55 protein-coding genes (1 of these 55 running past the window's edge) are annotated in these 57671 nt (G+C 64.3%); 18 read left to right on the plus strand and 37 right to left on the minus strand.

Annotated features, from left to right (window positions below; translation table 11 throughout):
• The 17 genes from tssI to R3175_RS12580 all read right to left on the minus strand — a co-directional run.
• The coding region (tssI, locus tag R3175_RS12500; RefSeq protein ID WP_318944623.1) for a type VI secretion system tip protein TssI/VgrG at nt 1–731 on the minus strand (731 nt) is incomplete at its 3' end.
• A 67-nt stretch (nt 732–798) separates the two neighbouring features.
• The gene (locus R3175_RS12505) at nt 799–1086 is read right to left on the minus strand and encodes a type VI secretion system PAAR protein (protein WP_318944624.1); all 288 of its coding nucleotides are present in this window, start codon (nt 1084–1086) and stop codon (nt 799–801) included.
• 66 nt (nt 1087–1152) lie between these two features.
• Nucleotides 1153–4734, minus strand: a complete 3582-nt coding sequence (gene tssM, locus R3175_RS12510) for a type VI secretion system membrane subunit TssM (protein ID WP_413231772.1) — start codon at nt 4732–4734, stop codon at nt 1153–1155.
• Nucleotides 4735–4778: 44 nt separating this feature from the next.
• The gene (gene tssA / locus R3175_RS12515) at nt 4779–6206 is read right to left on the minus strand and encodes a type VI secretion system protein TssA (RefSeq protein ID WP_318944626.1); all 1428 of its coding nucleotides are present in this window, start codon (nt 6204–6206) and stop codon (nt 4779–4781) included.
• Between the two features lie 26 nt (nt 6207–6232).
• Nucleotides 6233–6877, minus strand: a complete 645-nt coding sequence (gene vasI / locus R3175_RS12520; protein WP_318944627.1) for a type VI secretion system-associated protein VasI — start codon at nt 6875–6877, stop codon at nt 6233–6235.
• 5 nt (nt 6878–6882) lie between these two features.
• Nucleotides 6883–8454 (minus strand): sigma-54 interaction domain-containing protein, encoded by a 1572-nt coding sequence (locus R3175_RS12525; RefSeq protein WP_318944733.1) that lies wholly within the window; start codon nt 8452–8454, stop codon nt 6883–6885.
• A gap of 21 nt (nt 8455–8475) precedes the next feature.
• Nucleotides 8476–11082, minus strand: coding sequence for a type VI secretion system ATPase TssH (gene tssH / locus R3175_RS12530; RefSeq protein ID WP_318944629.1), 2607 nt, complete (start codon nt 11080–11082; stop codon nt 8476–8478).
• 109 nt (nt 11083–11191) lie between these two features.
• On the minus strand, nt 11192–12001 hold the full coding sequence (gene icmH / locus R3175_RS12535; protein WP_318944631.1) for a type IVB secretion system protein IcmH/DotU: 810 nt from the start codon (nt 11999–12001) through the stop codon (nt 11192–11194).
• 3 nt (nt 12002–12004) lie between these two features.
• Nucleotides 12005–13339: a type VI secretion system baseplate subunit TssK gene (gene tssK, locus R3175_RS12540; RefSeq protein WP_318944633.1), complete on the minus strand. Its 1335-nt coding sequence runs from the start codon at nt 13337–13339 to the stop codon at nt 12005–12007.
• A complete protein-coding gene (gene tssJ, locus R3175_RS12545; protein ID WP_318944635.1) occupies nt 13339–13872 on the minus strand; it encodes a type VI secretion system lipoprotein TssJ in 534 nt (177 codons plus the stop codon). Before tssJ ends, tssK begins: the two co-directional genes overlap by 1 nt.
• Nucleotides 13869–15200: a type VI secretion system-associated FHA domain protein TagH gene (tagH, locus tag R3175_RS12550; protein WP_318944636.1), complete on the minus strand. Its 1332-nt coding sequence runs from the start codon at nt 15198–15200 to the stop codon at nt 13869–13871. Before tagH ends, tssJ begins: the two co-directional genes overlap by 4 nt.
• A 27-nt stretch (nt 15201–15227) precedes the next feature.
• Nucleotides 15228–16250: a type VI secretion system baseplate subunit TssG gene (gene tssG / locus R3175_RS12555; protein WP_318944637.1), complete on the minus strand. Its 1023-nt coding sequence runs from the start codon at nt 16248–16250 to the stop codon at nt 15228–15230.
• The gene (gene tssF, locus R3175_RS12560; protein WP_318944638.1) at nt 16214–17986 is read right to left on the minus strand and encodes a type VI secretion system baseplate subunit TssF; all 1773 of its coding nucleotides are present in this window, start codon (nt 17984–17986) and stop codon (nt 16214–16216) included. The genes tssG and tssF overlap by 37 nt, the downstream gene beginning before the upstream one ends.
• Before the next feature lie 4 nt (nt 17987–17990).
• Entirely contained in the window at nt 17991–18431 is a 441-nt protein-coding gene (gene tssE, locus R3175_RS12565; RefSeq protein ID WP_318944639.1) for a type VI secretion system baseplate subunit TssE, read from the minus strand.
• A gap of 3 nt (nt 18432–18434) precedes the next feature.
• Nucleotides 18435–19916 carry a type VI secretion system contractile sheath large subunit gene (gene tssC, locus R3175_RS12570; protein WP_318944640.1) on the minus strand — a complete coding sequence of 494 codons (1482 nt, stop codon included), beginning with the start codon at nt 19914–19916 and terminating at the stop codon, nt 18435–18437.
• 97 nt (nt 19917–20013) lie between these two features.
• Entirely contained in the window at nt 20014–20508 is a 495-nt protein-coding gene (gene tssB, locus R3175_RS12575; RefSeq protein ID WP_318944642.1) for a type VI secretion system contractile sheath small subunit, read from the minus strand.
• 609 nt (nt 20509–21117) lie between these two features.
• A complete protein-coding gene (locus R3175_RS12580) occupies nt 21118–21609 on the minus strand; it encodes a DUF4442 domain-containing protein (RefSeq protein ID WP_318944643.1) in 492 nt (163 codons plus the stop codon).
• Nucleotides 21610–21817: 208 nt separating this feature from the next.
• Between R3175_RS12580 and R3175_RS12585 the strand changes: the two genes are divergently transcribed.
• Both R3175_RS12585 and R3175_RS12590 read left to right on the plus strand, forming a co-directional pair.
• Nucleotides 21818–22081 carry an acyl-CoA-binding protein gene (locus R3175_RS12585; RefSeq protein WP_318944644.1) on the plus strand — a complete coding sequence of 88 codons (264 nt, stop codon included), beginning with the start codon at nt 21818–21820 and terminating at the stop codon, nt 22079–22081.
• A 144-nt stretch (nt 22082–22225) separates the two neighbouring features.
• Nucleotides 22226–22540, plus strand: a complete 315-nt coding sequence (locus R3175_RS12590; protein WP_318944646.1) for a site-specific integrase — start codon at nt 22226–22228, stop codon at nt 22538–22540.
• A 6-nt stretch (nt 22541–22546) separates the two neighbouring features.
• On the opposite strand, the gene R3175_RS12595 is transcribed toward R3175_RS12590, so the two are convergent.
• Entirely contained in the window at nt 22547–22981 is a 435-nt protein-coding gene (locus tag R3175_RS12595) for a hypothetical protein (protein ID WP_318944647.1), read from the minus strand.
• A gap of 246 nt (nt 22982–23227) precedes the next feature.
• Here R3175_RS12595 and greB point away from each other — a divergent pair, with 246 nt between their 5' ends.
• Nucleotides 23228–23704, plus strand: a complete 477-nt coding sequence (greB, locus tag R3175_RS12600) for a transcription elongation factor GreB (protein WP_318944648.1) — start codon at nt 23228–23230, stop codon at nt 23702–23704.
• Nucleotides 23705–23962: 258 nt separating this feature from the next.
• Nucleotides 23963–24250 carry a hypothetical protein gene (locus R3175_RS12605; RefSeq protein WP_318944650.1) on the plus strand — a complete coding sequence of 96 codons (288 nt, stop codon included), beginning with the start codon at nt 23963–23965 and terminating at the stop codon, nt 24248–24250.
• A 6-nt stretch (nt 24251–24256) separates the two neighbouring features.
• On the opposite strand, the gene R3175_RS12610 is transcribed toward R3175_RS12605, so the two are convergent.
• From R3175_RS12610 to ftsY, 8 genes are all read right to left on the minus strand, one after another.
• Nucleotides 24257–25735, minus strand: a complete 1479-nt coding sequence (locus R3175_RS12610) for a HAMP domain-containing sensor histidine kinase (RefSeq protein WP_318944651.1) — start codon at nt 25733–25735, stop codon at nt 24257–24259.
• The gene (locus tag R3175_RS12615; protein WP_318944652.1) at nt 25722–26402 is read right to left on the minus strand and encodes a response regulator transcription factor; all 681 of its coding nucleotides are present in this window, start codon (nt 26400–26402) and stop codon (nt 25722–25724) included. The genes R3175_RS12610 and R3175_RS12615 overlap by 14 nt, the downstream gene beginning before the upstream one ends.
• A gap of 89 nt (nt 26403–26491) precedes the next feature.
• Nucleotides 26492–27292, minus strand: a complete 801-nt coding sequence (hyi, locus tag R3175_RS12620; RefSeq protein WP_318944653.1) for a hydroxypyruvate isomerase — start codon at nt 27290–27292, stop codon at nt 26492–26494.
• Nucleotides 27293–27295: 3 nt separating this feature from the next.
• Nucleotides 27296–28207 (minus strand): NAD(P)-dependent oxidoreductase, encoded by a 912-nt coding sequence (locus R3175_RS12625; protein ID WP_318944654.1) that lies wholly within the window; start codon nt 28205–28207, stop codon nt 27296–27298.
• A gap of 128 nt (nt 28208–28335) precedes the next feature.
• A complete protein-coding gene (gene rpoH / locus R3175_RS12630; protein WP_318944655.1) occupies nt 28336–29196 on the minus strand; it encodes an RNA polymerase sigma factor RpoH in 861 nt (286 codons plus the stop codon).
• A gap of 197 nt (nt 29197–29393) precedes the next feature.
• Entirely contained in the window at nt 29394–30386 is a 993-nt protein-coding gene (gene ftsX / locus R3175_RS12635) for a permease-like cell division protein FtsX (RefSeq protein WP_318944657.1), read from the minus strand.
• On the minus strand, nt 30376–31068 hold the full coding sequence (gene ftsE / locus R3175_RS12640) for a cell division ATP-binding protein FtsE (RefSeq protein ID WP_318944658.1): 693 nt from the start codon (nt 31066–31068) through the stop codon (nt 30376–30378). The genes ftsX and ftsE overlap by 11 nt, the downstream gene beginning before the upstream one ends.
• 9 nt (nt 31069–31077) lie before the next feature.
• Nucleotides 31078–32241 carry a signal recognition particle-docking protein FtsY gene (ftsY, locus tag R3175_RS12645; RefSeq protein ID WP_318944659.1) on the minus strand — a complete coding sequence of 388 codons (1164 nt, stop codon included), beginning with the start codon at nt 32239–32241 and terminating at the stop codon, nt 31078–31080.
• 177 nt (nt 32242–32418) lie between these two features.
• Here ftsY and rsmD point away from each other — a divergent pair, with 177 nt between their 5' ends.
• Complete coding sequence (rsmD, locus tag R3175_RS12650) at nt 32419–33030, plus strand: 16S rRNA (guanine(966)-N(2))-methyltransferase RsmD (protein ID WP_318944660.1); 612 nt, start codon at nt 32419–32421, stop codon at nt 33028–33030.
• Between the two features lie 58 nt (nt 33031–33088).
• Here the strand turns inward: rsmD and R3175_RS12655 are convergent, their stop codons facing one another.
• Nucleotides 33089–34270, minus strand: a complete 1182-nt coding sequence (locus tag R3175_RS12655; protein ID WP_318944661.1) for a fatty acid desaturase — start codon at nt 34268–34270, stop codon at nt 33089–33091.
• Between the two features lie 299 nt (nt 34271–34569).
• On the opposite strand from R3175_RS12655, the gene mutM reads away from it, so the two are divergent.
• The 6 genes from mutM (at nt 34570) to R3175_RS12685 (ending at nt 39760) form a co-directional block, all read left to right on the plus strand.
• Complete coding sequence (gene mutM / locus R3175_RS12660) at nt 34570–35382, plus strand: bifunctional DNA-formamidopyrimidine glycosylase/DNA-(apurinic or apyrimidinic site) lyase (RefSeq protein WP_318944662.1); 813 nt, start codon at nt 34570–34572, stop codon at nt 35380–35382.
• 154 nt (nt 35383–35536) lie between these two features.
• A complete protein-coding gene (locus R3175_RS12665) occupies nt 35537–35866 on the plus strand; it encodes a hypothetical protein (protein ID WP_318944663.1) in 330 nt (109 codons plus the stop codon).
• A gap of 107 nt (nt 35867–35973) precedes the next feature.
• Entirely contained in the window at nt 35974–36663 is a 690-nt protein-coding gene (yrfG, locus tag R3175_RS12670) for a GMP/IMP nucleotidase (RefSeq protein ID WP_318944664.1), read from the plus strand.
• A gap of 40 nt (nt 36664–36703) precedes the next feature.
• Nucleotides 36704–37111 (plus strand): ribosome-associated heat shock protein Hsp15, encoded by a 408-nt coding sequence (hslR, locus tag R3175_RS12675; protein ID WP_318944665.1) that lies wholly within the window; start codon nt 36704–36706, stop codon nt 37109–37111.
• A 59-nt stretch (nt 37112–37170) separates the two neighbouring features.
• Nucleotides 37171–38025, plus strand: coding sequence for an Hsp33 family molecular chaperone HslO (hslO, locus tag R3175_RS12680; protein WP_318944667.1), 855 nt, complete (start codon nt 37171–37173; stop codon nt 38023–38025).
• Between the two features lie 199 nt (nt 38026–38224).
• Nucleotides 38225–39760 (plus strand): phosphoenolpyruvate carboxykinase, encoded by a 1536-nt coding sequence (locus R3175_RS12685; protein WP_318944668.1) that lies wholly within the window; start codon nt 38225–38227, stop codon nt 39758–39760.
• Nucleotides 39761–39965: 205 nt separating this feature from the next.
• Here the strand turns inward: R3175_RS12685 and R3175_RS12690 are convergent, their stop codons facing one another.
• Both R3175_RS12690 and R3175_RS12695 read right to left on the minus strand, forming a co-directional pair.
• Nucleotides 39966–42032 (minus strand): TRAP transporter large permease subunit, encoded by a 2067-nt coding sequence (locus R3175_RS12690; RefSeq protein ID WP_318944669.1) that lies wholly within the window; start codon nt 42030–42032, stop codon nt 39966–39968.
• Nucleotides 42033–42058: 26 nt separating this feature from the next.
• On the minus strand, nt 42059–43120 hold the full coding sequence (locus R3175_RS12695; RefSeq protein ID WP_318944671.1) for a hypothetical protein: 1062 nt from the start codon (nt 43118–43120) through the stop codon (nt 42059–42061).
• A gap of 256 nt (nt 43121–43376) precedes the next feature.
• Here R3175_RS12695 and R3175_RS12700 point away from each other — a divergent pair, with 256 nt between their 5' ends.
• Nucleotides 43377–43649, plus strand: a complete 273-nt coding sequence (locus R3175_RS12700) for an HU family DNA-binding protein (RefSeq protein WP_318944672.1) — start codon at nt 43377–43379, stop codon at nt 43647–43649.
• A gap of 48 nt (nt 43650–43697) precedes the next feature.
• Here the strand turns inward: R3175_RS12700 and R3175_RS12705 are convergent, their stop codons facing one another.
• From R3175_RS12705 to gshB, 8 genes are all read right to left on the minus strand, one after another.
• Nucleotides 43698–44654 (minus strand): putative solute-binding protein, encoded by a 957-nt coding sequence (locus R3175_RS12705; RefSeq protein WP_318944734.1) that lies wholly within the window; start codon nt 44652–44654, stop codon nt 43698–43700.
• 275 nt (nt 44655–44929) lie between these two features.
• On the minus strand, nt 44930–46219 hold the full coding sequence (locus R3175_RS12710) for a dihydroorotase (RefSeq protein ID WP_318944673.1): 1290 nt from the start codon (nt 46217–46219) through the stop codon (nt 44930–44932).
• The gene (locus tag R3175_RS12715) at nt 46219–47232 is read right to left on the minus strand and encodes an aspartate carbamoyltransferase catalytic subunit (protein WP_318944674.1); all 1014 of its coding nucleotides are present in this window, start codon (nt 47230–47232) and stop codon (nt 46219–46221) included. The genes R3175_RS12710 and R3175_RS12715 overlap by 1 nt, the downstream gene beginning before the upstream one ends.
• A 30-nt stretch (nt 47233–47262) precedes the next feature.
• Entirely contained in the window at nt 47263–47772 is a 510-nt protein-coding gene (gene pyrR, locus R3175_RS12720; protein WP_318944676.1) for a bifunctional pyr operon transcriptional regulator/uracil phosphoribosyltransferase PyrR, read from the minus strand.
• 43 nt (nt 47773–47815) lie between these two features.
• The gene (gene ruvX, locus R3175_RS12725) at nt 47816–48268 is read right to left on the minus strand and encodes a Holliday junction resolvase RuvX (RefSeq protein ID WP_318944678.1); all 453 of its coding nucleotides are present in this window, start codon (nt 48266–48268) and stop codon (nt 47816–47818) included.
• On the minus strand, nt 48261–48812 hold the full coding sequence (locus R3175_RS12730; RefSeq protein ID WP_318944680.1) for a YqgE/AlgH family protein: 552 nt from the start codon (nt 48810–48812) through the stop codon (nt 48261–48263). Before R3175_RS12730 ends, ruvX begins: the two co-directional genes overlap by 8 nt.
• 11 nt (nt 48813–48823) lie before the next feature.
• A complete protein-coding gene (locus R3175_RS12735) occupies nt 48824–49687 on the minus strand; it encodes an energy transducer TonB (RefSeq protein ID WP_318944681.1) in 864 nt (287 codons plus the stop codon).
• A 46-nt stretch (nt 49688–49733) separates the two neighbouring features.
• Entirely contained in the window at nt 49734–50681 is a 948-nt protein-coding gene (gshB, locus tag R3175_RS12740; RefSeq protein ID WP_318944682.1) for a glutathione synthase, read from the minus strand.
• 294 nt (nt 50682–50975) lie between these two features.
• Between gshB and pilG the strand changes: the two genes are divergently transcribed.
• The 6 genes from pilG to R3175_RS12770 form a co-directional block, all read left to right on the plus strand.
• The gene (gene pilG, locus R3175_RS12745) at nt 50976–51368 is read left to right on the plus strand and encodes a twitching motility response regulator PilG (protein WP_227173238.1); all 393 of its coding nucleotides are present in this window, start codon (nt 50976–50978) and stop codon (nt 51366–51368) included.
• A 33-nt stretch (nt 51369–51401) separates the two neighbouring features.
• On the plus strand, nt 51402–51764 hold the full coding sequence (gene pilH / locus R3175_RS12750; protein WP_318944683.1) for a twitching motility response regulator PilH: 363 nt from the start codon (nt 51402–51404) through the stop codon (nt 51762–51764).
• A gap of 20 nt (nt 51765–51784) precedes the next feature.
• Nucleotides 51785–52330, plus strand: a complete 546-nt coding sequence (locus R3175_RS12755) for a chemotaxis protein CheW (RefSeq protein ID WP_318944685.1) — start codon at nt 51785–51787, stop codon at nt 52328–52330.
• A gap of 81 nt (nt 52331–52411) precedes the next feature.
• On the plus strand, nt 52412–54487 hold the full coding sequence (locus R3175_RS12760) for a methyl-accepting chemotaxis protein (RefSeq protein ID WP_318944686.1): 2076 nt from the start codon (nt 52412–52414) through the stop codon (nt 54485–54487).
• Nucleotides 54488–54514: 27 nt separating this feature from the next.
• Entirely contained in the window at nt 54515–55414 is a 900-nt protein-coding gene (locus R3175_RS12765; protein WP_318944687.1) for a protein-glutamate O-methyltransferase CheR, read from the plus strand.
• 11 nt (nt 55415–55425) lie between these two features.
• On the plus strand, nt 55426–57671 hold the 5' portion of the coding sequence (locus tag R3175_RS12770) for an Hpt domain-containing protein (protein WP_318944689.1). 5650 nt of this gene lie beyond the right edge of the window; 2246 of the gene's 7896 nt are visible here — the first part of the coding sequence; its start codon is at nt 55426–55428; the stop codon falls past the right edge of the window.

Raw genomic sequence — 57671 nt, forward strand, 5'->3', positions numbered from 1 at the left:
GCGGCCTGCTCGTGCATCAACGCGTAGGCAGGGTTCTTGAAGGTGTAGTCCTTCATCGCCACCGAGGCGGCGCGGACCCGTTCGCGGTATTGGAATTCCAGCACGGCCGGCTGCCCGGTGCTGCCGCCGGCGGTGGCGTTGTAGGTGGCCTCGGGCAGGATGGGGGCGTCGCCGTGGTGATCCGACAGCACCAGCGGCTGGTTATCGGACTCGATGTCGAAACGGTAGTGCCAGCCCTCCTCGGCCGCGAGCCGCTGCAGGAAAGCCAGGTCGCTTTCCCGGTGCTGGACGCAGTACTCCCGTTCCTCGGGGGTGCGCTTGAGGTCGAAGACGGTGCCGGCGATGCCGCGCTCGTCCAGCAGGGTCTTGGCGATGGTGTCCGGGGTCTGGGTCTGGAAGATGCGGCTGTTACGCATCAGCCCCAGGCGCCACAGCGGTGGCTCGACGATCACGTCGTAGCGGGTGCGGCGGTGGCCGGTGTCGCCGCGGGCGAATTCGGAGACCACACCAACGAAGCGGCGCAGCAGCTGGCCGTCCTGCCAGATCGCCAGTTCGACCGGTTGTTCGAGCACGTCACCTGCGTCAATTCCGGGATCAAAACTGGCCAGTTCCAACTTGCCATGGAACAGCTGGGACAGGGCTTCGGTGAACTCAAAGCTGACCACCGCGAACAAGTCGGCGGGCAAGTTGCCGACACGAACAGTGAATTGCAGTCCGCTTGCCTGAGGCATGTCTTCAATCCTTGAAGAAAGTGTTCAGGATGGGGACAGAATTCAATTCTGTCCCCGGCTATAGATGTCAGTTACTGACGCCGGTGCCGCTACCGATCAGAGTGCCACCACAGGTCACCGCATCACCGGTCAAAGCCACAGGCTTGCCCTCGATCAGGACAGTGGGGTTGCCCGCCGCCACAAATCGGGGATGGGGCGGATGCTTGGGCTTGGAATGGATCGCCAGTGGATCGCCCAGACGGGCGATGGGCTTGCCATCCAGCAGCACGGTGGCGCTGCCGGCGATCACCGGGGTGGGCGGAAAGCCTTCGTGGTCGGTACCGATGTCGCCCAGCAGGACGAGATTCTTGGCCATGCTCTACCTCCTTGTCTCAGGCAAAGCCCCGGTCCGTCCTGGCCGGGGCGTTTTGAAGTCGACAGTCTAATACAGACTGCGGGGTATCCGGTACCCTGCAAGCAACTGCTGTGTGAACGGGTTGGTGTTACTGCCGGCGTGCAAGCGGTAACGCATCTCGCCGCCGTCGAGGCTGAACTTCACATCCACCGCGCTGGCACTCACCCCGGTGATGTCCGCCTGGTCCAGCAGCCGGAACAACGCCCAGGGCCCGGACGCCGAGAGGCTACGGGGCGAACGGTTGACCCGGGTGGGCACCAGGGTAATCCGGCTTTCAACGGTATCCCGCAGGGTGTTGGGCCAGACCAGCGGAATGCTCTGGCGGGGGCCGTGACTGAACTCCACCAGCTGGCCGTCCACGTTCACCACACTGCGGCGTTTGTTGGAGGACAGGTTCAGCGGTTCCAGGGAGAACTCCACGTCCAGGGTACCGCTGCGGGTAAAGAACGCCTGGCGAATCTGGTCTGCCTGCTCCAGGGCCGCCAGCACGTCCCGGCGCACCAACGTCGCCCGCTGGGACACCAGCACATGCTCGGGGTGGTCCTCCAGGAACAGCTTCAGGTTGTCCTGATAGAAGCGGTTCAGCAGCCCTTCCGGTGCGAAGAAACGTTCGAAATCCTGCAGGGCGGCGTCCCGGCCGGCGTCCGGATTGAACGGGTAGTGCCGCGCCAGGGTCTGCTGGAAGGGCTGGTACACGTCCCGGTACCACTGGCGTTCCAACTGGGCCACCGCCTGGTCCAGGATTACCCGCCAGCTTTCCGTGGCCAGTTTCTCCAACATCCGGTTCAGGGGCGCCGGTTGGTGATCCGCCAGCCGTTGCAGGGTGAAGATCGGGTCCGCACCCTGCAGGCCCATGCGGGCCCGGGCGGCAGACAGGGCTGCCTTGCCCCGGTCCGGCGCCTCCTGAATGCCCCGCATGTAGGTGTGCAGGTTGGCAACCACCTCCATGATCTGCTCGAGGCCGGTGGGCCGATCCCCCTCCTTCTCCAGCAGTTCGTTCAGGTCGGCAAACTGGCGTTCAATCTCCTGCGCCATGCGGTAATGGGAGGATCGGGCCAGGGCCTGTTGCGCCAGCTCCGTCCCTTCTTGTGGCTGAGGCAACAACACGGTGTTGTGCTGGACCCGGGCGAGTAACTGGGCCAGCGGTTCGTGGCCACTGGTGAGACTCTCCAGGATGCGAACCCCGTGGTTCAGGTCCCGGAACCGGTGGATATCGAGACGGCTCAGGGCCTGTCGCCAGGCGGCGGCGTACTCCTCCGCATAGCGGTCCTGCAACTGAGCCTGCAGGCGTTCTTCATCCGCGTCACTGAAATCCACATCGTCCCGACGCCCCAACACCCAGGCATCGATCAACGCCAGTTCGGTGACCGATTCGGACCGGCTCATGAAATAGCTCTCCAATCCCTCCCGGGTCAACATGCCGGGAATCACCAGTGGATCGGCCTCGCCCCGGACCTCCTCCGGCAACGGCTCACCGTGTCGGTCCAGCCGGGCGAATACCACGCCGAAGGCCGGCCCGGCCTCCCTTCCCAGGTCCAGCGGCGCGCGGAAGGTCTCCCCCGCAGCCTGCTGCAGGTCCTGGTAGACCCGATCCGAGGTGGCAATCCGGCCCAGCTCCTCCTGGGCCCACTGCACGCTGCTGCGGAAGGGAGTGAGGGTCAGGTCGGCGGTCCGGTCGCCGGCGTCGACCATGGCCGCCAGGTCGGTGTGGGCGAGGCCGTAGTCCAGGTGCCGCAGCAGACGCTCCTGCACGCTGCGCTGTCCCGGGAAATACCGCTGCCAGTAGGCGCTCATGTAATCGGTGACGATGTCGTCCCGCCGGCCACTGCCGTCGTAGAGCATGCGCAGTACCCGCAAGTGGCGCAGCCGTTCGGAGCTGTTGTCCGGGGCCCGGCTCATCTCCTCCATGACCCCCAGCATCAGGGCCGGCATGAACTGGTAAGCCAGCATGTCGAGATAGGAGGCTTCCACCTTCGGGCCCACCCGATGCCCCTGGTAGAGCCCCATATCGGTCACCAGGGACCAGCGGTTACGGTAGTCGCCGAACGCCAGGGTGGCGTCCCGCAGCTGGTCCAGTGGGTCCAGCAGGTTGCGGCCGGTGGTGTCCGGCTCGTAGCCAACCGGTCGCCAGTTGGCGATGAAGTGTTGTACGCCGGATTCCACCCGGTTGGCCGCCTCCGCGTTCTTGAGAAAGTAATGCTGCCAGCCGACCGTCGTGCCCAGGCCCGCCCCCAGGGCGACGATGGCCGCCACCGCCACCCGACGGCGACGGGACCGCACCACCCGGCGGTTGTCCCCCGCCAGGCCGGCCTCCGGGTACACCACCCGGGGGAACAGGTGCTCGCTGAAATAGCTCGCCGATTGCCCGGCTCGCTGTGCCGGCTGGGTGGGCGCGGCCAGGCCATAGCCGGAGGCGGCCGCGGTGACGAAGGCATCTTCCGGCACCCCTTCCTGGAACACAGAGGTGAAGAAGGTGCCCCGGACCAGCGCCGGCGTGGAGAACGCGTCCGCGCACAGCAGGTCGGTGAGGAACTGGGTCAGGCCTGGCCGCAGGCCCGCCATCTGGCGGTTGAAGGAATAGACCGCGGTCCGCTCCTCGGCATCCCGGGTCTGTGCCAGCGTGTGCGGCAGGCGTTGGTTGAGCCGTTCCAGCATGGCCCGGTACTGGTCTTCGAACTCGTCCAGCCACTCGTCCGGGTCCCGGGCGCCGTCCACCTGGAAGGTGAACCCGAACGGCTGCTGCCGCTCGGCCTTGCTCAGCCCGCGTAAAAAGGGCGCAAAGCCGTACAACAGGTCCATCTTGGTGAAGCTGACATACACAGGCAGCCGACAGCCCAACTGCTCCATCAACTCCCGCAGGCGGGTCCGCAGGGTGATGGCCTGGGCCCGCCGTTGATCGGCCGATGCAGTGCTGAACTGGGCCAGATCCACGGTCACCACGACCCCATTGAGGGGACGGCGGGAGCGGTTCTGTTCCAGCCAGCCGACGAAGTGCTGCCACAACCGCTGCTGCATCTCGGCACCGCCGGCCTGGTCGCCCTGGCTCAGCAGTTCGCCGTCCGGATCGATCAGCACGCCTTCGTCCCCGATCCACCATTCAAAGCCCAGGGGGTTGCGCTCGGTGCGCGCGTTGCGGGTGACGTTGCTGAGCGTGTAGCTCTGCCCGGACCGCTGGATCAGGCTGGACTTGCCGGCGTTCTCCAGGCCGATGACCAGGTACCAGGGCAGCCGGTAAAGACCATTGCGGCCTGGCAGGTTGTCCTTGAGGGCCTTGAGCTGACGGTCCAGCAGCCGCTGCTGGCGCCGTTCGTACACCAGCACCGGGTCTTCTTGCTGGCGCTGCTGGTCGGCCTTGTCCCGGTTGACCTGCCCCAGCCGCCGGGCCATCACCCAGCCCCAGACCATGACCACCAGCAGCACCACCGCCAGGGTGACCAGGGCCCGCATCTGCCAGGCGGCCAGCGGGTACTCGTGATTGATTTCCCAACGCGGCCCCAGCCACCAGGTGGCCACCAGAACCCCGATCACCGCCAGCATCAGGGTGACCGGTGCGGCGTTGCGCAGATAGGGCCAGGCCCAGCGACCAACGAATAAGGCTTTTCTCCACATGGTTTCCATTCCTGTTAATCCTGTCGTTGCATCCGTTGTCGTGCTCAGGCGAGCCGTTCCAGGCGGGCCATCAGGCCCGGTTCCCAGTGTTCCAGATTGAGCTCCCGGGTCTGCGCCCGCAGATCCTGCACCTGCTGGCCGGCCAGGGTGTGCAGGCCACTTTCCCGCAACAGTTCCGAGGCCATCAGCCGCCAGTAGAACCGCGCCCGGGGTTCCTTGGCCGCAGCGAGGCCTTCTTCCAGCTGCTGCATGGCCGGGCCCAGACCGTCCTTGGCCAGCCGCTCCCGGGCCTGCTCGTAGGTCTGCTGCCAGGATTCCGTGCCGCCGCCGCTGCCTTTGCCGGGTGCGGTCAGCAACCAGTCCGCCACCTCCTTGGGCAGGAACGGGGTACCGTCGTTGAAGGTCAGGGATTCCAATGCCGGCAGGCGCTCGAGGAAGTTGCGCAGGGCCAGCCGGATGGCGTCGCCGCAGTCGGGGTGCCCCAGGGCTTCGGCCACCTGGGCGCTGAGCCAGTGCCCCTCGAGCCAGAAGGGGCTCACCGACAGGCTCTGCTCGATGCGCTGCCACAACTCCCGGTCCGGGGCCTTGGCCAGGGCCTCGCGGTAGTCCGACACCCGGTCGGCACTGACCGCCGCCAGGTCGGTCCGCCCGTTGTCCCGGCTCGGCGGGGCAACGGAGATGCTGTGCCAGATGGCGTAGCGGCGCAGCTGATAGCCCAGGGGATCGGCGGGGGTCAATTCGGTCAGCAGCTCCGCCACCTTCAGCAAACTTTGGCGGGTGGCCCGCTCGTCCCCGGCATCCAGGGTCAGGTTGCCCAGCGAAGGCGCGCTTTTGGCCTCAGCGGGTTGGCGGGCCGAGGGGGCCGTTTCCACCGATGCGGTCGACTCCGACGACGGTGCCGGCTCGGGGACCTGGCTGGCGGCCGGCAGCCGTTCGATGTGGCCTTTCAGTTCGTAGAGCAGCTCGTCCGGCAGCTGCAGCTCCCCGGCCTGGGTCAGCAATCGGGCCAGGAGCTCCAGGCTGTAACTGCGCCCGTCGCCCACGCCGGCATCAAAGCTGAGTTGTTCCACCTCGCCCAGGGCCCGTTGCAGGATCTGGTTGAACAGCATCTTGCGGGCACGCTGGCCGCGATCTCCTGGGTAGGGCCACGCCTGCGTCCACCAGCTGCCCAGCACCCGGTGCAGCAGGTACAGGGACAACGCAAAGCGCTCACCGTTGCCACCCCGTTGCAGGCACAGCAGCAGGAACCCCAGTACTTTGAGGTCCTTGCTGCGGTCCGCCAGCAATTGCAGCGCCTCGCGCTCGATCCGGTCCCAATCGATGCCGGTGTGGGCCAGGGAACCCACCTTCATGATCTCGTCTTCCAGCCATTCCAGGCTGGGGTCCTCCTCCAGGGATTCCCCCACCCCTGTGTCACCGGGCAGGGGGTCAAGCACCTGATCGGCGTAGGGATGCTGTTCTACTGCTTGCATACCGTTTCCTTCCCAATGCTTACCGTTTACCAGCTACAGGCTTCCCGCAGCGGCCGGAGACCAGCCGCCAGCCCGTCCAGATCGAACATCAAGCCGTCAAGCTGAGCTTCGTTGGAGTGCAGCCGGGTCTGGGTTCGGCGGGCCAGGGCCTTCAGGGTACGAATGGCCGGTAGCCCCCGGCCCGCGCTGATCACGTAACCGGCGTCCCGCACCCGCCAGAGCTGGCTCCCCGAGCCGTCGTCGAAGGCCAGCGTCACCCGTTCCCGGGCCAGCGGCTGTGCCAGTATCAACGCCAGCTCGGTGATGTTGTTGTGGCACTGCACCGTCAGCAGCGGCCTGGGGGGCACCGACCCCAGCGCCGCCAGCGTCAGCAGGTGACCGGCGGTGGCACCGGTATCGCGATAGATGGCGGTGTCGTCCGGGGTCCGGGCCTGCTCCTGGGCGTAGGCCTCACGCCAACGCACCGGCTGCGGCAGCGCTTCGACGGGCCGCCGCGGCTGGGGGATTGGGGTCTCGAACACCGCATCGAAGCAGGCCAGACGGGCCAGCCGTCGAGGCTCCTCGGTGCAACTGCGGGCCGTCTGGAGGGCGTCGTCACCGGCCTGGGCAGCGGGGACCGCCATCATCCACACCAGCACTAGCAAGGGTCCAACGACAGATCGCTTGGGCATGGGCTTCAGGCCTCCGACACGTTGTATTTCTGGCACTTGTGGGCCAGGGTGCGTTTGGGCAGGCCCAGGCTGTCCGCCGCCTGGGCCCGGTTGCCGCCGAACGCCCGCAGGCGGTCGGCGATCACCGCCGCCTCGAACGCCTGGGCCGCCTCCCGCAGGTTGTCGATGTCCTGGATGGGCGGCACACCATCCGGCGTGACCGACGCTTCCGGGAGGTCGGCCGGTTCCCCGTCCAGCTCCGGCGCGCTCAGCAGGTCGAGCCAGAGTGCCTCCGGCTGGATGTCGTCTCCCGGTGGCGTCTGCAGGCAGGCGTACTCGATGACGTTGCGCAGCTCCCGCACATTGCCAGGAAAGCGGTAGCCCGCGAGCTGGCGTAGGGCCTGGCTGCTGATGCCCAGGGGGCCACGGCCCTCCCGCTGCTGGTACAACCGGATGAAGTGGCGACACAGGGGCTCCAGATCCGCCCCGCGTTCCCGCAGCGGGATGACCTTGAGCGGCACCTGGCTGAGTCGGTAGAACAGGTCGCGGCGGAACTGGCCATCGCGGATGCGGGCCTGCAGCGGCTGATGGGTGGCCGCCACCAGCCGGAAATCGGAGCTTTCTTCCCGCTGTGCGCCCAGCGGCCGGAACTGGCGGGTTTCCAGCACCCGCAGCAGCTTGGACTGCAGCGCCAGCGGCATGTCGCCGATCTCATCGAGGAACAGGGTGCCGCCATCGGCCTGGGCCAGTAGTCCCTGTTTGGCCCGGTCGGCACCGGAGAAGGCGCCCCTGGCGTGGCCGAACAGCTCACTTTCCAGCAGGGTGTCCGGAATGGCCGCACAATTGACCACCACGAAGGGCCCTTCGGTACGCTCGGAAAAATCGTGCAGGCCCCGGGCCACCAGGTCCTTGCCGCAGCCGGTTTCCCCCTGGACCAGCACCGACAGCTGGCTGCCGGCGGCGCGGATCACCTGTGCCCGCAGCTCCGCCATGGCCCGGGACGGGCCCACCAGGGTGCGGGCCAGCAGCTCGCTGCGGCTACGCACCGACTCGCTGTCGTGGAGCTGGTCCAGCGACCGCTTCAGATACCGCCGTTGCCAGGCCTGATCGCTCTGCGCCAGGGTCTGTTGCCACTGCAGACCCAGCAGACTCAGCAGGCCGCGGAACAGGGGACGGGCCACCAGGCCCTGCCACTGGGTGCGCTCGTCGCCACACAACAGGGCCACGCCCAACAGCCGCTGACCCTCTCCAAACACCGGTTGCAGCCAGATCGACGCCGGATTCGAGCTGGCCTCCAACAGGGCCTGGAAACCGGGATGATCCAGTCGATAGCAAGCATCCCGGGACAGCGCCCGCCCCTGTCCCTGCTGCAGGACATGGGCGAAGGGGTGGCTGAAGTCGCCGCAGTCGAAGCTCAGCTCGGCGGCGCCGAGACGGGTCAGGGTTCGGCCGCTGGGGTCCAGGGCGAACAGCCAGCAACGGTGAAGACCAAACGCCCGTTCGAATTGCTTCGCGGCCGTCGCCAGCAACGCCCCCAAGTCCGGCTGACGCACCAGGGCGATGGCCAGTTCGATGTCGGAATGCAGGTCCGTCTGCATCTGTCCCATGATGACGCTCCGTTAACTGACCTGCCCCGAAAACCGGCCGTCCGCCACGCCCAGTCGTACCTCGGTCACCGGCTCACGGCGGGCCAGTTTTTCCAGCAGGGCCAGCGACACCGGCGGCAACAGCTCGCCCTCAATAATGGACTCCAACATGCGGGCACCGTTCTCGCTGCGGGTGGCCCGGGTGCGGATCGCCTCCACCAGGCCGTCCTCCTGCACCACGTCGGCGTGGTAACGATTGCGGATCTGGTCCGCCAGGCGCGCCAGCTTGTCGGTCACGATCCGGTTCAGAGTGTCCTCACCCAGCGGCAGGTAGGGCACCACCTCCATCCGCGCCAGCAGGGCCGGCTTGAAGAAATCCGCCAGTTCCGGATAGAGGGCCTCCTCCAGGGTCTCCGGCGCGTCGGCCCGGTCCACGATGGTCTGGTAGCCCAGGTTCGAGGTGAGGAAGAACACCACGTTCTTACAGTCGATCAGCCGGCCTTCGCCATCCGCCAGCTCGCCCTTGTCGAAGGCTTGGTAGAACAGGTTGAGCACCTCCGGATGGGCCTTCTCCACCTCGTCCAGCAGCACCACCGAATAGGGTTTCTGGCGAATGGCCTCGGTCAGCAGGCCGCCTTCGCCGTAACCCACGTAACCCGGAGGCGAGCCAATCAGCCGCGAGACGGTGTGCTTCTCCTGGTACTCGGACATGTTGATGGTGGTGAGGAATTGACGCCCGCCGTAGAGCAGCTCCGCCAGTTGCACCACGGTCTCGGTCTTGCCCACGCCGCTGGGGCCCACCAGCAGGAAGGCGCCCAGCGGTCGTCCCGGGCGACGCAAGTCCGCCCGTGCCGTCAGAAGATGCTGGTGCAGGGCCCGGATCGCCGGGTCCTGGCCCCGGATGTGGGCCTGCAGGTAGTCCGGCAGATGGGTGATCTTCTCCAGTTCGTCGGCGCTCATGCGGTTGACCGGAATGCCGGTCCAGTCGGCAATCACTTCCGCCACCTGACGGGCATCCACCCGGGCATGCACCAGCGGTTCATCCCGTTGCAGCCCCGACAGCTCGTGCTCCAGGGCGGCGGCCTGTTGTTGCAGGGCATCAACCTCCACCGGCTCACCCTGATCCTCGTCGGCGCCGAGCAGTTGCTCTCGCACCGCCACCAGTTGGGACACCAGTTCCCGCTGGGTCTGCCATCGGGACTCCAGATCCACGGCTTCCGCCGTCAGGGCGGCGATGCGCGCGGCCAGGTCGTCCTGCCGTTCGGTGTCGTCCAGCTGACCAATGCGACGCTCGCGGGCCAGCAGATCCTCCTCCATACGCAGTTGGTGCAGCTCGCTGCGCAGGTGGCTGAGCCGCCGTGGCGGGGTACTGAGGTTGAGACTGACCCGGGCGCAGGCGGTGTCCAGCACGTCGATGGCCTTGTCCGGCAACTGGCGGCCAGCCAGGTAGCGGGCGGAAAGCTTCGCGGCGGCCTGCAGTGCCTCGTCGGCGATCAGTACCGAATGGGCGGACTCGTATACGCCACGCAGGCCCCGCAGGATATGCACCGCCTGGTCCGGAGTCGGTTCGTCCAGGGATACGGGCTGGAAGCGGCGGCTCAGGGCCGGGTCCTTCTCGAAGTATTTCTTGTACTCGCGCCAGGTGGTAGCGGCGATGGTGCGCAACTCGCCCCGGGCCAGGGCCGGCTTGAGCAGGTTGGCGGCATCGGAACCACCCTCGCTGTTGCCAGCGCCAATCAGGGTATGGGCTTCGTCGATAAACAGGATAATGGGGGTGGCCGAGCCTTTTACCGCCTCGATCACGCCCTTGAGTCGCTTCTCAAACTCCCCCTTGACCGAGGCGCCTGCCTGCAGGGCCCCCAGGTCCAGGGTCCAGAGCGCCACCTGACGCAACCGTTCCGGTACCTCGCCGGCCACGATGCGCTGTGCGAGGCCCTCCACCACCGCGCTCTTACCCACCCCGGCGTCCCCCACCACGATGGGGTTGTTCTTGCGGCGGCGGCACAGGATGTCGATCATCTGGTCGATCTCGCTGTCCCGGCAAATCACCGGGTCCAGTTGCCCCTCCCGGGCCCGGGCGGTGAAATCGGTGGCGTAGCGGGTCAACGCGTCCAGCTCCGCCGGCGCCGGCGCCTTGGCGTTGCCATCAGAATCGGCTATCGGTTGCTCGGCCGAACCCTCGGTCAGGCGGTCGAACTGCTTGCGCAGCGCCTCCCGGTTAATGTCTGACAGTCGCTGGCTGATCTGCGGCTGCAGGTAACGCTCAGCGTTCAATAGCAGCGCCAGTAGAACGGCGCCGGAGCGCAGCTCTCGGTGTCCCAGTTCGGTGGAAGCCAGCAGCCAGGCGTCCTGCAACAGCTCGATCAGCAACGGAGAAAACGACGGATAGGGCTCGGCGGATTGGGGCTCACCCTCCAGGCTGTCCCCCACCACCGGCTGCAGGACCAGGGCGTCCACATCGGTGCGGCTGAGAATCTGGCGGACATCCGAAAACGGCGTCTCCAGCAGCTTGAACAGCAGGTGCGCCGGGGTGATTTCCGCACCCTGGCGGCTGATGCACAGGGCCGCGGACGACTCCAGGGCCTGGCGGCAGATTTCGTTGAGGCGCCCGATGAGCGCCGGCAGTTCAACCCGAATCACGGTGATCTCCTTATTCTTGGTCCGCGAAATAACGCCCGGGCTCCACATGCAGGATGCTCCGGGGTACCTCGGCGACTCCTTGTTCCGCTATTGGTTATTTCAGTAATGGTTATTTCGGCAATTGTTCCAGCACGCCGAGCACGCTCCGGATGCGTTCGTCCAGCGCCATGTGGTACAGGGTGTAGACGCCGGCCATGGCGGCGACAAACAGGCCGCCGATACCCCACACCGGCAGCCCTGAGCGGAACCGGTTACGGGCCGGTGCCACATGTTCCAGGGGCTGGGTCAGTGGCACCTGGTTTCCTTCGTCGTCGGTCGCCAGTAACCGTTCCTGCAAGCCGCGGATGATCTGCTCGTACTCCTCACGGCCGTTGGTCATCACCTTGTAGCGTCCCTCGAATCCCAGGCACAGGCATAGATGGATGAACTCCAGCATGTCCCGGTACCGTTCCGGTTCCTGCTCCATGCGGGACAGGATGGCGAAGACCTTTTCGCCCCCCCAGGTCTCGTTGTGAAAACGCGACAACAGGGACTGCTGGGACCAGACGCTGTGGGCGCCCCAATCGGTGCCCAGGACCGCCTCGTCGATAAAGGCGCACAGCACGTAGCGGTAGGCCACCACGACCGGCCGCTCGTAGCCCTGCTCCACCAGTTCCCGGTCCAGTTCGGCGATCTCGTCCACCACCTGCTGGTACAGTGCGGGAACCTGCTGGAAGTCCGCCAGCCGGCGTACCCGGATGACCAGGCCCAGCAAGGCATTGGCGGCGTCGATCAGCCGGTTGGCGGCAACGCCGCGTAACTGGAAGCCCTGGTCGGGGGTGGACGCGGCGGGCTCCGAGCCCTGACGGTCGGTAAACAGCAGGTCGCTGAACGACTGGCTGTCGTTGCCACTCTGTTCCAACACCGGTGCATCGGCCATGGTTTAGCTCCTGATTGCCCAGAATTGCATTTCCATGCCGGGGAAGTCCCCCGCCACGTGGAAGGCAAAGCCACTGGCGTTCTCCAGCATCTGCCAGGCCTGGCTTTGGTCGTCCAGCCGGAAGTAGATGAAGCCGGCGTGATAGGGCAGCTGGCGCGGGGCCACCGGCAGGGGCGACAGCGGCACACCCGGCAACTGCAGACTGATCAGGTCGCGGATCTTCTCCACCGAGGCCACCTTGCATTGCTGGGTGAACTGCTTGCGCAGGTCGTCCAGGGGCATGTCCGCCTTCACCGACAGGATGAACTCGGCGTTCGCCATCAACTGACGGTCCTGGATCGGCGCCACCGTGAGGCCGTACTGGCGCTGCTGCAGCTGGATCGACAGGGCCCGCGGTTCCAGCACGGTGCTCAGGGCCTGACGCAGGAGCTGCATCAACGGGGCAAAGGACGCCTCCGGCAGGTCGTGGTCGTAGGGTGTGTACTCCTGGGGCAGCCGGCTCTCATCGGTAAAGGTCACCAGCTCGCCGCACAGCTCCAGCAGTGCCTCGTACAGCCTCTCCGGATGGAGCTGGCGGAGTCGGGCCAGGTGCATGAAGCGGGGATGGGCCCGGTTCAGCATCTGCAGCAGCATGAAATCCGCCACATCGGCGACACCGCCCTGCCCCGGCGCGCCGACCCGGTCGGCGATGTTGCGGGCCCGCTCGCGCATCAGCCCCGCCATTTCGCCCACAAACCGTTGCAGGCGGGGCGCCGCCCGCACGCTGAGCATGGTGGGCAGGAAGTTCGGGTCCATCACCAGGCTGCCGTCGGGGCGCTTCTCCAGGATCCGGCCAATGGCCAGGGAGGAATAGGCGCTACGGTCGTCCCGTTCCAGCATCAGCCGCGGCGCCACCTTGGCCACGTCGATGCTGTGGGCGTCGCCATCGATGGAGTGCAGGTCTCGGATCTCCGCACTCTGGGCCTGGAAGCGTCCGGCCACCCCGGCGTCCGGCCACTCCACCTCGGCCAGGCTGTCGCTGCCCAGGGGCAGCGCCAGGTACACCAGCTGGTTGGCCACCGAGGCCTCGTCAATCTCCAGGGGTTCGGGCATGACGTCGTCCTGGGGCAGGCTGAAGCGGGTGCCGTCCGGGAACAGGCCACTGGCCCGCACCAGGCCGATGCGCCCGAAGCTGAGGTACTCAGCGTTCAGTTCCAGGCCGCTGAAGCCGTACAGGTAGTCCGACAGCGCCAGCCCCCGCTCGTGGATCTGGTGCTCGAAATAGCGTTGCTGCTGCTGGAAGTGCTGGGGCTTGATGAACAGCCCGTCACTCCAGATCACCCGATTGTTCGTTGCCATCAGGATTCTTCCGATTCGCGCAGGTGAACTTCCCGGTCCCGCAGGTTGACCAGCAGGTGGTAACGCTGGCCCATGGGGTCAACCCGGACCACTTTCTTCCACTGGGACAGGTTGGGGTAGGCATAGAACGCAATGACGCCGATGAACCGGGTGTCCTCGTGGACCTCAAAGGGCTCGACAAACTTGAACTGGCCGGGCACCAGGGTGTAATCGCTGTGATCGATGTAGTTGCGGCCCAGGGAGTCCTCCAGTTCGGTGAGCAACTGGTCGAAATCCGCCGCCATGATGCGCGAGCTGTCACGCATCTCGATGATCTGGAAGGCGATCGGGGTCGGCGCCAGGGACTCGTTGGGGTTGACGCTGGGCTCGGCCAGCATGGTCAGGTCCACCCGGCTGGGCAGGTCTTCCGGGTAACCGACCGGAATGTCCGGGTCCCACAGCACCTTGGCGGTCTTGGTCACCGCGTTGTACGGGGTGCTGCACCCGGCCACCAGAACGATGGCCACCAGCAAACTCCATTTGCAGTACTTCACGTTAGGCTCTCCCTTTGCAATTGACGCAGGTGTTGGTCGTAGGCCTGTTCGAACACCTCCTGGAACAGGCGCTCAAAGCCTTGCTGACGACGGGAGCTCAGCTCCCGGTAATAGTGTTGGTACATCTGCCAGGCCCACGCGTCCTCGTTCTCGCCGCGCTGCAGCCCCCGGCGATAACCGTGGAACCGCCTGAGCAGTGCCGCCGGCGACAGCGCCTGGAGAATCGCCTCCAGCGCCTCGGCAGTGGCCGCCTGGGTGGCCTGCTGGTGCTGCCGCAGGCTGTCCAGGCTCTCCCGCACCGCGGCCGGCGCCGACAGGTGGACCGGGCTGCGCTGACTGGCGAACAGGGTCTGCACCGCATCGTCATAGGGCTGGCCCAGCCGCAATGGGTTGTCCTCGATGGGCTGCAGCCGGGTACGCAGGGCCCGGTGACGGCTGTCCTCGTGCTGATGCAGCGCCAGCAATCCCTCGACGGTGGCCTTCAGGGTCTGGCCCGCCTCTTCGAGGAACAGCCGCATGTCGTCGCTGTCGGCAAACTCCAGCTCGGTCTCCATGCCCCGCAATAGCGGAGCACCACTGATGTGGCGCCGGCTGCGCTGCTCCGGTGACGGCTCCCCGGCCGGCCTGTTGGGTGGTTGTTTCGACATCCTGTCCAAATCTCCTTGTTGCACCGGCAGACCCAGTGCGACGTCCCGGTTGTCCCGGCATTCATCGGTGACGGAGGCGGCCTCGCCCTGCCAATGGGTGGGGCTGGCCAGTATCCGGTCCTGCTCTTCCTCGCCGCTTTCGCTACCCGTGTCCCGGAAGCCCTCCAGCGGATCGTCGCTGACCGGCTCGGCCGGAGCGCTGCGCAGCTCGGCGAGGGGCTCCTTCGGGCCGTGGGCAGTGGTGTCGCCATCGCGCCCCCGCCACAGCTCCGCTTCGTCGCCGGCCACCAGGCTGTCGTCAGCGGGCGCACCGGTGTCGAGATCCAGCGTTCCCTCGCCCATCGCGCCGTTCAGCGCCGCCCGCAAGTGGTAGCGGCCGATGACGATCTCGTCGCCGTCTTTCAAACGGGCCCGCCGGCCCCGTCCCACCGGATGCTGGCCGCCGTTGACGTAGGTCCGGCCACAGCGATCGATCAGGCAGAAGGCGCCGTCGATCACCCGGACCTCGGCATGGCCGGCAACCACCCCGGTGCGATGGGACGACAGCTGCCAGCTGTCGTTCTGCGCCGAACCGATGGAACCGCCCTCCGCCCCAAACGCATGGGCCTTGCGAAATCCCCGGCCGAGACCGGCCGTATTGGTGATGGTGAGCTGCAGATCGGGAACCGGGTGTTTGTCCATAACGATGGTCCTTGGCCTCGGTGAACGTTAGCGACGTATCTGAATGCGGACGGCCGAGCGATCGCCACCAGCCTCGGGGTCCGGATCAACAAAGGAGTTCCAGCCCAGGCGCACATCCTGCCCTAGTTGCAGGGGCCGGACGTCCTGAGGCCGTATCCTCAGTTCCAGGTCGTAGGCGAGCTGGTCCCGGGTGGCGAACTCCACCAGTTTGACCAGCCGCCGGTGGTCCCGCCCGTTGGGCAGGAAGTCGGCGAACCGCTCCTTGCTCAGATCCCGCAGCCGCAGCACGAACTTGCCGCTGCGATCCCGGATCGAGCCGCCAATCAGGGTGCTCTCCCCCAGCACCGCATTGCTGCTCCCCAGGCGGGTTTGCTGGTCCCGGGGAATGTCGACCTTGCGCAACACCCACTGCTCGATTTCCACCCGCTCCAGGTCGAAACAGTGGGCGACGATGCCGCTGACTACGTCCGGCGACCGGCTGCGACCAGCCATCAATCCGGCGTAGGCAAGCATCTTCGACCAGTTGATCGGGGTCTCACCCCGCAACTGGCGGTCCCCCAACCCGACCAGGGCGAAGATCAGCTCGGAGAAGCCATCACTGGCACCGGGCTGGAAACGCACGTAATAGCGGTACTTGCGCCAGCTTCGGTGGAACAGGGTCAGCAGCCGGTGGTTGAAGAAATCGAGGAAATGCCGGCGGATACCGATCTGCTGGCCGTGTTCCCAGGCCAGATCCTCCAGGTAGTAACCCGGCAGGGGCGACTGGGAGCCGTGCAGGCCGAGAAAGCTCACTTCCATCTGGTAAGGCGCGTGGTCGTGCTCCGGCGACAGCGCGGAGACCACGTCACTGCCCGGGAACCCCAGCCCCGCCGAGGCGGAGAAGCGGATTCGCTCCTGGGTCGGCAGCTGGTCCAGTTCCCGTTCCAGGTCGTCACCGTGGTGACGATGGATCAGGTCCACCAGCTGAAAGAAACTGTAGCGGCGTGCATTCCCGAGAACGGGCTGCAGTTCCGCTACATCAGAGGCTGCTGCCCTTGCTGTAACGTCCATGTGTACCGTTCCTGGTTATCCGTGTTCACCACTTCCAACAGGTGAAACGCGTTGATGCTGGCGTAGAGCGAGAAGAACCGGCTCAACACCGTGCCAAACAGGTAAAGGTCCCCTTCCGAGGCAAAGGCCTGCTGATCGAGCCGCAATACCGACTGCAGGCCCCGGACCGGCAGCCCTTTCACCATCCGGTCCACGGGCCGGGTCTCGATGCCCTGGATTCCCGCCAGCCGCTGCTGGGACACCCGCTCTGCCTGCCGGTCCACCAGCGCCCGGAAGTCGTATACCCGCAGCACCGTGCGCAAGGCATCCTCCTCCAGCAGCGACAGGTAGTTGAGCGACAGGTTGGAGATCAGGGTCCACAGCAGGCTGCCATCCAGCGTCGGCCGGAGGGTGGCGGTGGGCCGGGTGATGTTGTGGAAGGTGGCAAAGGCCGGGGTGGATTCGGTGGCCATGCACACTTCGCCCACCGCCAGCTGGTCCGGCAACTGGCGATTGGTGCAGGTCAGGGTCAGCGACACCGCCTCGTGACGGTTCAGGCAGTCGCTCTCATCACCGCGAACGAAGGCAATGTAGTGGTCGAAGCCATCCCCCCGCACACTCTCGCGGATCCGGGTCCGGTAATACAGGGCGGTGCGTCCCCGGTCCCGTTCCACCTCATGCTGGAACGACTCGAACGCGGTATACAGGCGCGGTGCGCCCCGGCCGGAGCGACCCTCCAGCCAGCCCTCCACCTTGTCGACACTGAAGACCTCGAAATGATCCGGCGCCCGGCTGGACGGCGAAATCCGATACTCGGTCTGGCGGCCGTTGAGGTCCACCGGATCGGCCTCATGGCTGAACAGGTTGACCGCCGGTGTGCAATACAACTGGAAATGCTCCGCCCGTATCTTGGCCTCCGGGGGCAGGATACGGTTGAAGCGAAACCGCAGCCGCGCCTCATCCGCCTGCACCGCCGGCAACCGCCCGGCCAGGCCACACACATCCACGAAACGGAACGCTTCCGGGAAGCTCAGGTATTCCTGCAGGATGCGGTAGCCGGGATAGGCGTTCTTGGGATAGGGCAGCATCGCCTCGTCGCCGGCAAACCCCACCGGCCGCAGGTGACGGGCGGGCATCGACACCACCCGGTCACCGAGCTCCAACTCGATGGCCTCCAGGTAATGGTTCAGCCACAGGTACAGGGTCTCGCCGGTGTGACTGTCCCCGCCCAGGTAGAACCGCAGTCGCTCAAGGCCGAGGGCAGACAGGGGCTGGTCGGTGTGCAGGGCCAGGTCGACGGTGACCACCGACACCTCACGGGAATGCTCGGCACTGGCATCCGCCACACTGAGCGGGTAGACCGCCACCTCCCGACAGGTGCGGAAACGGCACTGGGTCTGGCGGCTGGCGTCGCCGACCGGGCGGCTCTTGATCTCGGTGTGCCGGGGCACCCGCTGGCCTTCGCTGATCGCGTGCAACTGCGGGTCGAACCGCATGATGGTGCAGCTCGGCACTGGCCGCAGGTAATTCGGCCACAGCATGTTGAGCAGCGAGTGGGTCAGCTCGGGGAACTCGTCCTCAACCTTCTCCCGCAGCTTGCCGGTGAGGAACGCGAAGCCCTCCAGCAATCGCTCCACGTCCGGATCGGTGCTCTGCTCCGACAGGAAGCGGGTGAGCTGGGGATGGGCCTCAGCAAACTCCCGCCCCTGCAGCCGCAGGAAACTCAGTTCGTCCCGATAGAATCTGTTTAACTTCACGACGTTACACCACGCGGTAATAGCGTTTGTCGTCCAACACCAGGTCGATGGTGGTCTTGTCGTCGACGGAGCCCATACACAGGTAGACCGTCACCTGGAACCGCAGCTGCAACGGATCCGGCCCCTGGGGCAGAGCGACCACGTCCACCCGGGTGACCCGGGGTTCGAAACGCTCGATACAGTGGCGGATGGCACTGCGGATGCGGATGTTCAGGTCCTGGGTACCGAGGGTGGCGTCGTTGAAATCCAGCAGCCCCAACTCCGGGGCACTGGCGCTGTTGCCCGGATGGGCGTTCAGCAGCCGCACCAGGTGGCGCTTGATGGATTCCACCACATGGGTCACCTGACCCATGCCCTGCCCGGTCGGTTCGGCGGCCTGTTCCAATCGTTCGAACAGGCTGCCGGCCCTGGCCTGAACACCGTCCGATGCGGTGTCCCTGAACACGGCTTACTCCTTGTCGAGTCGACCGACCAGCGACAGCTCGAAGTTGGCCCCCATGTACTTGAAGTGCGGACGCACCGCCAGCGAGACCTGGTACCAGCCCGGATCGCCTTCCACGTCGGAGACAATCACCTGGGCGGCACGAAGCGGACGCCGGCTACGGACATCGGCGGGCGGGTTTTCCTGGTCGGCCACATACTGGCGGATCCAGGTGTTGAGCTCCCGCTCCAGGTCCTGGCGCTCCTTCCAGGCACCGATCTGCTCCCGCTGCAGCACCTTGATGTAGTGGGCCAGGCGGTTGACGATCATCATGTAGGGCAGTTGGGTGCCGAGCTTGTAGTTGGTCTCGGCCTCCTTGCCTTCCTTGGTGTTGGGGAACTGCTTGGGCTTCTGCACCGAATTGGCGGAGAAGAAGGCGGCGTTGTCGCTGCCCTTGCGCATGGTCAGGGCGATGAACCCCTCGTCCGCCATCTCGTACTCGCGGCGGTCGGTGATCAGCACCTCGGTGGGAATCTTCGCCTCCAGCTGGCCGAAGGATTCGAACAGGTGCACCGGCAGGTCTTCCACCGCGCCACCGCTCTGCGGGCCGATGATGTTCGGGCACCAGCGGTACTTGGCGAAGCTGTCGGTCATCCGGGAGGCCAGCAGGTAGGCGGTGTTGCCCCACAGGTAGTGCTCGTGGTCGCCGCTGACGTCTTCCTTGTAGTTGAAGCTGCGCACCGGGTTCTCGGTGGGATCGTAAGGGGTCCGCAGCAGGAACCGCGGTGCGGTGAGGCCCAGGTAGCGGGCGTCCTCGGATTCCCGCAGCGAACGCCACTTGGCGTAGCGGGGTCCCTCGAACACCGCCTTGAGTTCCTTGATCGCCGGCAGCTCCTGGTAGCTGTCCACGCCGAAGAACGACGGCGCCACCGAAGACAGGAACGGCGCGTGGGCCATGGCGCCCACCGACGACACGTACTGCAGCAGCTTCATGTCCGGGGTGGACGGGCTGAAGGCGTAGTTGCCAACCACCGCGCCCACCGGCTCGCCACCGAACTGGCCGTATTCGTCGGAATAGATGTGCTTGTAGAAGCCGGACTGGGTGACATCCGGGGCAAACTCGAAGTCTTCCAGCAGCTCGCCCTTGGTGGCGTGCAGGATGTCCAGCTTGATGTTTTCCTGGAAATCGGTGCGGTCGACCATCAGCTTGAGGCCGCGCCAGGACGATTCCAGCTCCTGCAGCTTGGGCGCGTGCAGCACCTCATCCATTTGCGCGCTGATCTTGCGGTCCAGCTCGACCACCATCTGGTCCACCAGCGCCTTGTTGACCGGCTGGCCCTTCTCATCGCTCTTCAGCAGGTTGGCGATGAACGTCGCCACCCCCTTGCGGGCCACGTCGTAGCCCTCGTCAGCCGGCGCCATGCGGCTGTTGGCCATCACCTGATCGAGCAGGGAACCTTCCCCTGCGGTTTCCGAGGCAGCGGCTTGCTGCGCAGCAGTATCAGACATACCACATCCCTTTAGTACGTGTATGAAGAATTAGTACGTGTGTGACAGAGACAGTGTGAAGCCTGCCACCTTCCCGGTGGCAGTGACTGGGGGCGACTTAGTCGCCGTCGCCGGTCGCCAGATCCAGTTCCTGCAGCAACTGGTCGCGGGCATCATCGCTGTCCAGCAGCTCCTGCAGTTTGGCCCGGAACGACGGCACGTTCCCCAGCGGGCCTTTCAGGGCAACCAGGGCTTCACGCAGCTCAATCAGCTTGCGCAGCTCCGGTACCTGGCGGGCGATGCTGTCGGGGGAGAAGTCTTCCAGTCCCTGGAATGCCAGGTTCACCGGCAATTCCTCGGCCTCGTCGTCCAGCTTGTTGGGCACCGCGGTGGACAGGGTAAGGCCGGCTTCTTTCATCACCGACTGGAAGTTGTTCTTGTCGACAGAAATGGTCTTGCGGTCTTCGAGAGGGGTTTCTTCCGGCTGTCCCTTGAAGTCACCAACGACAAACATCTTCAGCGGCAGTTCGGTCTCGGCCTGCTGATCACCGGTGGCGGGGACATACTTGATATTGATGCGCTCTTTAGGCGCGACGGAACCTTCCTTAGACATGGCCTTGCTCCCTTGATCCGTTAGGGCTGATGACAATCCTTTGGGCGTACCGTCCTGGCACGCGACGGCCAAACTGTACACAGGTACGTCGGACCACTCAAGCAACAAATGGCCAGATTTATGAACTCCGGCGCATTCCGGGGCAAAAAATTGCCCCAGTAATTATACGTACATCTTTTCCCTGACTGCGAAGTCAGTAAAGCGTCACCCTTACCACGAAGTTGGTAAAGCGTTATGAGCGAAGACTAGGCTAGGGAGCCTCGGCATAACTCCGAATCGCCTCTGCGCGCTCTGAAGGCTGTGGCTGCAAGGCGCGGCTCGCCGCTAATGGCCGTAGTCCTTAGCAAGAGCCGCAACACCGCAGATGCAGCCTTCAGAGCGTGCCCTTCGGGGCTTTCAGAGCTATCCCCACTCCGCGTTGCGACTTTTTGAAAGGTCCCGACATTCCTGCAAAGTCGCGCCTTGATTGGGGATAGCTCTGAAAACCAGAGGTGATCCGGAGTTATTCCGAGGCTCCCTAGGCAAATTCCAGCGAAAAAGCGCAGTTTACGGGCTGTAAATGAGCATTTTGAGCTGGAATTTAACGACGCATAGTCGAGCGCAATAGCTTTACCGCCTCTTTGGGGTCCAGGCCCAGACCATCTCGATCTCAATCGGCTCCTTGTCCTCACTGTCGCGGATGGTCACCGCCACCGCCGCCTCGCCCTTATCCTCAGTACGCATGCGCTGCTTCTGCTCCTCGGTGAGGTGCGCCTCCACGATCATGTCACCCTTCGCCCGCTTGGTGTATTCGGCGTGGGCGGTCTTGATGACCGGCACTTTGTCGTCGGGCACGTTCAGCCCCACCAGGAAACCGGTGGCGGATTCCGCCAGCAGCAACGAGGCCACCGCGTGCACCCCACCGATGTGATTCTGGACCCGGCGCTTGTTGGCCAGGCGGATCACGCAGCGGTCCTGATCCAGGGACTGGATGCGAATGCCGGCGGTACCGGTGAAGGGAACGGCTTTGCCGAAAAACAGCGACAGCGCCCGGGGCCGGGCGAACTCGGGCAGGGAATTGATTTTGCTGACAATACCGGCAAGGCGATTGGTGGCTGCCATGTTGCTCTCCAATTAGCTTATAATCTGGCGCAGGACAATACCCCATTCGCCGGAGGAATGGAACGCGAAGGCAATGACGCCCCTGGCGTCAGCCGCTAAGCTGCCCGGACACCGTCAGGAAACCACGGGGCGAGGCCCGCAGCATGGCCTGCCACCCTCGCGAAGCGTTTCCCGTGAGACACAGCAACCGATAAAAAAGGAATCAACCATGAGCGACCTGAAAGCCCAGTTCGAGGAAGCCGTCAACTACATCCAGACTGGCGAAGGCGACGCCCAGCCGTCCAACGAACTGAAACTGGAGTTCTACGCCCTGTACAAGCAGGCCACCGAGGGCGACGTCAGCGGTAAGCGCCCCGGCATGATGGATTTCGTCGGCCGGGCCAAGTACGACGCCTGGGAAAAGCTCAAGGGCACTTCCACCGACGAGGCGATGCAGAAATACATCGACCGACTGGAAGAACTGAAGAAATAATCAGGGCCTGTCCCCGATTGTTACCCGGGCCGCCGGCGGCGGTGGCCTGGGTAAAAGGACGATCGAACGAATTTTTGCGGGATTCAAGCGATTGTCATATGATGCCGCCACCATAACAAAAACAATGTTTCTGGAAGACGCACCATGCAATTGATCGAAGCGCTGGAGCACTCGCAGCCCGGCCTGCTGACCCGTGTAACGTCAGCCATCCACAAACATCAGCTGAATCAGCGTACCGAACAGAACTACCTGCACTGGATCACCCGCTTCGTGCTGTTCCACGACCAGAAGAGCGTGGAGATGCTGGAGCAGGACGATCGCCAGCTGTTCCTCAGCTACCTGCGCGACCGCATCCAGGTGTCACGGGCCCGATTGAACCAGGCCCGGCAGGCGCTGACCTTCTTCTACGAGGATGTCCTGAACAAGGACGAGACGGCCACGACCCACGCCGCGGCCTGAGCAGCCTCACCGCTCAGACACCGAGGCGCCGTAGGCCCGGTAGGTGCGATTGCTGGGCGGCTGGATGCGGTAGGTATTGCCATGGGTCTGGCCGGGAATGGACCGGGGGTTGCTGAAGCGGATGTCCACCGGGATCTCTGACCGGCCCAGGTCGGTGCGATCGTCGTTGGGCTGCAACGCCAGCGGATCGAGGTAAAAATCCTCACCGGTCTCCGCTACTGGCACGCCGGCGGCGGGCGCTTCCAGCCCTCCCTCGATCACGGTGTCGGCCATCGAATCCTCGGCCATCGAGGGCAGCCTGATGGTATCCACGGTGGAACGTTCCTGATACTCGAACGCCGGCCCGGCCGTCTCCGCCGACTCGTCCGCCCCGGCAAGGCCGGTGCCGAGCGGGCCAAGCAAAATCCCTAGTGAGGCAACAGCTCTGATTACGCGGTCCATGATTCCCTCTCCGCAACGGTCAGGACGTCCGGACTGGCAATGCACCCCGAAGTGTCCACTGACCCGACATGATTTGGTTTTGATCAGTGTATCGCTGTCGAACAAAAAGTATTCAGCAACTCGTCAATTTTGTGACACCCATCACTGCGCCAATCGGGCCATCCCAATGTTCAAGACGGTTTTCTGCCGGAACCTCTGGCTCTGGTACACTGTGGGCGTTGATACCCCTGACTCATGATCTCGTCTATGCGCGCCAAACTGATTACCCGCGACGGCTTCGAAGCCCTAAAGAAGGAACTGGACTACCTCTGGCGGGAACACCGCCCGGAGATCACCCGGAAGGTGCAGTGGGCCGCCAGCCTCGGCGACCGCAGTGAGAACGCCGACTACCAATACAACAAGAAGTTGCTGCGCCAGATCGACCGGCGGGTGCGCTACCTGCGCCGCTGCCTGGGCGAGCTGACGGTGGTGGACTACGCGCCGGAACAGGAAGGCCGGGTGTTCTTCGGAGCCTGGGTGGAGATTGAGAACGAGGAGGGCGAGATCAAGCGGTTTCGCATCGTCGGCTACGATGAAATCTTCGACCGCAAGGACTACATCTCCATCGACACCCCCATGGCCCGGGCGCTGCTGAAGAAACAGGTGGACGACGAGGTGGAGGTACAGACCCCCCATGGCCCGGCGTACTGGGTCATCAACTCCATTGAGTATCCCCGGCCATAAAAAAACCCCGTCTGGACGGGGCAAGGCTAGCGCTGTGCTGGAGGGAGGTGCCCGCCGCTGCCATGGCACCGGCTTGCTCCCTTAACTACTTGACCCAGTTTCCACTTTGGCCGTTACTGACAAGTGGCCGCGCCATTACGGTTTGGACAGCTTTGCCGTTCGGGTGCTGGAAATTAGGTTGTGCACCCTAGAAAGACTCACTACCTTTGGCGCTACTCAAAATTCTATCCGACTTCATTGATTAAGACGGGCAACGCCATGAACACGAAGAAACTGATTGATACTGCATTGAACGGACTGGACAGCGTGGGGTTCCAGCTGGACCAGCTGGGCATCACCGGTAAGGTAAATCGCCACAACCTGGCCGCTTTTGTCATGAACGAGCAGAAGCACCTGGAAGGTGAGTGGGACAGCATCCAGGCCCGCATCGACCGACGTCGGTCCCAGGTCGAAGCCCTGGTCAATGACGTGGAAACCCGTGCCGATGCCTTGCTGCGCCCGGTACTCGAGCGTCTGGAGCGGCTGCGCGGTTCCCTTCGCGGCTGATCACCGCTATGGCCGGCTGGCGGCAGACCCAGCCCCCGGGTCTTCGCTGAGAGCCGGCTCTTCCCGACCGGCGGCCACCTTGATGCGCTTGCTGGTCGGCCGGTACGCGGGCATCACCACCGCCACCGACAGCCCGGGGTAATCCTGCCCCGGATGCCGGTCCCGCAACACGATCCGCCCCTGGTGGATTTCCGCCACCGCACTGACCAGGCTCAGGCCCAGCCCATTGCCGGGCAGTGAACGGCTCTTACCAACCCGGTAAAAGCGCTGGAAGACGTTCTCCTTCTCTTCGTCCGGAATCCCGATGCCGCTGTCGCTGACCTCGAACACCGTATCGTCGCCATCGCCGTAAACCGCTACCCGGATGTTCCCCCGTTCCGGGGTGTACTTGATGGCGTTGTCGATCAGGTTACTGACCATCTGGAACAGCAGGTCCCGATCGCCCTCGATCATGGCCTGTTCGTCCAGGGACTGTTCGAAGTGCTGCTGCTTGTCCTCGGCCAGCGCCTCGTAGAGTTCACAGGCATCACTCACCAGCAGCCCCAGGGACACCGGTTTCATGTCGGCGGTGTTGCCCCGGGTCTCCAGCCGGGCGATCCGCAACAGAGCGTTGAAGGTGGCGAGCAGCTGATCCGCCTCGGCGACCGCCCGCCCCGCCTGCTCCCGGGCCTCCTCGTTGTCCACCGCCATCAGGGTGTTTTCCAGCTGGTTACGCAAGCGGGTCAGCGGCGTGCGCAGGTCGTGGGCAATGCTGTCGGAGACGTGGCGGATGCCTTCCATCAGGTACACGATGCGATCGAGCATCCGGTTGAGGTTCTCGGCCAGCTGGTCGAAGTCGTCACTGGTGCCACGGGTGGGAATGCGCTGGGACAAGTGGCCGTTCATGATCTTGCGGGAGGTGTTGTTGATCACCTCGATGCGCCGGGTGGTGCTGCGGCTGATCATGAAGCCGCCGAGCAGGGCCAGGGCCAGGGTAATGCCCATCCCCCAGTTGATGGCCGTCTCGATCACCCGCTTGAGGGCGGTCAGGTCGTCGACGTCCCGCCCCACCAGCAGACGCAAGCCGCCCTGCACCTCAAAGATGCGGGCCCGCGCCAGCCGGGGCGGGCCGACCCAGCCCACCCGCTCGTCCAGGGTGAAGTTGATCCAGCCGCTCTGGGACTGGGTCCCCTCCGGCCAGGCGGTCAAATTACCCGCCAGTTTCATGTAGTCTTCGGTGGTCACCAGGTACAGGGACTTGGCGTTGGGGTCCCGCGCCACCCGTTCGCGGATGATGGTGATCAGGCCGTTGATGCCCCGGCCCCGGTACTGCTCGGCCAGACCGGCGATCTCCGCCTCGATGGTCTCGTCGGTCTGCGCCGTCATGAAGCCTGCGGTACGCCAGTAGATGAAGGCCAGCAACAGGAACACTGAGGTGGCAAACACCACCATGTACAGCAGGGCTAACTGAAAGGTCGATGTTCGCAGTTGGCTAAGCAGTTTCACGCAGCATGTATCCCGCACCCCGGATGGTTTGCAGCAAGGGGGTCTCGAACTCCTTGTCAATCTTGGCACGAAGGCGACTGATGTGCACGTCGATGACGTTGGTCTGGGGGTCGAAATGATAGTCCCACACCTTTTCCAGCAACATGGTGCGGGTAACCACCTGACCGGCATTGCGCATCAGGTACTCCAGCAGCCGGAACTCTCGCGGCTGGACATCGATGTTCTGACCGGCCCGCTTGACGGTCCGCGCCAGCAGGTCCATCTCCAGATCCGCCACCCGCAACACGGTCTCGGTTTCCGCCGCCTGGCGGTTACGGCGAACCAGGGATTCGATCCGCGCCAACAGCTCGGTGAAGGAGAACGGCTTGGTGAGGTAGTCGTCACCGCCGCCGCGCAGCCCCTCAACCCGGTCATCGACATCGCCCAGGGCACTGAGGATCAGCACCGGCACCTGATTGCCCGTGGCCCTGACGGTCTTGATGATGGACAGGCCGTCCATGTTCGGCAACATGCGGTCAACGATCATGATGTCATAGTCTTCGCTGGCCGCCATCATCATGCCTTCCTTGCCCTCCGCCGCGTGGTCGACGACGAAGTCGGACTCCCGGAGCCCCTTGATCAGGTAGTTTGCAACGTCCTGATCGTCTTCAATTACCAGCGCTTTCACCTAACAGCCTCCACATATCGGATCGTTCGAAAACAGATTACGGACAAGGCCCAGTCGCGACCAGTTACGATCTTGTAAGAGGGTGTCGCCTAAGGCGACGGTCCGTCCACGGCCGACAGGGTGCGCAGCCAGCCCAGCCCCGCTTCGGTCCCCGCCGCGGGCCGGTATTCGGCGCTCAGCCACCCCTCATAGCCCATCCGGTCCAGCGCCGCGAACACGTTGGCGAAGTGGATCTCGCCGGTTCCCGGCTCGTGGCGACCGGGGTTGTCGGCAAACTGGATGTGGCCAATCCGGGACAGCAGTCGCTCCAGCGTGCGGATGAGATCCCCCTCCATGATCTGCATATGATAGAGATCATACTGCAGTTTGACGTTTTCCGAACCCACCGCCTCAATCAATGCCAGCCCCCGGCTGGAGGTGTCGAGCAGAAAGCCGGGCATATCCACCCGCGAGTTGATGGCTTCGACACACAGGGTAATCCCTTCCCGCTCCAACTGCTGGTTCGCCCAGTCGACATTCGCCACCAGTTGGTCCCAGGCCCGCGCACGATCCAGGCCAGCGGTTGGAATGCCCGCCAGGCAGTTCACGCGCGGGCAATCCAGTGCCCGGGCGTAGCCAATGGCCTGCTCCACCCCGCGCCGGAACTCGTCCACCCGCTCCGGCAGGCAGGCGATGCCCCGCTCGCCGGCGTCCCAGTCTCCCGGCGGCAGGTTGAACAGCACCTGCTGCAGTCCCTGATCGCCCAGCCAGTTGCTCAGCTGCTCCCGCCGCCAGGGGTAGGGGAACAGGAACTCCACACCACGAAAGCCGGCCTGCCGGGCCGCGGCGAAGCGGTCGGGAAAGGCCAACTCGGTGAACAGCATGGTCAGGTTAGCGGCGAACTTGGTCATCCCTCACTCCTTGCGTCCCGGGCCCACACTGCCCATTCGGACCCCATTGAGGTGTTCCAGCTCCAGCAACAGGCCGCTGTGGTCCACCTCACTGTGGCCGTTGGCCAGCAGCGACAGGTACTCGTTGTGCACCTGCTGGGCCAGCGGCAGGGTCAGCCCCTCGGCCCGGGCCTCGTCGAGGATCATGCGCAGGTCCTTGAGCTGGATCCGGGCCGGCGCGCCGGGGGCGAAATCCCGTTCGATCATGCGCTGACCGTGCTGCTCCAGGATCTTGCTGCCGGCGAAGCCACCCATCAGGGCCTGCCTGACCGCGACCGGGTCGGCGCCGCCCCTGGCTGCCAGCAGCAGCGCCTCGGACACCGCGCCGATGGTGATCCCCACAATCGCCTGGTTGGCCAACTTGGCCAACTGACCGGCGCCCACCGGGCCAATCCGGGTCACTGTCCCCAGGGCCTCAAGCACGGGCCGGGCACGGTCCACGTCGGCCTCGCTGCCGCCGGCCATGATGGACAGGGTTGCCGCCTCCGCCCCCCGGGTACCACCGGAGACCGGCGCATCCAGGTAGCCCGCCTGACGGGCCGCCACCAGTTCCCCGTGGCGTCGCGCCAGCGATGGCTGCACCGAACTCATGTCGATCACCAGGGCACCCGGCCGCAGGGCCTCAATGCCCCCCTGATTGACCAGCACCTCGTCGACCACCGCCCCGTTCTCCAGCATGGTGATCACCACCTCGGCGTTCTCGACGGCCTGGGCCGGACTCGCGGCCACCGTGGCCTCCCCGGCGAAAGGTTCACACTTGCTGGCGGTGCGGTTCCACAGGGTCATCGAAAAGCCGGCACCCAGCAGATTGCGGGTCATCGGCGCCCCCATCAGGCCGATACCGAGGAAGGCGATGTGGGTAGAGGGCTTGGTCATGGCAAAGGGTACTCCCTGAACACTGCGGTGCCCATCTGACTCAGACCGGCAATCGCCGCTACAAACAAAAACGCCACCAGCCGATCAGGTCTGGTGGCGTCGCTGGCCAGGAAAGCGGCCTCCGGTGATCAGGCGGCCTCAATCATCTGGGTGCGGATCTTCTTCATGGCGTTCTTCTCCAGTTGCCGGATACGCTCGGCGGAGACACCATACTTGGCGGCCAGCTCATGCAGCGTGGACTTGCTGTCCGACAGCCAGCGTTCCCGCAGGATGTCCTGACTGCGCTCGTCGAGCATCTCCAGCGCCTGCATCAGACGGCCATTGGAATCCTCGGCCCAGTCAGACTGCTCCAGTTGAATCGCCGGATCGCCACGACGATCTTCCAGGTAATACGCCGGCGCCTGGTAGCCGTTGTCGTCATCGTCGTCCTGCGGGCCGTCGAAAGAGGTGTCCTGTGACGCCAGACGCCCCTCCATTTCCCGTACCACATGCGGCTCAACCCCCAGGTCATTGGCGACGGCCTTAAGCTCTTCATGGTTCAACCAGGCCAGGCGCTTCTTCTGGCTGCGCAGGTTGAAGAACAGCTTGCGCTGGGCCTTGGTGGTGGCCACCTTGACGATGCGCCAGTTACGCAGGATGTACTCGTGGATTTCGGCCTTGATCCAGTGCACGGCGAACGACACCAGACGCACCCCATACTCCGGGTTGAAGCGCTTGACGGCCTTCATCAGGCCGACATTGCCTTCCTGGATCAGGTCGGCCTGGGGCAGGCCATAGCCGGAATAACTGCGGGCAATGTGAATCACGAAGCGCAGGTGCGACAGCACCAGCTGACGGGCCGCTTCCACGTCGTCCTCGTAGTGCAGCCGCTCGGCAAGGTGGCGCTCCTCATCGGCCGTAAGAACCGGGATCCGACTGGTGGCCTGGATGTACGCCTCCAGATTAACGCCCGGAACCAGCTTGTCAGCCAATTGTAAACTTGTACCCATGCTTTCCCTCCTGACTGGGGACCTGCAAATATAACAACTAAACGTTAGGCCGCCAAGCCCCTGAAAAGTTCCCGAAAACCACCGCTAAGCTCATGAAAAACAGGGGCTTAACCCGCTTTCGACGGCGCCTCCGCGGAGTTTGAAAATACTCCGGTGCGCCGACAGAGGGCCATACGGTGTTTCCACAATGATAGCCTCTAACTGCCGGCGGGCACTCCGGGTTCGATGGCATCCAGATGCCGCTTTACCGCCACCCAGGCCCCGAGCCAGCCCAAGACCGCCGCGCCCACCAGCAGCGCCAGGGCGCCATCAACGGACAGTCCGCTCAGCACGAAGTCACTGTGGTACAGGCCGGCCAACCGCTCGATCGGGCCGCTCAGCCACCACAGGGACACCTGCAACAGCAGCCAGGCGACCACACCGCCACCCAGCCCGAACCAGACACCGGTATAGAGGAAGGGACGACGTACGAAGCTGTCGGTGCCGCCGACCAGTTTGGCGACCAGGATCTCATCCCGGCGATTCTCGATCGCCAGGCGGATGGTGTTGCCGATCACCAACACCACCGCACCGCCCAGCAACAGCGACAGCACCCAGATTGCCCGGCCCAGCAGTTCGGTCATGCCGTTCAGCCGCTGCAACCAGCCCAGGTCGACCTGGATCCGGGCGATGCCGGGAAGGGCTTCCAGCTCCCTGGCCAGCCGCTCCACCCCGGAAGCGTTGCGATTGGTCTCCAGCGGCGTCACCAGCAGGGTATGGGGCAAGGGATTCTCGTCTAGGTAATCCAGCGCATCCGCCAACCCGGAACTGGCCCGGAACTCCGCCAGGGCGCTGTCCCGGTCGATCAGGTCGACGTCGGCCGTGTCGCCCCGGGCGCCGATCTCCAGCCGCAGCTGTCGGGCCTGCTCCACCGACAGGGACTGCTCCAGGTAGGCGGTGATGCGGGCACTGCTCTCCCAGCCCGCACTCAGCCCCTGCAGACTATCGAGCAGCAACAGCAAGCCCACCGGCAGCGCCAGGGCCACCCCCATCACCATCCAGGTCATCAGGCTGGCCAGGGGGGTACGCCACAGGCGCCGGGCGCTGTCCCTCGCCACCTTGCGGTGGTGGGACAGATAGCTCTCGGCGGCATCCCGAGCCGCACTGCGGGGATGGTCGGCGCCCCGTGACCGTCGCGTATCAGTGGCCATGATCCCCCCCCAGCCCAGGCGGTGGACCGCCGGCCGACAGGCGACCATGGTCCAGGGTCAGTGTGCGTCGCCCCAGGTCGTGGATAAGCGCGATGTCGTGACTGGCGATCAACACCGTGACTCCCACCTGGCTGAACTGCTCAAACAGGTGCATGATGTCCGCGGACAACTCGGGGTCCAGGTTCCCGGTGGGCTCATCGGCCAGCAATACCGGCGGCTTGTTGACCACCGCCCGGGCGATCCCCACCCGCTGCTGCTCCCCCCCGGACAGCTGCACCGGGCTCATCTTCTCCTTGCTGAGCAGGCCCACCTTGTCCAGCGCCGCCCGCACCCGACGGCCGATGTCCCTGGCCGGCACCCCCATCACCTCCAGCGGCATGGCCACGTTGTCGAACACGGTGCGGTCGAACAGCAGCTGGTGGTTCTGGAAAACCACCCCAATATGGCGACGGACATAGGGAATCTGGCGCCGTGGCAGGGTGTTGAGCACCTGGCCGCCCACCACCACATTGCCGGCGCTGGGCCGCTCCATCAGCATGATCAGTTTCAGCAGGGTGCTCTTGCCCGCTCCGGAGTGGCCGGTCAGGAACGCCAGCTCGCCCCGGCCCAGGCTGAAATTCACCTGTTTCAGGGCCAGATGATCGTCATCGTAACGCTTGCTGACCTGCTGGAACTCGATCATGGCGAATCGCTATTCGTCAAACAGGGCTTCGACGAAGGTTTCGGCATCGAAGGGCCGCAGGTCCTCCGCCTTTTCCCCCACGCCGATGTAACGGATCGGCAGTTGCAGCTGGCGGGCGATGGCGAACACGATACCGCCCTTGGCGGTGCCATCGAGCTTGGTCAGGGTGATGCCACTGACCCCAACGGCCTGCTGGAACACGGTGGCCTGACTGAGGGCATTCTGGCCGGTGCCGGCGTCCAGCACCAGCATCACCTCGTGGGGAGCGCTGTCGTCCAGCTTCTTCATCACCCGGACCACCTTCTCCAGCTCGCTCATCAGGTTGTCCTTGTTCTGCAGGCGACCGGCGGTGTCGGCAATCACCACATCGGTGCCCTTGGCCTGGGCCGACTGCACCGCGTCGTAAATCACCGAGGCGCTGTCGGCACCGGTATGCTGGGCAATCACCGGCACCTGGTGGCGCTCGCCCCAGACCTGCAACTGCTCCACGGCGGCGGCGCGGAAGGTGTCACCCGCGGCCAGCATCACCGAGTGCCCGTCGTCCTGGAACTGCTTGGCCAGTTTGCCGATGGTGGTGGTCTTGCCAACGCCGTTTACCCCGACCATCAGGATGACGTAGGGCTTCCTGGCGGCATCCACCTGCAGCGGATGGGTGACCGGCTTCAGCAAATCGTGCAGCTCCTGGCGCAAGGCTTCCTGCAGGGCGGCCCCGTCCTTGAGCTGGTTACGCTCCAGCTTGTCGGTCAGTGAGTCAATGATCTCGGAGGTGGCAGTCACCCCCACGTCGGCCATCAACAGGGTGGTCTCGATCTCTTCCAGCAGGTCCTCGTCGATCTTCTTGCCGACCGAGAACAGCTCCGCCAGTCCGGAGCTCAGGTTGGCCCGCGTCTTGCCCAGGCCGCTGCGGATGCGCTCGAAGACACTGAGTTGCGGCGCCTCTTCGACGACCTCTGGCTCCGGCGCCGTCTCCACCGCCGCAGGAGTTTCGGCAGGGGCTTCCGCCGCCGGTTCGGCCGCTTTTTCCTCGACGGGCGCGGCACCGGGCTGCGGCTCCGGCTTCTTCTGCGGCACCGGCCTGGGCCGGGGCAGCCGGCGACGATTGGCGGCCAGCTCGCCGACAAACATCAACACAAGAAGGGCCAGGAGGCCAATTGAAATCCACTCTGCCGTCATAGTCTTACCATCTGTCTGGAATTGGGCGGGAATCGGAAAGCGCTCATTCTAGCGGAGGCGAAGGCCGCCTCCAAATCCGGCGCCGTGTGCGGACCCGCATTTTCCGCTACCATGGCGACCTCTTGCAGTGTGCAAGCGTGTTATGACCATTCCCGAACAACCGGAGTCAGACCAGAAATGGGCCGAAAACGTCAGCCCCCGCGCAAGCGCGGGAACCCGGGGGTCGCGGGTGAACTTCGCATCATCGGCGGTGACTGGCGCAGTCGCAAGCTGAGCTTTCCCGACGCCGGCGGCGTCCGCCCCACCCCGGCCCGAACCCGGGAGACCCTGTTCAACTGGCTCACCTTCCACCTGGCCGGCAGCCGGTGTCTGGACCTGTTTGCCGGCAGTGGCGCACTGGGCCTGGAAGCGCTGTCCCGCGGTGCCGCCGGCACCACCTTTGTCGAACACTCCCCGGAGCTGGCCCAGGCGCTGCGCCGGAACCTGAAAACGCTGCAATGCACCCTGGCCACGGTCAGCTGCCAGGACGTCGAGTCGTTTCTGGCCACGCCGCCGGCCCAGCCGTTTGATGTGGTGTTCATGGACCCGCCCTTCCGCCAGGGTTGGCTGGAACGGCTGTACCCACTGCTCAGCGAAGGTGGCTGGCTCAGGCCCGGCAGTTGGGTGTACGTGGAGCACGAGAGCGAACTCGCTCCCCCCGCCCCACCGGCCAACTGGCAGCTACATCGCCAGAAGCGCGCCGGGCAGGTCTGCTACACCCTCTACCGGGTGGCGTCGGCCACCGACTGAGCGGGCACAACGAAAAACCCCGCCGGCAAGGGCGGGGCTGGTACCGGACCGACCGCGATCAGGCGGCGACCGGTCTCAGGGAGTAAGCCTTCAGGTGCGCGGCGAACTCTTCCAGGTGACGGATACCGCTGGCCTCCGCCTCCTTGCACCATTGCATCAGCGCCTGGATCTTCTCCTGCGGCTTGACACCCCGGCGACGCCAGAGGGCCTGCAGCTCCTGGCTCTTGTCGTAGATCTGGCGCAGCACCGCGTTCTTCTCCAGCACCGTCTCCAGCTGCGCCTGCTCCTTGGGCTTGATCAGGGTGATCTCCCGGGACAGCAGCTGCTTGACCTTGCGGTAGCGGGCCTTGAGGCCATCCTCCAGCTGCTCTTTCTGCTGCCGCAGTGAGGGCTCGATCACCCGCTTGCGGTACTGGCGCATGATGTCGAAACGGTTGTTGGCAATGGCCTGCACGGTCTCCACATCCACCTCCTGCTTGCCCGGCACATAGTGGGCGATGGGGCGATAGCCCTTGGGGGTGGCCAGACCAAACAGCTGGAACAGGCGGATATAGCCCCAGCCAATGTCCACCTCGTACCAGCGGCGGGACAGCTTGGACGAGTTGGGATAGGTGTGGTGATTGTTGTGCAGCTCCTCGCCGCCGATCAGGATGCCCAGCGGGGAGATGTTGCGGGCGTTGTCGGCGCACTCGAAGTTGCGGTAGCCCAGGTAATGGCCGATGCCGTTGATCACGCCGGCGGCCCACACGGGAATCCACATCATCTGAAGCGCCCAGATCCAGATGCCGTTCACACCAAACAGCGCCAGGTCGATGGCCCCCATCAGCACCACACCCAGCACCCGGTGGCGGCTGTAGACCTTGCGCTCCACCCAGTCTTCCGGGGTGCGCTGACCGTAACGCGCCAGGGTCTCTTCGGTAGCGGCGTCGGCATACAGCTCCGCGCCTTCCAGCAGGACCTTCCTGATACCCCGCACCACCGGACTGTGGGGGTCTTCCTCGGTTTCGCACTTGGCGTGATGCTTACGATGGATGGCGGTCCATTCCTTGGTGTTCTGGGCCGTGGTCAGCCACAGCCAGAAGCGGAAGAAATGCGCCAGCGCCGGATGCAGATCCAGCGAGTTGTGTGCCGAGTGACGATGCAGATAGAGCGTCACGCTGACGATGGTCACATGGGTCAAGCCCAGCGTCACCAGAATCAACTGCATCACCGACAGGTCGAGAAGACCGTTGTACCACATACCGAATTACCTCAGAGAACCTTGCTGGGGCCGACGTCACCCCCTACTTTCAGGGCTCCCACTCTAGCTTACAGGTGTAAGCCAAACAAGCGGATTCGGTTGCCGATTTGTTACCGATTACACCAATCGGTAAAAGTCGGGACGGGCTCGAATCATCGCCGCCGCCGGGGCGATGGGCCACAACCCGTTATGGGCATTGCGTTTCCCGCCGTCCCCCGCTCTCCAGCCCGTCGGCTGCGTTGACATTCTGTTGCCAAAAACGACAATTTGTTCTCAGCCGTCATCGCCAGGAGCCCCCCGTGCCCGAACTACCGGAAGTGGAAACCACCCGCCAGGGCATTGCCCCACATTGCCAGGACCAGACTGTCGAACGGGTGATTGTCCGCAACCCGCGTCTGCGCTGGCCAGTACCCGAGGACCTGCCCCAACGGCTGGCTGGCCAACGCATCCTGGCGGTGGAACGCCGCGCCAAGTACCTGCTGATTCGCGTCGCCAGCGGCGCGGTCATCGTCCACCTGGGCATGTCCGGCAGCCTGCGGGTGATTACCGACGACAGTTCGCCGCAGACCCACGATCACGTGGAAGTTCAGCTCAGCTCTGGCGCCCGCCTTCGTTACAACGACCCCCGACGCTTCGGCTGCTGGCTCTGGGCCGACGATCCCGGGCAACACCCTCTGCTTGCCCGCCTCGGTCCGGAACCCCTGGCGCCGGAGTTCAACGGCCCCTACCTGCACCGCCTGTCCCGGCAACGCCGGACCCCGATCAAGTCGTTCCTGATGGACAACCAGGTGGTCGTGGGCGTCGGCAACATCTACGCCAACGAAGCCCTGTTCAAGGCCGGCATCCACCCACAGCGGCAGGCCGGCCGGATCAGCCTGGACCGCTACCATCGATTGGCCGAGGCCGTCCGCGAGACGCTGAGCGCTGCCATCCTGATGGGGGGCACTACCCTGCGGGATTTCGTCAACAGCGAGGGCAAGCCCGGTTACTTCGCCCAGTCGCTGCTGGTCTACGGCCACGGCCACACCCCCTGCAGCCAGTGCGGCAAGCCGCTGAAGGAAATTCGCATGAACCAGCGAACCACCGTTTACTGCAGCCGGTGCCAGCGTTAACGGGCCGCCCGGCCAACTCCCGAATGTCCGTTTGAAATTACGCCAATATGTTTCATAGTTAACGGTACATACGGATCACTGCGCCACAGGAACATCCGGAAGCAAAGCCAGGGGCTGCCATGGCTGCGTAGATCAACCGGATCAGGAGACTCCCATGTTCGCAAATTTTGCTCGATTCCTGACAACAACCGTCGCGGTATGCCTGCTGGCCTTGGCCTCGGCGGGCCACGCCGAGCCGGTCGATGAGCAACCCTCCGCCCTGGCCATGACCGCCGATGCACTGGTCGCCCGGCCGGTGCTGTTCGCCACCACCGTGGTGGGTGCGGCGGTGTACGTGGTGTCGCTGCCATTTTCCCTGCTCGGCGGCAACGCCGGTGAGGCCGGCGAGGTCCTGGTACTGGGGCCGGGCAAGGCCACCTTCGTCCGCTGCCTGGGCTGCGAGCGCACCGGACGCCGGGAAGCGCCGGCCACCGACGGCTACTGACCCCCGCCACGCGCGCCGGGTCCGTACAATCCGGAGTTGCACCCCCCTGCGTTCTGCGGCAGCCTGACAACTCATTCTTCAGGCGGTTTTTTTAGGGTGCTCTCATTATGGTGAACTGGACCAAGCTCGACACGGTGTTCCTGGACATGGACGGAACGCTGCTGGACCTCCACTTTGACACCCATTTCTGGCTCGAGCACCTGCCCCGTCGCTACGCCGAGCACCACCGGATGAGCCCCGAGCAGGCACAAGCCCGGATCCTGCCGATGATCCAGGCAGAGCGGGGTTCCCTCAACTGGTACTGCACCGACTACTGGAGCGACCGGCTGAACCTGGACATCACCGGCCTCAAGGCCGAGGTCGGCGACCGCATCGGCTTTCGGCCCCATGCCCGGGAGTTCCTGGCGCGACTGCATCAGGCTGGGCTACGCTCGATCATCGTCACCAACTGCCATCCCGACCCATTGGCCCTGAAGTTCCGTCATACCGGGCTGGACCGACTGGTGGACGACGTGGTGTCCAGCCACACCCTGGGCAAGCCCAAGGAGGATGCCTCCTTCTGGGACGACCTGCGCCACCTGCAGCCCCACGATCCCGAGTCCACGCTGATGGTGGATGACAGCTTTCCGGTGCTGGACAGCGCAATCGCGGCGGGCATCGGCCAGGCGCTGGCCATCCTGGCGCCGGACAGCCGCCAACCGGAGCAGGCGCAGCATCCGGAACTGCCCGGCATCCGCCATTTTGACGAAGTGCTGCCGACGCTGGCTGCACAGCGCTCACTGCCATCGCCCCCTTGAAGCCGTTATAATGGGGGGGCACATTCGCCAGGTGGGAGACATGGCTGCAGATACCCAGCAAGATCAACGCGTCCGGCTCGACAAATGGTTGTGGGCGGCACGCCTCTTCAAGACCCGTTCCCTCGCCAAAGACGCCATTGAAGGCGGCAAGGTCCATTACAACAACCAACGCTGCAAACCCGGCAAACTAGTGGAACCCGGTGCCCGGCTCACCGTGCGCCAGGGCTGGCAGGAACGCGTGGTGGTGGTTGACGGCCTCAGCGATCGACGCCGCGGGGCACCAGAGGCCCAGAAGCTCTACCACGAAACCGAAGAGAGCATACGCAAACGGGAAGAGCGGGCCTGGCAGCGCAAGACCATGCAGGCGGCCCAATTGCCTCCAGCCCGGCGACCGTCCAAGAAGGACCGACGCGACATCAAGCGTTTTCAGGAACAGAACGGCTTCTGAGCGCACCCCTGACGCATTGACAGCAACCACTCGATTTCGCCTATTTCAGGAGACCCTACATGGCGCCCCAGGACCAGTTCCAGCGTTTTATCTTTGAACACAGCCAGATTCGAGGAGCCTGGGTGCAGCTGAGCGACGCCTACCGGCAAGTGGCCGAGCAGGCCCCCTACCCCTCATCCGTGCGACAACTGCTGGGCGAATCCCTGGTCGCCAGCGTGGTGATGAGCAGCACCCTCAAATTCGAAGGCACCCTGTCACTCCAGGCCCAGGGAGAAGGCCCCCTGCGCACCCTGATGACCGAGTGCAGCCACGACCGCCACGTCCGCGGGCTGGCCCGCTTCGACGCGACGGCCGCGGCGGAGTCCGGACTGGATGCGCTGCTGGGCCAGGGCCGGATGGCGATCACCATCACCCCGGACCAGGGTCAACGCTACCAGGGGGTGGTGCCCCGTGAGCACGACACCCTCGGCGAGTGCCTGGAGGACTACTTCCAGCGTTCCGAGCAAATTGCCACCCGCCTGTTTCTGTTCGCCGATGACCAGCGCGCCTCCGGTCTGCTGCTGCAGCGGCTGCCTGGCAGCTCCGAGACGGACAGCGAGCTGTGGGAACGGGTCAGCCAGCTGGCCGCCACGGTCACCGCGGAGGAACTGCTGACCCTGGACAGCGAAACCCTGCTCCACCGGCTGTTCCACGAAGAAGAAGTGCGGGTGTTCGACGCCGAGCCGGTGGCCTTTCGCTGCAGCTGCTCCCGCGAACGCACCCTGGCCGCCCTGGAATCCATTGGCCAGGAGGAGTGCTACAGCATCTTGGAGGAGCAGGGCAGCATCGAGATGGACTGCCAGTTCTGCCATGCCCACTACCAGTTCAACCGCAACGATATCGACCACCTGTTTACCGGTCATTCGCTGCACTAGGGCGCCTGGCCAGCTATCATGGATTGACCCGGAACCCGCGCCTGGCGCGGCTTTGCGGGCAGTCGTTTTTTACCGGCGTCTCTGGCATAATATCGCGCCTGAATTGACCCGATTGCTCAGAAATCCGTCAATTTTGCTGCCTTAGCGACAGCGTCGGAATTCCGCGCAATCACCAAGACACCCTGAGGGCGAGGTCGAAGTGAGTAACACTTATACTGATCTGAGCACAGCACGACTGGTCGAGCTGGCACTGGAAAGAGGCGAAGGCCAACTGGCGGCCAATGGTTCGCTGGTGGTCAAGACCGGCAAGCGTACTGGCCGTTCCCCCATGGACCGCTTCATCGTTGAAGAGCCGAGCACAGCGGATGCCATCCACTGGGGGCCCATCAACCGTCCGTTCGACGCCGACAAGTTTGACGCCCTCTGGGATCGGGTTGAAGCCTACATCGCCGAGAAGGACCAGTTCCTGTCTCACGTCCACGTCGGTTCCGATCCGGAGCATTACCTGCCGGTGCGCATGACCACCGAGACCGCCTGGCAGAACCTGTTCGGCCGCAACCTGTTCATCCGTCCGGACAGCTACAACCCGGCCGACAAGCAGGAGTGGCAGATCCTCAACGCCGCCGGTTTCGAGTGTGTGCCCGAGCGCGACGGCACCAACAGCGACGGCTGCGTGATCATCAACTTCGCCAAGCGCAAGGTGTTGCTGGCCGGCATGCGCTACGCCGGTGAGATGAAAAAGGCGATGTTCTCGGTGCAGAACTTCCTGCTGCCGGAGAAGGACGTGCTGCCGATGCACTGCTCCGCCAATGTGGGCGAGGACGGCGAAACCTGCCTGTTCTTCGGCCTGTCCGGCACCGGCAAAACCACCCTGTCCGCCGATCCCGAGCGTTACCTGATCGGCGACGACGAGCACGGCTGGGGCCCGGGCACCGTCTTCAACATCGAGGGTGGCTGCTACGCCAAGTGCATCGACCTGAGCCAGAAGAACGAGCCCATCATCTGGGACGCCATCCGCTTCGGTGCCATCGTCGAGAACGTGATGATCGACGAAGACACCCGCGAGCCGGACTACACCGACGTTTCCCTGACCGAGAACTCCCGCTGCGCCTACCCGCTGGAGCACGTCGAGAAGCGGGTGATCGAGAACCGCGCCGGTGAGCCGTCGCACATCGTGTTCCTGACCTGCGACATGACCGGCGTACTGCCACCGGTGTCCGTCCTCAGCAAGGAAGCGGCCGCCTACCACTTCCTCAGTGGCTACACCGCGCTGGTGGGCTCCACCGAAATGGGCTCCTCCTCCAAGCTGAAGTCCACCTTCTCCACATGCTTCGGCGCGCCGTTCTTCCCGCGCCCGGCCGGCGTTTACGCCGAGCTGCTGATGAAGCGGATGGACGAGTTCGGCAGCAAGGTGTTCCTGGTCAACACCGGCTGGACCGGCGGCCCCTACGGCGTGGGCGAGCGCTTCGACATCCCCACCACCCGGGCGATCATCAGTTCCATCCAGAACGGCGACCTCGACGACGTCGAGACCGAGCACCTGCCGATGCTGAACCTGGACGTTCCCACCAGCGTACCGGGCGTCGACAGCAAGCTGCTGAACCCACGCAACACCTGGAGCAGCGGCGAGGAGTACGACGCCAAGGCCCAGGAGCTGATCGGCCAGTTCGTCGACAACTTCAAGAAGTTCGACGTCTCCGACGCCATCGTCGCGGCGGGGCCGAAGCTGGACTGAGTGCCGGCTTGATCAAAAGAGGCGACCTACGGGTCGCCTTTTTTATGCTTTATCCGAATCCGAGCTGAAGTTCAGACGAGCGATCGCGGCTGTCGGACGGACAGAGGCCCGACCTCCTCCCTGCTCGGCTCCCGCTCTGAGCTGCCAGGCCAAAAACAACAAAGGCGCCAAAATGGCGCCTTTGTCTTCACTGCAGCAATCGACGCTATCCGTTGGCGTAGAACAGCAGCGGCACAAATGCCACCAGCACCAGCGAGATGCCCATGGCAATCAGCGGCATGATGATGCGTTCGTGGCGCTGGTAGAAGGTGCCGGTCTCCCGCTGGGCGGCCAGTACTTCCGCCTCACCCACCACCTGGCGGGTCAACAGGTGGTTCAGCGCGACCGGCGGGCTGAGGTAGCCCAGCTCGAAGGCCACCAGGGTCACCATCCAGAAGTGCACCGGGTGGATACCGCTGCCGTAGGCGATGGTCGCCACGGTGGCGGAGACCAGGATGACCGCGCCGAAGGCGTCCATGATCATGCCCAGCACCACCAGGATCACCACCATCAGCAGCATGGCCGACCAGGCGCTGTCGAAGGCCTGGGGGAAGGTCTCCATGATGTGGGAGCGCTCGATCACCCCACCGATGCTGACCGACAGCCCCAGCAGCAGCAACAGCGCCCCGATCTCCGCGGTGGTGTCATTGGTGGCGCCACGCAGGCTACGCTCCAGCCCCTGGTGATTGATCGCCTTGGCCCCGGCCTCCTGGCGCCCCTTCAGGGTAAAGTGCTCAAACAGCAGGATCGCCAGCAGAATCACCGGCAACAGCCGCGGCGCGGAGAATTCGTCCATCCGCACCTCCAGGGCAAAGCGGTAGAACAGCACCACCCCGGTAATGACCAGCACGTAGGGAATCAACGGTCGCAAGGCGGCCAGCATGGCCGGCATGGCCTCCGCCGCTGGCGCCAGATCAAACTTGCTCTGGCGATTGACCGCCAGTGCCACGCTGGTAAACATCGCCGCAGTCAGCACAAACACCCAGATGCCCCAGCCAAACAGCTCGTCGGTGGTCACCTCCCGGTTGAGGTAGGCAATCACCACCACCAGCAGACAGGGGCGCAGCACTACCCCGAGGGAACCGGACATGGCGGTGGCAGCCAGCGCCAGCTGCCGGCGCGCCCCGGCAGCCCGCAGCTCACTGTAGATCACGGCACCGGCGGCGATCACGAAGATGCCGGAAGCGCCGGTGTAGGCCGTGGGAATTGCGGCCACCAATACCGCCACCACCGCCAGCATTTCCGGCGGCAGCCGCCAGGGACGGAAGACGTTGAACACCAGGGTCGCCAGCCGGGTCTGCTTGAGCATCATCCCCACCCAGACATAGAGGCCGACATTGAGGAACATGTCCGCCAGCTCCATCATCTTGCCCAGGTAGATGCCGATGCCGGAGGCGTGGCCAATCAGGGCGAAATAGGTGCCCGAGATCAGGCACATGACGGTATACAACGGCACCGCCAGCAGCGCCTTGTTGAGGCTGCCCCCTTCGCTCAGCCCCTCCGGCACCCGGAACAGCCGATACAGGCTGGCCAGGGTCAGCGCGGCAAAGCCAGTGATCCACAGGTTGTGCAGCAGCAGCTCCTCGTCACTCACGGCTGCATCCGCGCCCACGGTGGTCTGGCGGAAAATCAGGCTGGACCCTAGCAGCATGGCGTTGGCGATGGTCTGCAGAGTCAGCGAAACGGTGTGGTCGAGCCGGGTTTCCATGGCCCGCATCGCGATGTGGTGACGGGTCAGGGTGGCGGTGGCCGCACACAGCATCACCAGCACGATCAGGATGTAGCGCTGGGACTCCAGCCCGAAGGCGATCAGATCGGCCACGAACAGCTCGACCGCCCGGTAGACCCGGACGGTGGGCGTCAGCTTGTCCTTGATTTCCTGATAGGTGGCGTGGCTGGCCCGGCAGTCCGCAATCGAACGCTCAATGGAGCGGCGCACGTCCGCGGGATCCTTTTCCGCCTCCCCCAGCAGGGACGCCATGGCGCCAAGGTCGCTCTCTTTCGCCATTTCCGCGGCAACCGCCGCTTCGACGTTGCGATTGGGATCGCAGGTGGGCTCCACCGGATCCACCCGCAGCTTGTAGTAGCCGCTCCACAACTGCTCCCCACCACGCAGCATCTGGTTGTGGACATCGCTCGACGTGGAGAAGATCACCACCGCCAGCAGCAGGATGCAGGCCGGCAGCGATGAAAACCACTCGCGGGCACTGCGGCTGATCGGCAACCAGGACATGGACGCGGATCCAGTGGTTCGGTGGCTCACAGCAGGCTATCCAGATCCATCACTTCGGCGTCCGACTGGTCGTCCCAGAAGGTTCCCAGTTGCCCGAACGGGGTCCGATGGCCGGTGTTCTCCACCCACAGGCGGTCGGAAATGCCCACAATCATCTGGGTGGCGATCTTGTCGACCATGGTCCACTCCTCGTTCGAGGGCTTCGCCTCGATGGCATCGGCGTGGTTGCGGATAACGTCCCGCAGACGCTCGTTGTCACCCTTGTTCATGGCGGCCAGGGCGTGGAACACGTGGCTGAGCCGAACCCCGGCTTCCTCGCCCTGACGGTCGGCCATCTCCAGACGCTCAAAGGCGTCTTCGCCCTCAGGCAGGGCGCCGGGGATCATCGCCCAGATGGTCGCACGCAGGGCCATCGGCGCCCCCCACCACTTCTCGTTGTTCAGGCAGCTGGTGGCCCGAGCCACGGTGGAACCGATGTTTTTCGGCACGCCGATGGACGAGGTGGACTGGATCTCGGCGGCCAGGGCCTGCAACCCGGTCAGCAGGCCGGCCATGTAGACAAATTCGTCCATGTCCTCGTCAAAGTCCGGGCATTCGCTTTCGTCCGGGTGACCGTAGTAGGTGTTGTGATGCTTCCAGGCCTGGTAATAACGTTGTGCGGCCAGGGCGTGGGCCCGTTTCTGGCGAATCATCGCATCCTCGGCCGCCTCGGCCTTCAGCGAGTGCAACGCCATCAGCCCCTCCAGCTCATGCTCCCGGGCCTCTTCCTCGGCACAGCCACCGGCGGTGAGGTACAGCATGACCGCCAGCTGGTCCGGATCGGCGGTCACCCGTCCGAAGGACATCAGCAGGGGCGAGGTGGCCTCACTCATCGCGCAGCCCATGGCCAGATCGCCGCTCTCCAGCAGATAGGGCATGGTGTGGGACTTGGCGAAGCCCTGCATCACGTCCCCGGTGGTCTTGTACACCATGTGATTGACCACCCCGCAGCCGCTCAGGGCCACGCTCACGGCAACGCCCGCCGCCACACCGCGGAATCGCTGCAACTGCTCGCTGGTACGCTGGAAAAACTGCTGGATACCGGTCATAGAACTCGTCACCTTTTCATACTTGTTTTTGTGGGCTTGCCGATCCTGTCTGGCCCACCCTTTTGTTACGCCTTGTAACCGGGCAGTGATTATCGCCAGAAATCGGCTTATTTTGTGAGACCGGCACCTCAAAGCGAAAGCCCGGCCCAAAATCCGGCCAGCCCTCGATTGACTTTGCCGGAGAAACGACTAACTCTTTGGTCAGTGGCGCGGCGTGCCGCCAGCCCGACCCACGAACAACAACAAGGAGCAATCGATGCGCAAACCCGATCTTGCCGCTGCAATCGCAGAACAAACCGGCCTGACCAAGGAAAAAGCCAGCGAAGTCATCACGGCCTTCACCGACCAGGTCTCCGCAGCCACCGCCCGGGGCGACGATGTCACCCTGATTGGCTTTGGCACCTTCAACGTTCGTCAGCGGGACGCCCGAACCGGCCGCAATCCTCAAACCGGCGCCAGCATCCAGATTCCCGCCAGCAAGACTGTCGGTTTCAAGGCAGGCAAGGCACTCAAGGACGCCCTCAAATAATCGCTCGGGCCCGGCCGGTTCCGGGCGGGCCCAATTGCATGCCGTACCTCAGGAAGAACACTCCGCGCGACTGCCGTCCACCCGGCAGCGGATTGCCTTCATCAGGCGGATAGCCCGCTCGTCGTAGACACCGTCCTCCAGTAACGACAGCCGCACCTCCCGCAACATCTTGTCGTACTCGGCCACGTCGTCTTCCGGCGGCAGCATCCACACGTCTTCGGGAATCTCTGACTCGGCCTGGGCAATGATGTCGTAGGCCTGATCGATCCGCTTGGCGGACTCGTCCCGCACCATCTGGCCGGCGTTGTCCGGGAAACGGTCACGATGGATGATGACCTGGAAGTTCATGTAGGCAAGGGCGTACTTGAACACGCCACCATTGGGGCTGACGCCCTTGTAGAGTTCCAGCGGGGTGTAGGCCACCGCCGGAGCGTAGGCCAGATCGACACTGCCGTTGTTGAACTTGCCGGCGAAGTTGGCGGAATTCGAGCCCACCACCGAGGCCCCCACGTGGCGCACCATACGCAGGGAGGCCTCGTCGAAATCCAGGGTAGCCACCTTCTTGCCCTGAAGTTCCTCCACGGTATCGATGGCACGATCACGGGTGTGCAGGTACACGGCACCGCCGGGGAACACACCGGCCACTTCGTAGTTGCCGTTGATCAGGAACTGGCGGGCGTTGGGCTGTGCCAGGGTATTGTAGAGCAGGCGCATTTCCTCTTCGCCGGGCACGGCGCCCATGGCTTCGAGACTGCCGGTGAAGCGGTTGAATTCCCGCGCCCGGGTGCCGGTCAGCAGGACCGCATCGCACTGCCCGGCCTTGAAGTCCTCGGCGGCCACTTTCTCATCGGTGTAGGCGCGAAGGTTCAGCTTGATGCCTTCACGCAGGGCAACCGGCTGAAACGTCTTGGTGATGGCGAACAGGGGACCGTTGGCGCCCACGGGGTCGAACACGCAGAAGCTGCGTTCCAGGGGTTGCTGGTCGGATTGTGCCAGGGCCGGCATGGCCAGGCTGGTCAGCAGAGCGGTCGCTGCAGCCGCCCGGCGCAGAGCTGTACGTGGTTTCACGGGGATTACTCCTGAGATTATTGTTGTGGGGCGCCGGGAGAGTCTGCCTTCACACCGGCGCCCGACATCCTTATTGGTTCGAGCCTAGATCGGCCAGGACAAGAATACGTTGGCACAGGTGCCTGGCTTCAAGGGCACTTAAGCAAAAATACAAGAATCTGTGACGAATTCGACAAGCGCCCCGTAACGCCTGCCTCATTCCTGTCTCGTGATCAGCCTTGGCAACGCCAGGCCTCACGACCGTCACACCAGGTCGAGCGAACCACACCGAACAGGTCCTGCTGCCGTATCGGCGCGTGCTTGCCGACCGACACCAGGGTCTGGTCGTCCGCCCGCCAGCAGGCTTGCGGATCGAACACACACAGATCCGCCACCGCCCCCTCGTCCAGGCTGGCCGCCCGGCCCAATACCGACGCCGGCCCGGCAGTCAGCGACCGGACCAGCTGTTGCTCGTCCAGTTCACCGTCCCGCACCAGGTGCAAGCCCATGGACAGCACACTCTCCACCGTGGACAACCCCGGCTCCGTGGCACCAACCGGAGCCTGCTTGGCCGCCGAATCGTGGGGCTGGTGCTGGCTGACAATGGCGCCGATGACACCCTCGCGAACCCCCGCCAGCAGCGCCTGCCGGTCGGCTTCGGTGCGCAACGGTGGCTGCACGTGGAAGCGGCTGTCAAACCCGGCCAGGGCCTCTTCGGTAAATAGCAACTGGTGCATCGCCACATCGGCGGTCACCGCCACGCCACGGCGCTGCGCCTCCGCCACCATGTCGACACTGCGGCCGCAGGACAGCTGGCTCAGGTGCAAACGTACGCCGGTTTCCTCCGCCAGCAGCAGCAGCTCCATCACGGCGGTGGTCTCGGCGACCTCGGGAATGCCCGACAGACCGAGGCGGGTCGCCACCGGCCCGTCGTGGGCATAGCCATCGGACGCCAGGGCGTCGTTAACCGGCGCCATCATCAGGGTGATGTCGTGGGTTCGGGCGTAGGCCATGCAGCGGCGCAGGATGCGGGCGTTGCTGACCGCCAACGAGCCATTGCCCAGGGCCACGCAACCGGCCGCAGCCAGCCCGGCCATGTCGCTCAGCAGCTCGCCCGCCAGCCCCCGGGTCACCGCCCCGACCGGCAGCACCCGGATCGGCGACTGGGCCTCGGCCACCTCGCGGATCATTCGGGTGACCGCGCTGGAATCGTTCACCGGCGAGGTCTGCGGCGAGGTGCACACGGTGGTAAAACCACCGCGGGCGGCGGCCCGGCTTTCGGATGCAATGTTGCCCTTCTGACCGTTACCCGGCTCCCGCAGGTTGCAGTTCAGGTCGACAAAGCCCGGTGTCACCGTGCAGCCACTGGCGTCAATGACCCGCTCGGCCTCGCCCTGCTCCGCCGCCGGGCCCACCGCCGTGATCCGGCCGTCGCGAATCAGCAGCGTCTGCTGCTCGCCGTCACGGGAGGCATCCAGCAGACGGCCGCCAACAATCCGGATACTGCCCTGTTGTCCGCTCATCACGCCGCGTCTCCCCCTTGCAGGTTACGTCCCCGTTCCGCCACCTGGCCACTCATCGCCATCGACATGACCGCCATGCGCACGGCGATCCCGTTGGTGACCTGGTTGAGGATCACCGACTGCGGCCCGTCCGCCACCGCCGACTCGATTTCCACCCCCCGGTTAATTGGGCCCGGGTGCATCACAATGCAATCCGGCTTGGCCAGGGCCAGCTTGTCCCGGCTCAGCCCATAGAGGCGATAGAACTCCCGCTCGCTGGGCAATAACGCCCCCTCCATGCGCTCCTTCTGCAGCCTCAGCATGATCACCACGTCCAGATCCCGCATGCCGCGGGCCATGTCGTATTCGACCCGGCAGCCCAGGCTCTCGACATCGCTGGGCAGCAAGGTCCCCGGGGCGATCACCCGGACCTCGGCCGCACCCAGGGTATTGAGGGCCCGAATCTGCGAGCGTGCCACCCGGGAGTGCAGGATGTCGCCGACGATGGCCACTCGCAGCCCCTCAAACCCGCCCTTGTGCTGGCGGATGGTGAGCATGTCCAGCATTGCCTGGGTGGGGTGGGCGTGGCGGCCGTCGCCGGCGTTGATGATGGCGACCCCCGGAGTGACCGACTCGGCAATGAAGTGCGGGGCTCCGCTCTGGGAATGACGCACCACGAACATGTCACTGGCCATGGCCTCGAGGTTAAGCAGGGTATCGGACAGGGATTCGCCCTTGGAGGTGGCCGAGGTGCTGATGTCCAGGTTGAGGACGTCCGCCGACAGCCGCTTGGCCGCCAACTCGAAGGTGCTTCGGGTGCGGGTGCTGGACTCGAAGAACAAGTTGACCACGGTCTTGCCCCGCAGCAACGGGACTTTCTTGATGGTGCGTTCACCCACTTCGATGAACGAATCGGCGGTGTCCAGAATGTCGGTCAACAGCGGCCGACCCAGGCCGTCCAGGGTCAAAAAATGCTTGAGCCGACCGTCCCCGGTCAGCTGCAGCGAATCGGAAGGGGGGTTGTGTACCGTCATAGTTTGCCTGTATCAGAGTGGTGCTGCCGCCTAGGCGTTCGCGTCCCGCATTTCCACACGCAGTGGGTCCGGCCCTCTCAGCTTGACGCGCTGGGACGCTGCCAGGGACAGTGACTGGGCCACCACATCGGGCTGGATTGGCAGCTCGCGGCTGCCCAGGTCAATCAGGGTGGCGAGGATGATACTCGCTGGGCGGCCATAATCGAAGATTTCGTTCATTGCCGCCCGAATGGTGCGGCCACTCATGATGACGTCGTCCACCAGGATGATGTCGCGGCCTTCCGTCTCGAACGGTAGATGGGACGGTTTGACCCTGGGGTTGAGGCCGATGCGGCTGAAATCGTCCCGGTAAAAGGAAATATCCAACTCCCCCAGGGGCTCGGTCAGGCCGAGCCGCTTGTGCAGCAGGTCGGCAATCCAGACCCCGCCGGTGCGGATGCCAATCAGTACCGGCGTGTCGACCCCGCGCCGGGCCAGCTGGTTGCGCAGCGCCTGTTCCAGCTCATCGAGCAACGAGTCCATATCTAGCAGTGCTGTCATTGCATCCTCGCGTCCGTGTTTCTATGTTGGGGGGCTCCGGCGGTCAACCGTCGACCGAGCGGCGCCGGTCCTGCTCCTGATTGAACCAGGTTTCCAGGATCAGCACCGCGGCCAGGTCATCGATGCCGTTGCGGCCAAAATCCTGCGCCCCACGCTCCGCCATCACCTCGCCCTTGGCCTCAAAGCTGGTGAGACGCTCGTCCACCATGGCGACCGGCAAATGAAACCGGCCATGGAGCCGCTTGCCAAACTTGCGCGCCCGGGCACACATGTCGTTCTCGGTGCCGTCCATATTGAGGGGCAAGCCGACCACCAGCTGATCCGGCCGCCATTCAGTGATCAGTTGACCTATCTGCTGCCAATCGGGAATGCCATCGCGGGCGGACAGGAGGGTGACCGGTCGGGCGGTGCCGAGCAATTCCTGCCCGAACGCCACGCCAATCCGGCGGGTGCCGAAGTCAAAGGCCAATACCTGGCGCTGGGACGACTCAGGCATGGCCCACCGATTCACTGAGCTGGTTCAGGTCAATGCCCATGCCGGCCAGCACCGCGGCGTACAGGTCCTGCCAGGGGGTATGGAACAGCAGGTCCGGGCTCGCCGGGCAGGTCAGCCAGGAATTGCTGGCCAGCTCGTCCTCAAGCTGGCCTTCGCCCCAACCGGAGTACCCCAGCGCCACCACAAAGTCCTCCGGACCGGTGCCCTCGCCGATCGCCTTGAGGATGTCCCGGGAGGTGGTCAGGGTCACGCCGCCGCTGACCGGCGAGGTACTCTGCCAGGTGGTACCGGGGTTGTGCAGGACGAACCCCCGCTCCGGCTGGACCGGCCCGCCCAGGAAGACCGGCAGTTCGAGATCGGCGCCATCCAGGTCCAACTGCTCCAGAATCTCGCCCAACTGGATATCCAGCGGCTGATTCAGTACCAGGCCCAGGGCGCCCTCGTCGGAATGTTCGCACAGGTAGATCACCGAACCGTGGAAACGGGGATCTTCCAGATAGGGAGAGGCAATCAGGAAATGATCGCGCAAGCTGTTGTCAGTCATTGTCGCCACCGTTATCCGGAACTCAGACCGCGGGGCTGGAAGGACCAGGTACGAATAATTTCAATCTCATCATTCTGCTCCCGCATTTTCTCGGTAAAGGGCGCAAACGGCGCCGCCAGCCGGACGATCCGGATGGCGGCATCGTCCAGTACCGTGCTGCCGGACGACTCCAGGATGGCCACTTCCTTAATTGTGCCATCCTTACGCAGAGATACCAGCATTCTCAGGGTTCCGTGAATGCCTTGGCGTCGCGCTTCCGCCGGATAGTTGATGTTGCCCACCCGGGTCACCTTGCTGATCCAGTTCTGCACGTACCAGGCGTTGTCCGACCGCAGGGTGGTGGCGGCGGTGACCCGCAGTACCCGCGGCTTACGGGCATAGGCCTGGCGCTGGGCATCGAAGCGGGCCTCCAGGCTGGCGATTTCCAGGCTGCGTTCCATCAGGCTCCTGCGCCGGCTGACCGGCAACGCCTCATCCGGCTCCCGGGCCTGCTCCGGTGACGCCACCCGACGGGTGCTGCGGCCCTGGGTCTGCACCACCTGGCGTTCGCTGCGGCGCGCCGGGGCCGTCTGCGAGGGGGGCACCGGTTGCACCGGCTGCTGGGCGGTATCGGGCACTTCCGCCGGCTGGGGACTGGTCAGCTCGCGGGCCTCGGCCTCGGTCCCGCTGCCCTGCTGGCTGGTCTGGGCCAGGAAATCCGCCTCGTCCGGCGCCACTTCATCGTCGAACTGGGACAGGGTGATCTCCATGGTCTGTGCCGACGATGACGGCGGCTCCGGAACAAAGGTAATGCCCAGAACCAACACCGCATGCACCGCCAACGCCATGAAGAGGGTGAAAGAAAAACGATCGAAATCACTGACCTGAACCGCCATGCTCGCTAGCTTTCCCGATTCCGCATGTTGTTCGCCAACGCCCCGGTTACCTCAGACGACGCTCGATGGCATCCAGCAACTGACCGGCGATGTCGATGCCGAAGGCCGCGTCCAGCTCCCGGATGCAGGTGGGGCTGGTGACGTTGATTTCGGTGAGGTAGTCGCCGATGACATCGATACCGACAAAGATCAGCCCCTTCTCCTTGAGCACCGGCGCCACGCGATCACAGATTTCCCGGTCGCGGGCGGTCAACTCGCGCCCCTCACCGCGGCCACCGGCGGCCAGGTTGCCCCGGTTCTCCCCCTGCGACGGAATGCGCGCCAAGGCGAAGGGAATGGGCTCGCCGTCGATCAGCAGGATGCGCTTGTCGCCGTCCCGGATCTCGGGCACGAACTTCTGCGCCATGGCCTGGTGGGCACCGTGGTTGGTCAGGGTCTCGATGATGACCCCCAGGTTGGCATCATCCTCCTTCACCCGGAAGATGGAGCGCCCCCCCATGCCGTCCACCGGTTTCATGATGACGTCCCGGTGCTCGGCGTAGAATTCCCGCAGGCGGCGCGCGGAGCGGGTGACGATCAGCGGCGGCGTGAGGTCTTCGAACTGGGTGGCAAACAGCTTCTCGTTGCAATCCCGCAGGGTGGCCGGGGGATTGACCACCAGCGCGCCCTGCTGCTGGGCGGCGTCCAGGATGTACGTGGCCATCAGGAACTCACGGTCCACCGGCGGATCCTGGCGCATCAGGATCACGTCCAGCTCCCCCAGGGCCCGGTCCTGGCTGGCACCGAAGCTGAACCAATCGTCCGGATTCCTGTGCACGGTGAGGTCGCGGGTGTGGGCCCGGGCCTGGCCACCCGACAGATACAGGTCCGGCAGCTCCATGTACTCAATCTGCCAGCCACGATTCTGGGCGGCCCAGAGCATGGCCAGCGAGCTGTCTTTCTTGTAGTGGATGGCTTCGATGGGGTCCATCACGATCCCGAGTCGAACGGTCATAGCGCCTCGTCAAATCGATTGTTGAAAACAGGAACCGGTCAGCAGAGCGATGGTCTTAATTGGTGCTATGCTGAGGTCACTGATGGTAGTTTACCCTTAATTCGATTGCACTGGGTTACTGGCCTTTTATCGGAACGTGAACCGAGGGGCATGGGTACAATTGGTCACAAACTTGTGCTTTTTCTCAGGCCATCGATACTCTATAAATAAGCGTGGCTTATAGAACACCGTTAAATTGTGTGTTAAAACCCTGAACCAAAATAATGACATCTTCGAGCGCAAGGCAGTTGCACAATGGATGACAACTTCGAAAATCTGAAGATCATGGTGATCGACGATAGCAAGACCATTCGTCGCACCGCCGAAACCCTTCTCAAGAAGGTTGGCTGTGAGGTCATTACTGCAACTGACGGCTTTGACGCTCTCGCCAAGATTGCCGATTCCCAGCCCGACATCATCTTTGTCGATATCATGATGCCCCGACTGGACGGCTACCAGACCTGCGCACTGATCAAGAACAACTCCGCCTTCAAGAAAACGCCGGTCATCATGCTCTCCAGCAAGGACGGCCTGTTCGACAAGGCCAAAGGCCGCATTGTCGGGTCGGATCAATACCTGACCAAGCCGTTCAGCAAAGACGAGCTGCTTAACACCATTCGCCAATACGTTCCGCAAGCGGAACAATAACGCCGACCGACGCCAAGAACTATTGAGGAAACCATGGCCCGTATTCTGATCGTTGACGATTCACCGACCGAGGTTAAGAAGATCTCCAGCATCCTTGAAAAACACAAGCACGAGGTGCTGACCGCCGACAATGGTGCCGACGGCGTAGCCAAGGCGCGCTCGGAAACCCCGGACCTGGTGTTGATGGACGTGGTCATGCCCGGACTCAACGGCTTCCAGGCCACCCGGCAGCTGACCCGGGCCCCGGAAACCGCCGCCATTCCGGTGGTGATCGTCACCACCAAGGATCAGGAAACCGACCGGGTGTGGGGCACCCGCCAGGGTGCCAAGGGTTACCTGGTCAAACCCGTGAACGAAGACGACCTGATCAAGACGATCAACAGTCTCATCGCCTGATCCCTCATCGTGGAGTAAGCATGTCCGCCCAGGCCGCCCCTTTTGCCGTTCTGACGGATATCGCCCAGCGCAGCCGCGCCATGGCCGCCGGCCTGCCAGAGCAGCAGGAAGCCATCGAACTGTGGAATGGCATCGGGTTTGTGCTGGCCGGGCAGAACTATGTCGCCCCCATGGGCGAAGTCGTCGAAATCCTCCACGTCCCCCGCTACACCCATGTACCGGGGGTTCGTGCCTTTATGCTGGGGGCCGCCAATGTTCGCGGCCGCCTGCTGCCGCTGATCGACCTGGCTCACTTCTTCGACCTGCCCCGCAGTTCCCGCAGCGCGCGGGAACGCCGGGTGTTGGTGATCGAGCAGGGCGATGTGTTCAGCGGCCTCGTGGTCGATGGGGTCGCCGGCATGCAGTACTTCGCGGCAGACAGCTACGTGAGCGATCCCCCGGGCGTCCCCGAGATTGTGCAGCCCTTCGTCCGGGGCGGCTACGAACGCAACGAAGAAAGCTGGAAGGTGTTCTCGACCGTGGAACTGGTCGGTGACGAGCGCTTTCTGGATGTTGCCCAGTGGTGATGACGATGGCAGGTGCATCACCCTCCACCCTTGAAAACCTCAGAACCTAACTTGCCGAGAAAAAAGGCCGGGAGCCAGAAGATGAAAAAAAGAGCCGGAAGTATCAGCATGGGTCAGGGCGGCAACAAGCTCGTCGCCGGCCTGATTGCCGCGCTGATCGCGTTGACCGTCCTGCTCGTTGTGGTCCTGTTCATCATCAACAGAGACAGCCAGAACGACCAGGAATACATTGCCCACACCTCTGAGCTCAGGGTGCTCTCCCAAGAGATCGCGAAGAACGCCACCGAGGCAGCTGGAGGGACTGAGGAGGCTTTCGACCAGCTGCGGCGTTCCCGTGACGAGTTCGCCAAGCTGTGGAGCTACCTCGTCGAAGGCAACCCGGAGACCGGCCTGCCCGCCAGTGAACTGGCTGTCAACAGCGGCGTACAGCAACACTGGAACGCCGTTCGCAGCAACGCCGACAACATTCTCTCCACCCAGGATGCGGTACTGGGCCTGCACGAAGTGGCGCAGACCCTGAACGAGACCATCCCGCAGCTGCAGGTGGAATACGACGACATCGTCCAGATCCTGCTGGACAACAACGCGCCGGCGGAACAGATCGCCCTGGCCCAACGCCAGTCGCTGCTGGCGGAACGGATCGTGCGCTCGGTCAACAACGTACTGTCCGGGGATGAAGACGCGGTCATCGCCGCCGACCGCTTCGGCCGTGACGCCAGCCTGTTTGGCCGGGTACTGCAGGGCCAGATGGAAGGCAACCCGGCCATGGGCATCTCCCGGGTGAACGACGAAGACGCCATCTACGGCCTGGAAGCGGTGGCCGAGCTGTTCGAGTTCGTGTCCCAGAACGTTGACGCCATCCTTGAAGCTTCTCCCGACCTCTTCAAGGTACGGACCGCCGCCAGTGACATCTTCCAGAACTCCCAGACCCTGCTGGACGACATCTCCCTGCTGTCCGACCAGTTCCGGAACAATGCCGGCTCCCGGCTGGTCGGCCCCACCCTCGCCTTCATGATCCTGGCGGTTATGATCGGCATCGTGATCCTGATCGGTATCACCATCTACCGGGAAGCCCAGGAGCGCCTGAGCACCACCCAGGAACAGAACGAACAGAACCAGAACGCGATCCTGCGACTGCTGGACGAGCTGGCCGACCTCGCCGACGGTGACCTGACCACCGAGGCCACGGTGACCGAGGACTTCACCGGTGCCATCGCCGACTCCATCAACTACGCGATCGACCAGATGCGCGGCCTGGTACAGGCCATTCGGGGCACCGCGGTACGGGTTTCCTCGGCCGCCCAGGAAACCCAGGCCACGGCGATGCACCTGGCGGATGCCTCCGAACACCAGGCCCAGGAAATCGCCGGCGCCTCCGCCGCGGTGAACGAGATGGCGGTGTCCATCGACCAGGTATCCTCCAACGCCGCCGAATCCTCCGCGGTAGCGGAACGGTCGGTAGCGATCGCGAAGAAAGGCGCGGAAGTGGTACAGAACACCATCCGCGGCATGGACAACATCCGCGAGCAGATCCAGGAAACCTCCAAACGGATCAAGCGACTGGGTGAATCCTCCCAGGAGATCGGTGACATCGTATCGCTGATCAACGACATCGCCGACCAGACCAACATCCTGTCCCTGAACGCCGCCATCCAGGCGAGCATGGCCGGTGACGCCGGCCGGGGCTTCGCGGTGGTTGCGGACGAGGTTCAGCGGCTGGCGGAACGTTCCTCCGCGGCGACCAAGCAGATCGAGGCGCTGGTCAAGACGATCCAGTCCGACACCAACGAGGCGGTTATCTCCATGGAACACACCACCGCCGAGGTGGTCCGGGGTGCCCGTCTGGCGCAGGACGCGGGTATCGCCCTGGAGGAAATCGAGAACGTATCGATGAACCTCGCGGAGCTGATCCAGAACATCTCCAACGCCGCCCGTCAGCAGTCCTCGTCGGCGGCGCACATTTCCAACACCATGAACGTCATCCAGGAAATCACCTCCCAGACCTCGTCCGGCACCAACGCCACCGCGAAGTCGATCGGGAACCTGGCAGAAATGGCATCCGAACTGCGGTCGTCGGTGGCGGGCTTCACCCTGCCGGAAGAGGAGCTGGCGGAAAGCGAGGTGGAGGAAGACAGCGACGTGCCGGTGGTGACCTGATCGTTGGGCGGAGGCAAGTGACGGTATATGGCTGCTACCCGCAACGACCTGTCGACCGCCTCCGGCACCTGGTCCCTGCACCGACTCCCGGACATGGACGAGGCGCAGTTCGACCAGTGGCAGACGCTGCTTGAACACCGGACCGGCATCACCCTGCCGGTCGAGCGCAAGTCGTTTCTCGAGACCAATCTCGGCATCCGCATGCGCGAGGTTGGTTGCGGCAGCTACCAGGCCTACTACGAGAAGGTCGTGTCCAGTCCGGAAGCCGTGGTCGAGTGGTCCACCCTGGTGGATCGACTCACGGTTCAGGAAACCCGCTTCTTCCGGGATCCGGATGCCTGCCGCCTGGTCTCCGATTACATCCTGACCCGCCCTCGCGATGTGCTGCGGCGGCGGCCACTGGAAGCGTGGAGTGTGGGCTGTTCCAGCGGGGAGGAACCCTACTCCCTGGCGATGCTGCTGAACGAAAGCATGGAACAGTTGGCTCTGCCCCCGCTGTTTGGGGTGACCGGCTCGGACATCAGCAAACCGGCCATCGCCCGGGCCCAACGGGGCCTGTTCAATGCCCGCAAGTTACTGGGCATGGATGAGACATTGACATCGCGGTATTTCCGCCCGGCCGAGCAGAATTCCGTGAAGATAGTGGACAGCATCCGGGAGCGGGTGTGTTTCACCAGACTGAATGTGCTGGATCTCAAACACGCTCCGATGCACGGCATGAACATCATTTTCTGCCAGAACCTGCTGATTTATTTCCGTCGCTGGCGGCGACGAGAGATTGTGAAGCATCTTGCAGAGCGACTGGCACCCGGGGGATTACTGGTCCTCGGCCAGGGTGAGCTGACCGACTGGCAGCCACCCGGGCTGCAACGAGTCCCCTCGGAGAAGGTACTGGCGTGGATACGACGTCAGTCTGACGAAGAATAACCGGAGTGGTTATGGGCAATCACCATGACAGCATCGCCCTGGACTGGGTTCGGGGAGAAATTCAGGACACGCTGATTCAAGGTCAGCAGGCGCTCGAGGCGTACGTCGAGAACCGCGACGACAGCGCCCGCCTGCGCTTTTGCCTGAACTACCTCCACCAGGTCCACGGCACCCTGCAGATGGTCGAACTCTACGGTGCGGCGCTGCTCACCGAAGAGATGGAGAGGCTCACCCAGGCCCTGTTGAACGAATCCATCGCCAACACCGAAGACGCCATCGAGGTGCTGATGCAGGCCATCCTGCAGCTGCCGCAGTACCTGGAGCACCTGGGCACCCATAAAGACGACTTCCCGCTGGTGCTGCTGCCGTTGCTCAACGACCTGCGGGCGGCCCGTGGCGAACCGCTGCTTTCCGACACCTCGCTGTTCAAGCCGGACCTGACTCCGGCCCAGACCCGGGCCACCCCGAAGGCCTCCCAGCGGCTACAGGATCCGAAGGTGCTCAGCCATCTGCGCAAACTGCGCCAGATGTACCAGTTTGCGCTGGCCGGCATTGTCCGGGAGGATGACCTGCGGGCCCATTTCGATTACCTGCAAAAGGTCATCCAGCGGCTGGTCAAGCTGTGCCAGGGAACCCCGAGGGAGCAGCTGTGGCGGGCCGCGGGCGGCTTCGTCGAGACCCTGCAAAGTGGCGACAACCCGGTAAACACCGCGGTCAAGTCATTGTTGCGCAACCTGGACAGCGAACTGCGACGGCTGATCGACGAGCACGTGGACATCCTCCAGCAGGATGCCCCCGAAGCCCTGTTCAAACACCTGCTGTACTACGTGGCCCGGGCCCGCGAGCTGGAGACCCCCTACGTCCGTGATTTGCGTGCGCGCTACAAGCTGGAGGAGGCCCTGCCTTCCGAGGCCGACGTATCGGAGGCCCGCAGCCGGGTCGCCGGTCCGGGCAAGGAAGCCATCCATTCCGTCGTCACCGCCCTCAACGAGGAATTGGCCAAACTCAAGGACCAGCTCGACCTGTTTGTCCGGGCCGAGTTCCGCCAGAACGACGAGCTTGAGGAGTTGCTGCCGGGCCTGCGCCAGGTCGCGAACACCCTGGCCGTGCTGGGCCTGGGCATTCCGCGCCAGGTGATCACCGAACAGATCGAGCTGGTCGGCAAGCTCAGCCAGCAGACGGAGGCAGTGGATGACGGCACCCTGATGGACATTGCCGGCGCCCTGCTCTACGTCGAAGCCAGCCTGGCCGGGCTGGAGAGCGAACAACAGCCACCGCAGCCCCTCGATGAAGCGGTCCCACGCCCCGATCTGGGCAGCCAGGAACTGGGGGAGGCCAACAGCGCCCTGTTGCGGGAGTCCCGCAATACCCTGGAACAGGTCAAGACCGCCATCGTCAACTTCATCGCTTCCAAGTGGGACCAGCGGGAGATCGAGCACGTCCCCGGCCTGCTCCACAGCATCTGCGGCGGCCTGGGGCTGGTACCGCTGGATCGGGTCACCGAGATGCTGGCCTCCGCCGAGCGCTACGTTACCGACGTCCTGCTCGACAGCAAACAGGTCCCGGACTGGCAGCAGCTCGAGGCCCTGGCCGACGCCATCACCAGCATCGAGTACTACCTGGAGCGACTGGCCGATGGCAGCGCCGGCAGCGACAGCATTCTCCAGGTTGCCGCCGACAGCCTGGCCAGCCTCGGCTTCCCCGCCGGCGCCGAGCCCACCTGGACGGAGGCCGAAAGCACCTCGTCCGCAGAGGCCGAGCCGGCGCCGGTGGAAGCGCCGGAATCGACCACCAAGGCCTCCGACGCCGAGTTGCTGGACGAAGAGATCCTCAACATCTTCATCGAGGAAGCCGAAGAGGTCCTGCAAACCATCCACGAGTACTATCCGCGCCTGCAGCAACAGCACGACGACCATCAGGCGCTGACCGAAGTCCGCCGGGCCTACCATACCCTCAAGGGCAGTGGTCGCCTGGTGGGCGCCACCAGCCTCGGCGAGCTGGCCTGGGCGGTGGAAAACCTGCTCAACCGGGTGATTGACCAGACCGTCAGGCTCAGCGACGACGTTTTTGCCATGGTGGATGCCAGCAACCTGCGCATCCCCGAGCTGATCGCGGACTTCCGCCAGGGCGTCGCCGACAGCCCGGTGGACGAACTCATCGCCCGCGCCGAGGCCCTGGCCACCACCAGCAAGGTGACCGAAGCGCCGGCCCAGCCCGAGTCCGAACCGGTGAGTCCCGAGCCTGCCGCCGCACCGGC

Source organism: Marinobacter sp. (assembly GCF_033722735.1).
Classification (GTDB): domain Bacteria; phylum Pseudomonadota; class Gammaproteobacteria; order Pseudomonadales; family Oleiphilaceae; genus Marinobacter.

Bases quoted from the DNA above. Each gene is read 5' to 3' on its own strand.
- R3175_RS12505 (WP_318944624.1), bottom strand. From the start codon at position 1,086: ATGGCCAAGAATCTCGTCCTGCTGGGCGACATCGGTACCGACCACGAA.
- tssM (WP_413231772.1), bottom strand. From the start codon at position 4,734: ATGTGGAGAAAAGCCTTATTCGTTGGTCGCTGGGCCTGGCCCTATCTG.
- tssA (WP_318944626.1), bottom strand. From the start codon at position 6,206: ATGCAAGCAGTAGAACAGCATCCCTACGCCGATCAGGTGCTTGACCCC.
- vasI (WP_318944627.1), bottom strand. From the start codon at position 6,877: ATGCCCAAGCGATCTGTCGTTGGACCCTTGCTAGTGCTGGTGTGGATG.
- R3175_RS12525 (WP_318944733.1), bottom strand. From the start codon at position 8,454: ATGCAGACGGACCTGCATTCCGACATCGAACTGGCCATCGCCCTGGTG.
- icmH (WP_318944631.1), bottom strand. From the start codon at position 12,001: ATGGCCGATGCACCGGTGTTGGAACAGAGTGGCAACGACAGCCAGTCG.
- tssK (WP_318944633.1), bottom strand. From the start codon at position 13,339: ATGGCAACGAACAATCGGGTGATCTGGAGTGACGGGCTGTTCATCAAG.
- tagH (WP_318944636.1), bottom strand. From the start codon at position 15,200: ATGGACAAACACCCGGTTCCCGATCTGCAGCTCACCATCACCAATACG.
- tssG (WP_318944637.1), bottom strand. From the start codon at position 16,250: ATGGACGTTACAGCAAGGGCAGCAGCCTCTGATGTAGCGGAACTGCAG.
- tssC (WP_318944640.1), bottom strand. From the start codon at position 19,916: ATGTCTGATACTGCTGCGCAGCAAGCCGCTGCCTCGGAAACCGCAGGG.
- tssB (WP_318944642.1), bottom strand. From the start codon at position 20,508: ATGTCTAAGGAAGGTTCCGTCGCGCCTAAAGAGCGCATCAATATCAAG.
- R3175_RS12580 (WP_318944643.1), bottom strand. From the start codon at position 21,609: ATGGCAGCCACCAATCGCCTTGCCGGTATTGTCAGCAAAATCAATTCC.
- R3175_RS12585 (WP_318944644.1), top strand. From the start codon at position 21,818: ATGAGCGACCTGAAAGCCCAGTTCGAGGAAGCCGTCAACTACATCCAG.
- R3175_RS12590 (WP_318944646.1), top strand. From the start codon at position 22,226: ATGCAATTGATCGAAGCGCTGGAGCACTCGCAGCCCGGCCTGCTGACC.
- R3175_RS12595 (WP_318944647.1), bottom strand. From the start codon at position 22,981: ATGGACCGCGTAATCAGAGCTGTTGCCTCACTAGGGATTTTGCTTGGC.
- greB (WP_318944648.1), top strand. From the start codon at position 23,228: ATGCGCGCCAAACTGATTACCCGCGACGGCTTCGAAGCCCTAAAGAAG.
- R3175_RS12605 (WP_318944650.1), top strand. From the start codon at position 23,963: ATGAACACGAAGAAACTGATTGATACTGCATTGAACGGACTGGACAGC.
- hyi (WP_318944653.1), bottom strand. From the start codon at position 27,292: ATGACCAAGTTCGCCGCTAACCTGACCATGCTGTTCACCGAGTTGGCC.
- R3175_RS12625 (WP_318944654.1), bottom strand. From the start codon at position 28,207: ATGACCAAGCCCTCTACCCACATCGCCTTCCTCGGTATCGGCCTGATG.
- rpoH (WP_318944655.1), bottom strand. From the start codon at position 29,196: ATGGGTACAAGTTTACAATTGGCTGACAAGCTGGTTCCGGGCGTTAAT.
- ftsX (WP_318944657.1), bottom strand. From the start codon at position 30,386: ATGGCCACTGATACGCGACGGTCACGGGGCGCCGACCATCCCCGCAGT.
- ftsE (WP_318944658.1), bottom strand. From the start codon at position 31,068: ATGATCGAGTTCCAGCAGGTCAGCAAGCGTTACGATGACGATCATCTG.
- ftsY (WP_318944659.1), bottom strand. From the start codon at position 32,241: ATGACGGCAGAGTGGATTTCAATTGGCCTCCTGGCCCTTCTTGTGTTG.
- rsmD (WP_318944660.1), top strand. From the start codon at position 32,419: ATGGGCCGAAAACGTCAGCCCCCGCGCAAGCGCGGGAACCCGGGGGTC.
- R3175_RS12655 (WP_318944661.1), bottom strand. From the start codon at position 34,270: ATGTGGTACAACGGTCTTCTCGACCTGTCGGTGATGCAGTTGATTCTG.
- R3175_RS12665 (WP_318944663.1), top strand. From the start codon at position 35,537: ATGTTCGCAAATTTTGCTCGATTCCTGACAACAACCGTCGCGGTATGC.
- yrfG (WP_318944664.1), top strand. From the start codon at position 35,974: ATGGTGAACTGGACCAAGCTCGACACGGTGTTCCTGGACATGGACGGA.
- hslR (WP_318944665.1), top strand. From the start codon at position 36,704: ATGGCTGCAGATACCCAGCAAGATCAACGCGTCCGGCTCGACAAATGG.
- hslO (WP_318944667.1), top strand. From the start codon at position 37,171: ATGGCGCCCCAGGACCAGTTCCAGCGTTTTATCTTTGAACACAGCCAG.
- R3175_RS12690 (WP_318944669.1), bottom strand. From the start codon at position 42,032: ATGTCCTGGTTGCCGATCAGCCGCAGTGCCCGCGAGTGGTTTTCATCG.
- R3175_RS12695 (WP_318944671.1), bottom strand. From the start codon at position 43,120: ATGACCGGTATCCAGCAGTTTTTCCAGCGTACCAGCGAGCAGTTGCAG.
- R3175_RS12700 (WP_318944672.1), top strand. From the start codon at position 43,377: ATGCGCAAACCCGATCTTGCCGCTGCAATCGCAGAACAAACCGGCCTG.
- R3175_RS12705 (WP_318944734.1), bottom strand. From the start codon at position 44,654: ATGCCGGCCCTGGCACAATCCGACCAGCAACCCCTGGAACGCAGCTTC.
- R3175_RS12710 (WP_318944673.1), bottom strand. From the start codon at position 46,219: ATGAGCGGACAACAGGGCAGTATCCGGATTGTTGGCGGCCGTCTGCTG.
- R3175_RS12715 (WP_318944674.1), bottom strand. From the start codon at position 47,232: ATGACGGTACACAACCCCCCTTCCGATTCGCTGCAGCTGACCGGGGAC.
- pyrR (WP_318944676.1), bottom strand. From the start codon at position 47,772: ATGACAGCACTGCTAGATATGGACTCGTTGCTCGATGAGCTGGAACAG.
- ruvX (WP_318944678.1), bottom strand. From the start codon at position 48,268: ATGCCTGAGTCGTCCCAGCGCCAGGTATTGGCCTTTGACTTCGGCACC.
- R3175_RS12730 (WP_318944680.1), bottom strand. From the start codon at position 48,812: ATGACTGACAACAGCTTGCGCGATCATTTCCTGATTGCCTCTCCCTAT.
- R3175_RS12735 (WP_318944681.1), bottom strand. From the start codon at position 49,687: ATGGCGGTTCAGGTCAGTGATTTCGATCGTTTTTCTTTCACCCTCTTC.
- gshB (WP_318944682.1), bottom strand. From the start codon at position 50,681: ATGACCGTTCGACTCGGGATCGTGATGGACCCCATCGAAGCCATCCAC.
- pilG (WP_227173238.1), top strand. From the start codon at position 50,976: ATGGATGACAACTTCGAAAATCTGAAGATCATGGTGATCGACGATAGC.
- pilH (WP_318944683.1), top strand. From the start codon at position 51,402: ATGGCCCGTATTCTGATCGTTGACGATTCACCGACCGAGGTTAAGAAG.
- R3175_RS12755 (WP_318944685.1), top strand. From the start codon at position 51,785: ATGTCCGCCCAGGCCGCCCCTTTTGCCGTTCTGACGGATATCGCCCAG.
- R3175_RS12760 (WP_318944686.1), top strand. From the start codon at position 52,412: ATGAAAAAAAGAGCCGGAAGTATCAGCATGGGTCAGGGCGGCAACAAG.
- R3175_RS12765 (WP_318944687.1), top strand. From the start codon at position 54,515: ATGGCTGCTACCCGCAACGACCTGTCGACCGCCTCCGGCACCTGGTCC.